General features: G+C 60.9%; 46 protein-coding genes and 3 tRNA genes. 24 read left to right on the top strand and 25 right to left on the bottom strand.

What is annotated here, in order from left to right; translation table 11 throughout:
• The first annotated feature begins 240 nt into the window (after positions 1-240).
• Positions 241-1602 (top strand): hemolysin family protein, encoded by a 1362-nt coding sequence (locus tag DP106_RS12565; protein WP_120085803.1) that lies wholly within the window; start codon positions 241-243, stop codon positions 1600-1602.
• Between the two features lie 59 nt (positions 1603-1661).
• Here DP106_RS12565 and DP106_RS12560 read toward each other — a convergent pair whose 3' ends face one another.
• The 4 genes from DP106_RS12560 to DP106_RS12550 are packed head-to-tail and all read right to left on the bottom strand — an operon-like array spanning position 1662 to position 4817.
• On the bottom strand, positions 1662-2843 hold the full coding sequence (locus DP106_RS12560) for an inorganic phosphate transporter (protein ID WP_120085808.1): 1182 nt from the start codon (positions 2841-2843) through the stop codon (positions 1662-1664).
• A 33-nt stretch (positions 2844-2876) separates the two neighbouring features.
• Entirely contained in the window at positions 2877-3023 is a 147-nt protein-coding gene (locus DP106_RS15930; protein WP_165857892.1) for a DUF7859 family protein, read from the bottom strand.
• A 45-nt stretch (positions 3024-3068) separates the two neighbouring features.
• Positions 3069-3578 (bottom strand): metallophosphoesterase, encoded by a 510-nt coding sequence (locus DP106_RS12555; RefSeq protein WP_120085801.1) that lies wholly within the window; start codon positions 3576-3578, stop codon positions 3069-3071.
• Positions 3579-3632: 54 nt separating this feature from the next.
• Positions 3633-4817, bottom strand: coding sequence for a CBS domain-containing protein (locus tag DP106_RS12550; protein ID WP_120085799.1), 1185 nt, complete (start codon positions 4815-4817; stop codon positions 3633-3635).
• A 104-nt stretch (positions 4818-4921) separates the two neighbouring features.
• Between DP106_RS12550 and DP106_RS12545 the strand changes: the two genes are divergently transcribed.
• From DP106_RS12545 to DP106_RS12540, 3 genes are all read left to right on the top strand, one after another.
• A complete protein-coding gene (locus tag DP106_RS12545) occupies positions 4922-7033 on the top strand; it encodes a DEAD/DEAH box helicase (protein ID WP_120085797.1) in 2112 nt (703 codons plus the stop codon).
• A 77-nt stretch (positions 7034-7110) separates the two neighbouring features.
• A complete protein-coding gene (locus DP106_RS15925; protein WP_165857891.1) occupies positions 7111-7281 on the top strand; it encodes a hypothetical protein in 171 nt (56 codons plus the stop codon).
• A gap of 51 nt (positions 7282-7332) precedes the next feature.
• Positions 7333-7617, top strand: a complete 285-nt coding sequence (locus DP106_RS12540) for a DUF357 domain-containing protein (protein ID WP_120085795.1) — start codon at positions 7333-7335, stop codon at positions 7615-7617.
• A gap of 24 nt (positions 7618-7641) precedes the next feature.
• Here the strand turns inward: DP106_RS12540 and DP106_RS12535 are convergent, their stop codons facing one another.
• Together DP106_RS12535 and DP106_RS12530 are read right to left on the bottom strand one after the other, a co-directional pair.
• On the bottom strand, positions 7642-8511 hold the full coding sequence (locus DP106_RS12535; protein WP_120085793.1) for a CheF family chemotaxis protein: 870 nt from the start codon (positions 8509-8511) through the stop codon (positions 7642-7644).
• Positions 8512-8623: 112 nt separating this feature from the next.
• Positions 8624-9007, bottom strand: coding sequence for a DoxX family protein (locus DP106_RS12530; protein ID WP_120085791.1), 384 nt, complete (start codon positions 9005-9007; stop codon positions 8624-8626).
• Between the two features lie 280 nt (positions 9008-9287).
• Here DP106_RS12530 and DP106_RS12525 point away from each other — a divergent pair, with 280 nt between their 5' ends.
• Complete coding sequence (locus DP106_RS12525) at positions 9288-9449, top strand: hypothetical protein (protein ID WP_165857887.1); 162 nt, start codon at positions 9288-9290, stop codon at positions 9447-9449.
• A 115-nt stretch (positions 9450-9564) separates the two neighbouring features.
• Here DP106_RS12525 and DP106_RS12520 read toward each other — a convergent pair.
• From DP106_RS12520 to DP106_RS12510, 3 genes are all read right to left on the bottom strand, one after another.
• Positions 9565-9639 (bottom strand) — tRNA-Met (locus DP106_RS12520).
• A gap of 158 nt (positions 9640-9797) precedes the next feature.
• Positions 9798-11378, bottom strand: coding sequence for a response regulator (locus DP106_RS12515; protein ID WP_165857890.1), 1581 nt, complete (start codon positions 11376-11378; stop codon positions 9798-9800).
• A gap of 242 nt (positions 11379-11620) precedes the next feature.
• Positions 11621-12850, bottom strand: coding sequence for a mandelate racemase/muconate lactonizing enzyme family protein (locus DP106_RS12510; protein WP_120085785.1), 1230 nt, complete (start codon positions 12848-12850; stop codon positions 11621-11623).
• Between the two features lie 87 nt (positions 12851-12937).
• On the opposite strand from DP106_RS12510, the gene DP106_RS12505 reads away from it, so the two are divergent.
• Together DP106_RS12505 and menC are read left to right on the top strand one after the other, a co-directional pair.
• On the top strand, positions 12938-13873 hold the full coding sequence (locus DP106_RS12505; protein ID WP_120085783.1) for a 1,4-dihydroxy-2-naphthoate polyprenyltransferase: 936 nt from the start codon (positions 12938-12940) through the stop codon (positions 13871-13873).
• A complete protein-coding gene (gene menC, locus DP106_RS12500) occupies positions 13873-14916 on the top strand; it encodes an o-succinylbenzoate synthase (protein ID WP_120085775.1) in 1044 nt (347 codons plus the stop codon). The genes DP106_RS12505 and menC overlap by 1 nt, the downstream gene beginning before the upstream one ends.
• Before the next feature lie 28 nt (positions 14917-14944).
• Here the strand turns inward: menC and DP106_RS12495 are convergent, their stop codons facing one another.
• Entirely contained in the window at positions 14945-15379 is a 435-nt protein-coding gene (locus DP106_RS12495) for a halocyanin domain-containing protein (RefSeq protein WP_120085773.1), read from the bottom strand.
• 102 nt (positions 15380-15481) lie between these two features.
• Here DP106_RS12495 and DP106_RS12490 point away from each other — a divergent pair, with 102 nt between their 5' ends.
• The 8 genes from DP106_RS12490 (at position 15482) to DP106_RS12455 (ending at position 21093) form a co-directional block, all read left to right on the top strand.
• Positions 15482-15937 (top strand): DUF5799 family protein, encoded by a 456-nt coding sequence (locus DP106_RS12490; RefSeq protein ID WP_120085807.1) that lies wholly within the window; start codon positions 15482-15484, stop codon positions 15935-15937.
• A gap of 161 nt (positions 15938-16098) precedes the next feature.
• Positions 16099-17784 carry a methyl-accepting chemotaxis protein gene (locus DP106_RS12485; RefSeq protein WP_120085772.1) on the top strand — a complete coding sequence of 562 codons (1686 nt, stop codon included), beginning with the start codon at positions 16099-16101 and terminating at the stop codon, positions 17782-17784.
• On the top strand, positions 17784-18518 hold the full coding sequence (locus DP106_RS12480) for a bacteriorhodopsin (protein WP_120085770.1): 735 nt from the start codon (positions 17784-17786) through the stop codon (positions 18516-18518). The genes DP106_RS12485 and DP106_RS12480 overlap by 1 nt, the downstream gene beginning before the upstream one ends.
• A 314-nt stretch (positions 18519-18832) precedes the next feature.
• The gene (locus DP106_RS12475; RefSeq protein WP_120085768.1) at positions 18833-19288 is read left to right on the top strand and encodes a hypothetical protein; all 456 of its coding nucleotides are present in this window, start codon (positions 18833-18835) and stop codon (positions 19286-19288) included.
• Between the two features lie 96 nt (positions 19289-19384).
• Positions 19385-19657 (top strand): ribonuclease P protein component 4, encoded by a 273-nt coding sequence (locus DP106_RS12470; RefSeq protein WP_120085766.1) that lies wholly within the window; start codon positions 19385-19387, stop codon positions 19655-19657.
• A 158-nt stretch (positions 19658-19815) separates the two neighbouring features.
• Entirely contained in the window at positions 19816-20217 is a 402-nt protein-coding gene (locus DP106_RS12465) for a response regulator (protein WP_120085764.1), read from the top strand.
• Between the two features lie 59 nt (positions 20218-20276).
• Positions 20277-20471 (top strand): methytransferase partner Trm112, encoded by a 195-nt coding sequence (locus DP106_RS12460; protein WP_120085762.1) that lies wholly within the window; start codon positions 20277-20279, stop codon positions 20469-20471.
• 46 nt (positions 20472-20517) lie between these two features.
• Positions 20518-21093: a DUF7524 family protein gene (locus tag DP106_RS12455; RefSeq protein ID WP_120085761.1), complete on the top strand. Its 576-nt coding sequence runs from the start codon at positions 20518-20520 to the stop codon at positions 21091-21093.
• 4 nt (positions 21094-21097) lie between these two features.
• Here the strand turns inward: DP106_RS12455 and DP106_RS12450 are convergent, their stop codons facing one another.
• Together DP106_RS12450 and DP106_RS12445 are read right to left on the bottom strand one after the other, a co-directional pair.
• Complete coding sequence (locus tag DP106_RS12450; protein ID WP_165857889.1) at positions 21098-22216, bottom strand: DR2241 family protein; 1119 nt, start codon at positions 22214-22216, stop codon at positions 21098-21100.
• Entirely contained in the window at positions 22217-23095 is an 879-nt protein-coding gene (locus tag DP106_RS12445) for a CbiX/SirB N-terminal domain-containing protein (protein WP_120085759.1), read from the bottom strand.
• A gap of 169 nt (positions 23096-23264) precedes the next feature.
• On the opposite strand from DP106_RS12445, the gene DP106_RS12440 reads away from it, so the two are divergent.
• Both DP106_RS12440 and cysS read left to right on the top strand, forming a co-directional pair.
• Positions 23265-23774, top strand: coding sequence for a DUF7523 family protein (locus DP106_RS12440; protein WP_120085757.1), 510 nt, complete (start codon positions 23265-23267; stop codon positions 23772-23774).
• Between the two features lie 57 nt (positions 23775-23831).
• Positions 23832-25310, top strand: coding sequence for a cysteine--tRNA ligase (gene cysS, locus DP106_RS12435; protein ID WP_120085756.1), 1479 nt, complete (start codon positions 23832-23834; stop codon positions 25308-25310).
• A gap of 34 nt (positions 25311-25344) precedes the next feature.
• Here cysS and DP106_RS12430 read toward each other — a convergent pair whose 3' ends face one another.
• Together DP106_RS12430 and DP106_RS12425 are read right to left on the bottom strand one after the other, a co-directional pair.
• Positions 25345-25851, bottom strand: a complete 507-nt coding sequence (locus DP106_RS12430) for a hypothetical protein (protein WP_120085754.1) — start codon at positions 25849-25851, stop codon at positions 25345-25347.
• 3 nt (positions 25852-25854) lie between these two features.
• Positions 25855-26421 (bottom strand): DUF7342 family protein, encoded by a 567-nt coding sequence (locus DP106_RS12425; protein ID WP_120085752.1) that lies wholly within the window; start codon positions 26419-26421, stop codon positions 25855-25857.
• Positions 26422-26555: 134 nt separating this feature from the next.
• Between DP106_RS12425 and DP106_RS12420 the strand changes: the two genes are divergently transcribed.
• Positions 26556-27386 carry a hypothetical protein gene (locus DP106_RS12420; protein WP_120085751.1) on the top strand — a complete coding sequence of 277 codons (831 nt, stop codon included), beginning with the start codon at positions 26556-26558 and terminating at the stop codon, positions 27384-27386.
• Between the two features lie 89 nt (positions 27387-27475).
• Here the strand turns inward: DP106_RS12420 and DP106_RS12415 are convergent.
• Positions 27476-27550: transfer RNA gene (locus DP106_RS12415), tRNA-Glu, on the bottom strand.
• Between the two features lie 233 nt (positions 27551-27783).
• Between DP106_RS12415 and nadA the strand changes: the two genes are divergently transcribed.
• Genes nadA through nadC form a run of 3 tightly spaced genes read left to right on the top strand, consistent with a single transcriptional unit; the run spans position 27784 to position 31278 of the window.
• Complete coding sequence (nadA, locus tag DP106_RS12410; protein WP_120085749.1) at positions 27784-28917, top strand: quinolinate synthase NadA; 1134 nt, start codon at positions 27784-27786, stop codon at positions 28915-28917.
• 1 nt (position 28918) lies between these two features.
• The gene (locus DP106_RS12405) at positions 28919-30463 is read left to right on the top strand and encodes an L-aspartate oxidase (protein ID WP_120085747.1); all 1545 of its coding nucleotides are present in this window, start codon (positions 28919-28921) and stop codon (positions 30461-30463) included.
• The gene (gene nadC / locus DP106_RS12400) at positions 30463-31278 is read left to right on the top strand and encodes a carboxylating nicotinate-nucleotide diphosphorylase (protein ID WP_120085745.1); all 816 of its coding nucleotides are present in this window, start codon (positions 30463-30465) and stop codon (positions 31276-31278) included. Before DP106_RS12405 ends, nadC begins: the two co-directional genes overlap by 1 nt.
• 12 nt (positions 31279-31290) lie before the next feature.
• Here nadC and DP106_RS12395 read toward each other — a convergent pair whose 3' ends face one another.
• From DP106_RS12395 to DP106_RS15920, 3 genes are all read right to left on the bottom strand, one after another.
• On the bottom strand, positions 31291-32142 hold the full coding sequence (locus tag DP106_RS12395; RefSeq protein WP_120085743.1) for an MOSC domain-containing protein: 852 nt from the start codon (positions 32140-32142) through the stop codon (positions 31291-31293).
• Positions 32143-32228: 86 nt separating this feature from the next.
• Positions 32229-32963: an archaeal proteasome endopeptidase complex subunit alpha gene (gene psmA / locus DP106_RS12390; protein ID WP_120085741.1), complete on the bottom strand. Its 735-nt coding sequence runs from the start codon at positions 32961-32963 to the stop codon at positions 32229-32231.
• 143 nt (positions 32964-33106) lie between these two features.
• Entirely contained in the window at positions 33107-33283 is a 177-nt protein-coding gene (locus DP106_RS15920) for a DUF7501 family protein (protein ID WP_165857888.1), read from the bottom strand.
• A gap of 184 nt (positions 33284-33467) precedes the next feature.
• On the opposite strand from DP106_RS15920, the gene DP106_RS12385 reads away from it, so the two are divergent.
• Positions 33468-33890, top strand: coding sequence for a DUF2391 family protein (locus DP106_RS12385; RefSeq protein ID WP_120085739.1), 423 nt, complete (start codon positions 33468-33470; stop codon positions 33888-33890).
• A gap of 22 nt (positions 33891-33912) precedes the next feature.
• Here the strand turns inward: DP106_RS12385 and DP106_RS12380 are convergent, their stop codons facing one another.
• From DP106_RS12380 to hpt, 3 genes are all read right to left on the bottom strand, one after another.
• Entirely contained in the window at positions 33913-35331 is a 1419-nt protein-coding gene (locus DP106_RS12380) for a sensor histidine kinase (RefSeq protein ID WP_120085737.1), read from the bottom strand.
• A gap of 108 nt (positions 35332-35439) precedes the next feature.
• Positions 35440-35513, bottom strand: a tRNA-Thr gene (locus tag DP106_RS12375).
• An 89-nt stretch (positions 35514-35602) separates the two neighbouring features.
• The gene (gene hpt, locus DP106_RS12370; RefSeq protein WP_120085735.1) at positions 35603-36169 is read right to left on the bottom strand and encodes a hypoxanthine/guanine phosphoribosyltransferase; all 567 of its coding nucleotides are present in this window, start codon (positions 36167-36169) and stop codon (positions 35603-35605) included.
• A 122-nt stretch (positions 36170-36291) separates the two neighbouring features.
• On the opposite strand from hpt, the gene DP106_RS12365 reads away from it, so the two are divergent.
• Complete coding sequence (locus tag DP106_RS12365; RefSeq protein WP_120085733.1) at positions 36292-36558, top strand: HAH_0734 family protein; 267 nt, start codon at positions 36292-36294, stop codon at positions 36556-36558.
• Between the two features lie 27 nt (positions 36559-36585).
• Here the strand turns inward: DP106_RS12365 and DP106_RS12360 are convergent, their stop codons facing one another.
• Positions 36586-37083: a hypothetical protein gene (locus DP106_RS12360; RefSeq protein WP_120085731.1), complete on the bottom strand. Its 498-nt coding sequence runs from the start codon at positions 37081-37083 to the stop codon at positions 36586-36588.
• 89 nt (positions 37084-37172) lie between these two features.
• Positions 37173-37691 (bottom strand): HNH endonuclease, encoded by a 519-nt coding sequence (locus tag DP106_RS12355; RefSeq protein ID WP_120085729.1) that lies wholly within the window; start codon positions 37689-37691, stop codon positions 37173-37175.
• 914 nt (positions 37692-38605) lie between these two features.
• Here DP106_RS12355 and DP106_RS12350 point away from each other — a divergent pair.
• Complete coding sequence (locus DP106_RS12350) at positions 38606-39499, top strand: bifunctional methylenetetrahydrofolate dehydrogenase/methenyltetrahydrofolate cyclohydrolase (RefSeq protein WP_120085727.1); 894 nt, start codon at positions 38606-38608, stop codon at positions 39497-39499.
• A 6-nt stretch (positions 39500-39505) separates the two neighbouring features.
• Here DP106_RS12350 and DP106_RS12345 read toward each other — a convergent pair whose 3' ends face one another.
• Both DP106_RS12345 and DP106_RS12340 read right to left on the bottom strand, forming a co-directional pair.
• Complete coding sequence (locus DP106_RS12345) at positions 39506-39736, bottom strand: DUF7385 family protein (RefSeq protein WP_120085725.1); 231 nt, start codon at positions 39734-39736, stop codon at positions 39506-39508.
• Between the two features lie 32 nt (positions 39737-39768).
• On the bottom strand, positions 39769-40587 hold the full coding sequence (locus DP106_RS12340) for a DUF7117 family protein (RefSeq protein ID WP_120085723.1): 819 nt from the start codon (positions 40585-40587) through the stop codon (positions 39769-39771).
• Positions 40588-40883: the final 296 nt, after the last annotated feature.

Raw genomic sequence — 40883 nt, 5'->3', positions numbered from 1 at the left:
TGGTCAGCATTGAGTGTGTCGGTTGATTAGTTCTCATGGCGCGATTCCCGCCCGGTCGCCAGACTGCGTCTGGCGGGCAACCAGAACGCAGTTCTGGTGACGGCCTGAAGGCCGGGACTCCCTCGCTGACTTAGGTGGTGTCTCGAAAATCACCGCATGCGGACAGCTGGATTAATCCTGATAAGAGAACATGTACCGAGGACAACGCTTAATTCCGGGGCGGAGGAACGGTCACTGACAATGGGCTTATCACTTGTAGGCGTGTCTCTCGCCAGCGGGCTGCTCCAGCTGCCGGCCCTCAGCAAGACGGCGATCACCGGCCTCGGGATCACCGCTATCGTCCTGCTGATCGGCCTCTCGGCGTTCTTTTCGTCCTCCGAGATCGCCTTCTTTTCGCTTCCGCAACACCGCATCGAGTCGATGGTCGAGGAGGGGATTCCCAACGCTGAGACGGTCAAGGGGCTTAAAGAAGACCCACACCGGCTGTTGGTGACGATCCTCGTCGGCAACAACATCGTCAACATTGCCATGTCCTCGATTGCGACGGCGTTGTTCGGCATCTACCTCTCGCAGGGGCAGGCTGTGGTGGCGGCGACGTTCGGGATCACTGCCGTTGTTCTGTTGTTCGGTGAGAGCGCGCCAAAGTCCTACGCGGTCGAGAACACCGAGTCGTGGGCGCTCCAGATCGCCCGCGCGCTCAAGCTCTCGGAGTATCTGCTTTTTCCGCTGATCATCGTCTTCGACAAGCTCACGCGAATCGTCAACAAGGCGATGGGCAGCTCCTCGGCGATCGAATCGCCGTACGTCACCCGCGATGAGATCAAGGACATCATCGAAACCGGTGAACGCGAGGGCGTCATCGACGAGGAAGAACGCGAGATGCTCGAACGCATCTTCACGTTCAACAACACCATCGCCAAGGAGGTGATGACGCCGCGGCTCGACGTGACCGCCGTCTCACAGGGGGCCACCATCGAGGAGGCCATCGAGGCCTGTATCGGCCACGACCACGTCCGTGTCCCCGTCTATGACGGCAACCTCGACAACATCATCGGCGTCGTCAATGTCCGCGATCTGGTGCGTGAACACCAGTACAGCGAGGGTAAAAGCGATCTCACAGATATCGTTCAGCCGACCTTACACGTTCCCGAATCGAAAAACGTCGACGACCTACTGGCTGAGATGCAGGAAAACCGCCTCCAGATGGTTGTCGTCCTTGATGAGTTCGGGACGACCGAGGGGATCATTACGCTGGAAGATATGGTTGAGGAGATCGTCGGCGACATCCTCGAAAGCGACGAAAGTGAGCCGTTTACCCGGATCGACGAGCAGACAACCGTCGTCCGCGGCGAGGTCAACATCCACGAGGTCAACGAGGTACTCGACATCGACCTTCCGGAGGGCGAGGAGTTCGAAACGCTGGCCGGCTTCGTCTTCAACCGCGCCGGCCGACTCGTCGAAGAGGGCGAGACCTTCGAGTACGACGGCGTCGTCATCGAGATCGAGGAGGTCGACAGCACGCGCATCCTGAAAGCCCAACTCACCGTCACCGAGGAGTATCCGAAAACCGAACGCGACAACGAGCCTGAGCTGACGGAGTAGCCGTCTATGTTGAGAGCCGTTTTGCGGACGACATTCGGGAGCAACAGCCAAGCGGCGGGTTAGAGGACAAGTTGGACAGCAGTGTACACGACATAGCCGATGACGAACGCCGAGACCAGCGAGCCGACCCACGCCAACACCGTATACAACATCTTATCGCGGCTCACCCCGGCGTTGCCGGCGGCCAGCCCGCTGCCGACGATCGCGGAGACGATGATCTCGTTGAACGACACCGGGATGCCAAAGTAAACCGCGGTTTGGGCGATCGCAAACGACGGGATCAACGCCGCGATCGACCGCCGCGGCCCAAGCGAGGAGTAGTCCTGTGAGATGGCTTTGATCATCCGTGGCGCGCCGGTCCAGGAGCCGAGCAAAAGGCCAAATCCCCCGCCGACAAGGACGGCCCACAGCGGAATATTGATGCCACTCCCGAGCAGTGGCACCAGCGGTCCGATCGCTAAGCCGACCTGACTCCCGCCCGCCGAGAAGGCGACCAGGCCACCCAAAAACAGGAGGAAGCGCCGCTGGCCGGCCGCCCGATCCCGGTTCAGTGCGAGCCACAGCGTTGCCATCGCGGTGAGCGCGACGCCGAGTGTGGCAACGACAACACCGGCGGTCGTCGAAAGCCCGGTCGTCGCGCCAAGGGTGCCGGCGATCGAGCCCTGTTCGCCCGCCGGCCCGAGGAACGTAAAGCCGATGTTGGCGATCAGCGCGCCGACGACGCCGGCCAGCCCAGCGATGAGGCGATCCTCGTCGAAGCGATCCCCGCGGATGAGCCGGGCGATCGCATACGCGATCCCGCCACCGACAAAGGGTGTTAGCGTCCACAGCGTGAGGATTTCGGTGTACTTCCCCCAGGCGGGTGCACCGCCCATCGCCAACCCGACACCGACGACCGCGCCGGTGACGGTGAAGGCGGTGGCGATCGGATACCCCGCGAAGACGCCGAGGGCGACGAGAACCGCCGCGGTCAGTAGGCCGACGATCGCGGCCACGGCGGTCAGTGGCTCACCGATTATGAGTTCTCCCCCGACGGCCTCGGTGACGTTGGCCCCCTGCAGTACCGCCCCAGAAAACCCAAGCACGCCGACGATCAGGCCCGCCCGGAGAACGGAGATGGCATTCGCGCCGACTGCGGGGGCAAACGGTGTCGATCCCGACGAGCCCGCCCCGATCGCCCATGCCATAAACAGACTGGCCGCCGCGGCGACCGCAAACGTTGCCAGCGTTTCAACGCCGATCATGGAATGCTCCGGTGGTGTGTCTTGGCCACATTACTCCCGTCGTTGGCCATCACGATAGCCCTCTCGGAGTCCGAGGACGGTACGCCGCATGAGAAGATAGCCGAAAAAGACGAACGCTAGCAACACCGCGAGGATCCCCAACAACACGGGATCGGTGAGAAGCTCGGCGACAGTCATGATTTTCTCACCGCCGGCATGCCGCAAAGACGTTTCGGTCGGGGGCTATTCAGATAGCGTGAACGAATCGATCACGTAGTTGTTGGGGGTGACAAGCCGCCCTGATAGGCCGTCGTCGGTCGGTTCCAGTTCCGCGTGAGCTTTTCGATAGCCGCGGGGTTGGGCGTGGCTGCCGGGGTTGATGAGGGGCACCTCGCCGCCCGTGTCGACCCCGGGGTTGTGGCTGTGGCCGTAGATCACAGCGTCGGCGTCGCGTTCGCGGCCGAACAGCGTGAGTTCCGTGGGGCCGCCGCCAACGCGATGGGTGACCGCAAACCGGAATCCCTCGTATTCGACGGTACGGGTCTCTGGGAGCCGATCGCGGATTTCGCTGTCATCGTTGTTACCGTAGACCGCACGGAGGGTTTTGGCTTCGGCCTCGAAGGCGTCGAGTACCGCCGCCCGCATGAGGTCGCCGGCGTGGACGACAAGGTCAGCCTCCCGAACAGCCTGCAGCGTCCGGCCCGTCAGTTCGTGGCCGTGGACACTGTGGGTGTCTGACACGACAGTAAGCATACGCTTCACTCAGCTATGCAGTGGGGAAAAACTACCGTTGTCGACGAGTTCCACCTACCTGAGTGAGGGGATGTCAGCACCCGACGAGCCACCGATCACCGAGGTCGCATCCTCGCGGCTCTGAATGACGTCGAAGGCGGTCATCAGATCCGTCTTTGAGACGATGCCGATGAGATTCCCCGCCTCGTCGACGACGGGCAGCCGGCCGACACCGTGTTCCTGCATCGCCTGCAGGGCGGTGAAGGCGTCGGCGGTCGGGGCGATGGCCGTGATATCGCGTTCCATCACATCGCCGACGGTGTAGGCGTCGCGTTCGACCTCCGTGATCGAGCGGGCGTGATCTAATGTGACCATACCGATCAGCTCCTCGCGGCTGTCGACGACGGGGTAGCCGGTGTGACGTTCGGTCAACATCCGCGTCAACAGATCGCTGATCGTCGTCTCCGGGTCGACAACGAGCAGTTCCTGGCGTGCTGTCATGATATCACCGACGGTGACACCCTGGAACGCCGATTTCAGCACCGACTGCTGGGCCTCGCCGGAGGCGGCCATGTAAATAAAGAAGGCCAGCAGGATCATCAGTGGGCTGAACGCAAACAGCCCAAACAGGCCGAGTACAAACGCGAAGGTCTTGCCGACCTCGGAGGCAAGCTGTGTCGCTCGGGCGTGCGGGCGATTGCGGGCCAACAGCGCGCGTAGCACTCGGCCGCCATCCATCGGGAACCCCGGCAGCATGTTGAACACCGCGAGACCGACGTTCATCAACGCGAGGTAGCCAACGACGAAGCGAACCGGATCGAGGGCCGTCGGCAGCGTCTGAAAGACGACAAAAGCGATGCCGCCGAGCAGCACGCTGACAATAGGGCCGGCGATGGCGATGGTGAACTCCTGGTGCCAGTCTTCGGGGATCGCTTTGAAGCTGGCGACGCCGCCAAGCAGCCAGAGGGTAATCGAGTCGATCTCGACATCGTACCGCATCGCCATCAGCGAGTGGCCGAACTCATGGAGTAACACGCCACCAAAGAGGCCACCGGCGGCGGCTGTGCCGAGCAGCCACGGCGTCAGCCCGACGGTGAGGGGATCGCTGGCGATCGCACTCCCAAGGAGGTCGTTGACAAGTCCAGTCAGCCGGACGATGTCGGAGCCGATAATCCACGCAAAGATCGGGAGAATCAGCAGAAACGTCCAGTTGAGTTGAACGGGGATTCCGAAGAGCCGTCCAAGGCGAAGCCCACGCATAGCTGATAGTTGTCCGCTGTGGGTATTAAGCTGGCTTTCGCCGCGACGCCGGTTTCGGATGGCAAGCGAACCGCTCAAATAGGCCGCTGTCGTACTTACTGATCGTGTCCCAGCAGGCCGCCGCCGTCGAGACGTTGTTTCTGCATGCAGACGGCGATAGCTACCGCGTTGTCGCCCTCCGTGACAACGAGCGTGTGTTTCACGGGACGCTTGAGTGTAAGGAAACGCATGCTGGCCCGCGACCAGGGAAGTTTCGCACGAAGACCGGAAGTTCCGCCGAGCCCCGCGATCCCCAGGAGTTTGTCGATATCGCGCGGGCAGCGACCCGCATCCGGATCTCTCAACAAACCTCCGCGGAGGGTCGCCAAGAGCTCCAGGAACTCCTTGATGGCTACCAGCTCTCGGCGAAGGTCGTCCGCACCTGTCGGTACTGCGCCAACGACGGCGCGTACTCCCCGATCACCGAGGAAACCGCGATCAAAACCGACCGCGAGCATATCTGTCCGGACTGTGCCCGCGAGGAGCTAGAGCGCGAACTCGCCTACAAAGGCCAGTTCACCGGCCAAGCGCAAAAACGACTGGAGGACTTACTGCTTGAGGTGCAGGATCTCGACCGGATCGTCGATCTGCTGTCGGGAGAACTCGATCCCGATCTCACGAAGTTCGACACCATCAGCGCGACCGTCGACGACGTTGATCCCGTCCAGACGGCCGACCTCGGGCTTCACCCGCAGCTACAGTCGATGATCGAATCCCGGTTTGACGAGTTGCTGCCGGTGCAAAGTCTCTCAGTGCGCAACGGGCTGTTCGATGACGCGGAACGGAGTTCCGCGAACCATGCGAGCGGGCAACGCCCGCAAGCGAATGGCGACGACCAGCTCGTCGTCAGCGCGACGGCGACAGGCAAAACGCTGATCGGCGAACTCGCCGGGATCAACCGCGCGCTGAACGGCGAGGGGACGATGCTGTTTCTCGTGCCACTTGTCGCGCTGGCCAATCAGAAACACGAGGATTTCCGTGATCGCTACGGGCAGCTCGGTCTCGATGTGACGATCCGAGTCGGCGCGAGCCGGATCAACGACGACGGCACGCGGTTTGATCCCGGCGCGGATGTGATCGTCGGCACCTACGAAGGGATCGACCACGCCCTGCGGACAGGCAAGAATCTCGGCGACATCGGCACCGTCGTCATCGACGAGGTGCACACCCTCAAAGAGCCGGAACGCGGCCACCGCCTCGATGGCCTCATCTCGCGGCTGAAATACTACTGTGCGGAACGGGCCGACACACGGGACGACTACCGCGGCGCGCAGTGGCTCTACCTCTCGGCGACCGTCGGCAACCCTGAGTGGCTGGCCAAGCGACTCGGTGCGACGCTGATCGAGTTCGAGGAACGGCCCGTCCCGATCGAACGGCACGTCACCTTTGCTGATGAGCGCGAGAAACTTCGGTTGGAGGACAAGCTCGTCAAACGCGCCTTCGATCAGAAATCCTCGAAGGGCTACCGCGGGCAGACGATCATATTCACCAACTCGCGGCGACGCTGTCATTCGATCAGCCGAAAGCTGGGGTACGATTCCGCCCCGTATCACGCCGGCCTCGACTACAAAAAGCGCAAACAGGTCGAAGGCGAGTTCCTCGATCAAGACCTGTCAGCGGTCGTTACCACCGCCGCGCTGGCTGCTGGCGTCGACTTCCCGGCCTCACAAGTGATCTTTGATTCGTTGGCGATGGGGATCGAGTGGCTCTCTGTCCAGGAGTTCAGCCAGATGCTCGGGCGGGCGGGCCGCCCCGACTACCACGACAAGGGGACGGTCTACATGCTGATCGAACCCGACTGCACCTACCACAACTCCATGGAGATGACCGAAGACGAGGTGGCGTTCAAACTCCTGAAAGGCGAGATGGAGGATGTGCGAAACGTCTACGATCAGGCCGCTGCCGTCGAGGAAACCCTGGCCAACATCACCGTCGCCGGCGAATCAGCCAAGCGACTCAACGACCGGATGCTTGGTGAGATCGACACCAAACGGGCGGTCGGAAAGCTACTTGAGTGGGCGTTCATCGACGGACTCGAACCGACCCAGATGGGTCGAGCGGTCACCCGACACTTTCTCTCGCCGGATGACGCCTTCCGGCTGTTGGATGGGATCCGAGATGGGCTGTCGCCATATGAGATCGTCGCCGAACAGGAGTTGGCCGACGAGGAGCTGTAGGTGTGTGACAAACCGTCAGTAAAACGCGCGTCGAACCGATAGCCGGACTTTTGTGTCTCACAGCCGATCAACGAGCTATGCTACATAACCCGATATTTCGATGGGGTGTCGGCCTCTCCGGTGCGGTCGTCGTCGCCGCTGTCTCGTACTTTTTTCTTACTGGAACCGTCCAGCTCGTTGCCTATGGGATCGCCGCATTCGATGGGGTTATGACGCCGCTAGTGCTGAAGCGGGCTGCCGCGGAGTGACGGCAGCCGCTCGGCCGAACGGCTTTCCGACTGGCCGGCGAGACGGCGGATATGGCTGCTGACCTTGATGAAAAAACGGATCGCTACGAGCAGATGTTGGCTGATGCGTTGGCGGCGGCGACGATACGGCCGCCGGTCGGAACGCCGTGTGGCGAGGCTGCCGCCGACTGTCAGGAGATGGCCGAATCGTATCTGCGCGATGGGCGACACTTCCGGGCGGCTGACGACCCAGTCAACGCCTTGGCTGCGTTTTCCTACGGCTACGGCTGGCTCGATTGTGGCGTTCGAATGGGGCTGTTTTCGGTGCCTGACGACACCGAACTGTTCACGATGTGAGTGTGTGACGCGGTGTGAGCCGGGTTACTCGTTGACCGATTCCAGTTGTTCGGTGACGACGATCTCACCGCGAGAGGTGAGATAGAGGACGCCCTCCTTTTTTGTGACCAACTCCTTTTCGAGCAGGTGCGTGGCGACAGTCTGTGTGTCGGTGTCGTCATCGGTGACGATCCCGTCCAGCGACGCATTGCCGCCGGCACTGTACAGTGAGATGAGGGCTTGGGTTTCGGTATCGCTGACCTCGGTCTGTCGTACGTCGTCGACCACCTTGCTGTAGTTGAGTCGGACAAACTGACTCAGAAAGGTGAGCTTCCGCTTGCTAAGGAGCGAAATATAGGTCGTCAGCGTTGTGCTGCCGGCGGCGTGATCAAGGATCAATGTCGGCCGAGCACGATCCATCAACTCCCGTTGTTCGTGTTCAAACCCAATCACAGCTTCGACGTTGATGCGGGCGGTTGTGTCGTCTGCGCTGAGTTCGATCGCTGACTCAGAAAGATCTAGAAGCATCTTTCTCGCCGGCGCGTTGGTCACCCGACCGCCGCGTTTGGCGGGATGTTTGGCGATAACGGTCTGTTTGCCAATCAGGAGCTTGAACAGCAGCGTCCGAAACTTGGCGATCGTCTCCGGGCTACCGCCGATGATCGCCTGCCGGCGATTTCCGTTTCGCTCGTAGGCGATCGCGATCGCTTCCGCAAGAAACTGTGAGACGCTGTCAGCGACCGACCCGGGGTTTGTGCTAACGATCGTCGAGAGAAAGATGGTCTCTTTGCCCTCGCCTGTTACGAGCACCAACTGTTCGCGGTTGAGAAGTACACGTCCTTTGACAGGTTTGAGCTGCTCGATATCCTCGGTGAGGAGCTTTCCGGTGAAATCCGCGACAACCTCCTCACTCATAACTTACCCATTATCGAACATGGTATTGTATATTTCGGATCAGCCGATGATGTATTTAGCTCGATGCGCCCGCTGTCAACAGCGACAGTGTTGGCACAACGGCCACACGTCGCTATCGGTTGTATGCCGCTCGAAGAAATGCCAGGGCCGCCCCGAACATAGCGAGATTCCCGAAGAAGGCCAGTCGCTCACCGCTTTTGTCGTCAGGCTCAGCGTTCCAGAAGTCGTGCATCGTCGGCGTCACCACCGCCAGAAACGTCGCCACCGCGCCGGTCGCCAGCCGCGGGAACCGCCAGAGGGCTGTCCCGAGCCCACCGACAACCATCATCCCGGAGGCAAACGGAGCCGACAGCTCCGGTAACGGCACGTCAGCGGAGTCGGCATACTCGATCGTCTCATCCATCTCGCGGAAGTCCTCGGTTGCTTGGAGGGCAACGCCAAGACCGAACAACACTCGCCCCAGCGTCGAGAGGCTGTCAGTAGTATCTGATTCCATGATAGTATCTCACAGGCGGTAGACACCACGGGGATATAAACGCCAAGGTCTCTCAGCGCACAGTGAATTCTCAATGGTTGATTACAACGGTCTTAAACGCCGAATAATACGCTATTTCTTTCGTTTAAATGCAGAGATACAGCTGATATCAATTCAAAATACACTAGACAGCCAACGAATGATCAGTACCGAAAAGGCGTATATACGTGTCGCTGTACCATACAACTGCCCATACGACGCTATGAGACACGATTACGACCTGCCGCCCGACTGGGCGGCTATGACCGACGAGGAGAAATCCCGCTGGATGACCCAAGAACGCTGCCGCCGACAGGCCCAGCGACAACAGACACCTGCCGCAGCCGCTGTGGACGCCGAATCCGAACGTGTCGAACGGAAGCTTGAGGCTCGTGGCTACGCGCCGGTGAAGCAGTTGCGGTAGTGGATCGTCGACCCACTCGGCGTTTTTGTTGGTCTAACTTGGTCTTCGAAACCCGTAGCAGCAACGCCGTGAGACAACAGACTACGATAGTCGGTTGATAACGTGTGGTGAGAAGTAGCGGGAAGTAGATTTGAACTACCGGTCTCCGGGTTATGAGCCCGGCGGAATCTCCTGGCTATCCCATCCCGCTACCAAAGATGATGCCACAGTTACGGTTAAGCGTTATGATCGACTCGCAGTATGGCAGTTTTCGACGATGTGTGGTGGTGTCATGAATCATCGATAGTCGACCAGTCGCGTCGCTCGGTTGCTGCTGACACGCTCGTTTTCGCCGGCGGTGTGCGCCGATCAGTTGCCTTCCAGATCGACGCCGGCAGAATCGACCGTTAGGATGTGATCGAACAGCGGTTTGAGCGTGTTCACATCCTGTGGGTTACTGGCTGAAGGATTGACAAAGAAGGAGCTGACCGCGCCGCCGGTACTCAGTTTGCCGAGGAAGATGTGAAGAAATCGGAAGGTGCCCTCAACAGATTTGTACCGGAACAGTACATCGAGGGGGTCGAGTGCAACGCTGATTCCACCATCGAGGGCCTGCCAGTCGTCTAGCGTTTTCGTTGAGAGGATGCCGAGCCGTGTCACGTCGTTGGGGTTGTTAATGGTAACAACCTCGACAGTGTCGCTGACGGCGTTCGGCACCGTCTGCGAACAGCCGACGGTGATGACTTTGACCCGCTGGGCGGCTTCAGCGATCGCGGCCAGCCGATCGGTGTTCATCGACCGGTACTGGATCAGGAGGATGTTGCGGTCGCTTGGTTCGGCCACGCCGAGGAGATCCTCCCGGGCGTCGTGTTTGCGGCCATCCTGTGAGCCACATTGCACGAGAACCGTCGTTCCCGGGGAGAGATCAAGTCCCGGCGGGCGGTGGTAGCCATCGGTGGCTTCCCACTCGATGTCGGTTGGGGCTGATTCAGGGGTCGCTGTAGCAGTGTCTGGCTCAGGGGTCGCCGCGGTATCCGGTTCGGGTGTCGGCTCCTCGGTTGCTGCCGCGCCGTCAGTCATCGCTGGCTCACTCGTTGTCGAGGCGGAGCCACCGGCTGTCTCGGGGGGTGCCGTCTGGGGGTTTCCGTGGGTGTCGGTACCACCCGTTGGATCGATGGTTTCGGCCATCGCCGCAGCCGATTCGGTCGCTGGCTCGTCGCTATCGCCGATGATCTCGGCGAGCAGCGTGATCAGCTCTTCTTTTGGGAGTGCTCTGAGGTGATCGATGTCCAGATCGGAGACAGCAAGATCGTCGCTTGCGCCGTTGGTGGCTGCCGTTGTTGTGTCCTCAGGGGCCATCGCACCGGCTGCTGTGTCGGCTGCATTGTCGTTAGTCGTTGTCCCACCAGCCGGTGTGTCGGTGGCCGTTGTCGTCTCGGTTGTCTCAGCACTCGCGGTCTCACCTGTGGTAGCGGCTGCGGCGGTCGGTATCGACGAGGGTGACCCGGTTGGGCCCGGGTTGGCATTACCGCCGTCCGCCCCCGACGGCATCTCCTCGGTGACCGTTGCCGGCTCGGTCGTTAGCTCGCGGATCCGATCGACCAGCGGCTCGTAGGAGAGTTCGATCATCGATCGGGGGAAGAGGTCGGTCGCACCGGAGTTGAAGGCGTCGCGGGCGATCTCCTCGGGTTCGTCGTCGATCAGGAGAATCACCGGGAGTGAGCCGTGTTCCGAGCGCACGTACGATAGCAGATCGAGGCCGTCATCGTCGCCGAGGCGAAACTCGCTGATGACACAATCGATGTCGTGGCTTTCAAGCGCTGCTTGTGCGGTAGCCACGCCACTGGCGGGATGGGCCTCAAACTCGTAGCCCGATGAAAGCGTCTCAGCCCGGGACGCTGCCGTGTCGGCAGTATCATCTACATACAGTAGTTGTGGCACCGCAGGCATGGATTGTATAGTAGACTCCCAAAGTATAAAATTCATCGATCTATCCGTCCATTTCACCAACAGGAAGGCCGAAACAGGCGATGGCAACTGTGCTAAGTGATCAATAGACATCGATCGGCGGCGTGTGAGCCTGAGTCGCGCTACTCAGTCGAACAGCACAGCTCAGAGAATCACGGACTCGACTTCGCTCCGCTCAGTCGAACGACGCAAATGTGAAGTTTGCTGGCTCGACTTCGCTCCGCTCAGTCGAACAACGTCTCGCCGTCGACCATGTGTTCCGCAACGGCGTCCATGTCGAGTGTAACACCGAGGCCCGGCTTCTCGGGGATCTCGATGTAGCCTTCCTCAATTACGTCTTCCTCGACGAGATCCGCCCACCAGCCGAGTTCGTAGCTGTGGTACTCGACGGCCAGGGAGTTCGGGATCGCCGCGCCGACATGCGCACTCGCCATCGTCGCCACCGGCGAGGAAACGTTGTGCATGGCAACCGGGATGTAGTACTGGTTGGCCACGTCGGCGATCTTTCGGGTCTCACGCATGCCACCGACTTTCGGCAGGTCGGGGGCGATGATGTCGACCGCTTGGTTCTCGATCAGGCGTCGCTCCTCGGTGACGCGGTAGCGGTTTTCGCCGACGGTGATCGGCGTGACGGTGGATTTGGTGACCTCCTCTTGAACCGCCAGATTCTCCGGCGGGACGGGGTCTTCGAGCCACCACACATCGTACTCCTCGATGGCGTCGGCGAGGCGTTTCGCGCTGCCGCCGGAAAACGTCCAGTGGCAGTCGAAGGCGACATCGGCGCGATCCTTCACGCGCTCGCTGACGGCTTCAACAATCTCAGCTTTGTGCCGAATTTCGCCGGGGCGCAGATGGCGGTTTGCGCGATCCTTTTCGAGGCCCGATGGCACGTCGAGATCGAATTTCAGTGCGTCGTAGCCGAGTTCCTCGACGACGCGTTCGGCCTCGTCAGCACAGGCCTGTGGGTCGGCCTCGTCGGCGGTGTGACAGTCACAGTACACCCGCACCTCGTCGCGGTACTTGCCGCCCAGCAGTTGGTAGGCCGGTACGTCGAGAATCTTGCCAGCCAGATCGTGCAGCGCGATCTCGATGCCCGCGATGGCGGTGACAGTGACGCCTTCGATCGTGCCCTCACCGGACATCTTCTGGATCAGATGCTCATAGAGCCGGTCGATATCAAGCGGGTTCTCGCCGATGACAAACGGTTTCATCCGCTCGATAAGCTCAGGGACACCCGCACCCCAGTAGGCCTCGCCCGTGCCAACGACGCCGCTATCGGTGTACACCCGGACGAGTGTCCACGGGAAGTTGCCGTCGATCATCGTTGTCTGCACGTCGGTGATCTCGACATCGCGGTCGCCGCCGCGGCTGGCGGTGACGCCCATCGTCTCGCCGGACAGCTCCCGCATCGTATATTCGGCGTTCGGGTCGTGTAAGGAGTCGTAATCGACCATGTGTCGGCGTTAGTGTCCACTCGTAAATAGTCTCCTCACCTGCGATCAAATAGCAACATTCAGGCACGCGCCGGCCCCAACACCGTCATGAGCGGTACGGAACTCTCACGCCGGCAGGCCTGGGTCGCCGCTGCCCGCCCACAGACACTACCAGCGGCGGCCGCCCCCGTGATCGTCGGCGTTGGCCTCGCCATCCACGACGGCGTTGCTGCCGTCGCCCCCGCAGTTGCCGCCTTCGTCGGCGCGGCACTCATCCAGATCGGCACCAACTTCGCCAACGACTACTACGACGCGATCCAGGGCGCCGACACCGACGACCGCGAGGGATTTACCCGTGTGACACAGGCCGGCCTCATCGAGCCGGGGCAGGTCAAAGCCGCGATGTATCTCACCTTCGGGGCTGCCGTCGTCGTCGGCAGCTATCTCGTCTATGTTGGTGGGGTTCCGATTCTCGTCATCGGCCTGCTGTCAGTGATCTCCGGGATCGCCTACACCGGTGGCCCCTATCCGTTGGGCTATCACGGCCTCGGCGACCTCTTCGTCTTCGTCTTTTTCGGCGTCATCGCCGTCGCCGGCACCTACTACGTCCAAGCCGCAGCCGTCCTCGCCGCGCCGCTGGCAACGACGATTCCGCCTGGGACGATCACGCTTGAAGCGGTCGTCGCCAGTCTCCCGATCGCGGCCATCTCGACGAACATCCTCGTCGTCAACAACATCCGTGATAAGGCCGAAGATGAAACGACGGGCAAGCACACGTTGGCCGTCCGGTTCGGCTACGGCTTTAGCCGCGCGGAGTACATCGGCCTGCTCGCTGTGGCGTATATCGTGCCGATCTGGTTGTGGCTGGCGGCAGATTTCTCGCTGGGTGTGTTGCTGCCGCTGGTCACGCTGCCGGTCGCCATCCGTGTCGCTGAGACGGTTCGAACTGAAACGAGTGGCGCGGTGCTGAACCCCGCACTGGAGACGACCGGGAAGCTGTTGGCTGGCTACGCACTGCTGTTCGGCGTGGGGTTGGCGATCTGATGTGGGTTGAGTCGTTCAGTCTTGATCTCGATTCGCCGCTACACACGGCTCGTGGCCGGATCACCCAGCGGCGTGGATTTCTTGTCGGTATTGACGCCGAAGGCGTCGCCGGTATCGGTGAAGCCACCCCGCTGGCTGGCTGGACCGAATCGCTCAACGACTGTCGAGACGCAGTTGAAGCGGCCGAGCCGACGCTGCCTGCGACTGCCCCCGATCCGGCGACGACACCGGCGGCCGCCCATGCTGTCGAACTCGCCCGTCTTGATAGGCGCGGTCGGGAGCAGGAAACCCCGTTGGCGACGATGCTTCGGCAGGAAGCCTTCGGCGTCGACGCTGCCCCGATTTCCCAACAGGTGCCGGTGAATGCAACCATCGGCGACGGAACGGTTGACGCAACCGTCACGGCTGCCCAAGAGGCAATCGCCGGCGGCTCAGAGTGCCTGAAGCTCAAGGTCGGTACCCGATCGCTTGATGCCGACATCGAACGCGTCCGTGCTGTCCGCGAGGCTGTCGGCGACGAGATCGCGCTCCGTGTCGACGCCAACGGCGCGTGGGCTGTTCCAACCGCCGAGCGGGCTATCGACGCGTTCGCCACGCTCGATGTTGCCTACGTCGAACAACCGTTGGCCGCGGACGACCTCGACAGTCACCGCGAACTTCGCGGCCGCGGAGTCGACATCGCGCTCGATGAATCGCTGGCGTCGGCGTCTGTTTCGGCCGTTCTCGATGCCGACGCAGCCGATGTGGTGATCCTCAAACCGATGGCTCTCGGCGGCCCGTTGCAGGCAACACAGGCCGCCGCTGCCGCCCGGGAGGCCGGTGTCGACCCGGTGGTGACGACGACGATCGACGCTGTTATCGCTCGGACGGCCGCGGTGCACGTCGCGGCGGCAATCCCCGCTGTCGGCCCCTGTGGGCTGGCGACAGCCTCGTTACTCGCCGACGATCTGGCCGCCGATCCGGTCACACTCGATTCGGGAACCGCAAGCGTCCCGATCGGCGGCGGGCTCTGTGGCGATGGGTTCAGCTCTGTGCGCCGCTGAGCAGACTCCGGTGGCTGTCGCTCGTTGATTATGACTCGACAACCTCAATGACGCCGAGCATGCCCTGGGTTTGGTGTGGGGTACAGTAGTATTTGTACACGCCCGGCTCCGTGACAGTGTACTCGAAGGTGCTGCCAGCTTCAAGATAGTAGTCGCTCTCGAAGGCCCCGTCGTTGTCGACGACGTTGTGACTGCTACCACGACCAGTCCACTCCCAGGTGACTGTTGTGTCCGGGCTAACCTGGACGGCAGCTGGATTGAACGCGTATGGGCTTGGTGCGCCCACCTCGATCGTTGTCGTCGCTGTACCGGTACGGTCGACCACTGCCTCAAAGTTGTTCGCACCGTCGAGCCACCCGTCGTAGGGGCTCGGTGTGTCGCTGCCGCCCGCACAGCCGGCGAGTCCGGCGGCAACTCCGCTGGCGGTGAGTGTAAGTACGCGTCTCCGGGTCGGTGTGTGCATGGCTAAACTGACTGCTGCGGGCGCATTAGTGATGCGTTTGTCAGCGATGCCGACCCTGCTGGCGGCGGCAGGCTAAAACCGTCGCCGATGCAACACAACAGCATGAGTGAGTGGCAAGACCTGATCGTTGGCGCTCGAATGGCGGTGGATCAGGCGTTCACTGATCGTGTGCAGGCATCCGAGTTCACAAATCAGGAATGGGGGTTGATCATGACCGCGACCGAGCTCGATATCGAGCGTGCCGACGACCCAGAGGCTGCCCGGCTTGTTGCTGACACCGAAGCCATCGAGTCGATTCTCCCCGAGTTGGAGCAGGTTCGCTCACAGCGGGGGCAGGTCGCTGGCGGGGGTGAGGCGTCAAACGATAGCAGCGGTGTCGTCGACTCGATCAAGAGCGCGCTCGGGCTTGATGATGACGACGATGCGGTTGACCAGGCAAAGGTGGCTGCCGCTGAATCCCTCGCCCAGGAGTACGCTGAAAAGCTACAACAGCATCTCGAATCGAACGATGAATTCGAGCGCGTGCGACGCGCTTACACCGACAAGACAGGGTCGTAATCGCATACCCCTGTGTGAGGCCAGTTAGGGGTAGAACCAAGCGCTCTCGGCTGTCGGTCACGGTGTCAACTTCGCAGCCTATATTAAACGGGAATCAGCCCTCGTGGTTCCCCTTTCAACAAAGTCCGTACATATAGGTGGCTACAGGACAATGTAAACACATGAGCAACACTCAGTCAACTAACCCTATTCGTGACAGTTATGCCACGAAGCTAACGCTCTCATTGGTAGGGGTTGTCGCTCTTGCAACCGGGGCTGGTGTCTTGGTTTACTTCCAAGCCCGTTCGTTGTTCGGAGCAGAGGCCGGTGTAATCGGTTCAAGTATTCTCGGATTGATCTTGCTGACCGTGATCAGCCTCGCGCTGATCGGTGTGACGATCGGTAGCAACACGATCATCGCACTGCGGCGGTTGACAGAGAAGGCCGATCAGATGGCCGACGGCGATCTTGATGTCGACCTCGAGACGACCCGCACGGATGAGATCGGACAACTACATCAGGCATTTGATTCGATGCGTGGCTCGCTACAGGAGGAGATCTCGGCGGCTGAAAAGGCTGAGGCCGATGCACAGGCGGCTCGCGAACAGATGGAACAGCGAGCCGACCGGGTTGAACAGAAAGCCACAGAGTACGAGCGGGTGATGCAGGCAGTCGCCGACGGCGATCTCACCCGGCGCGTCGATCCTGACACCGACAACGAGGCAATGCAGCAGGTTGGGATCGCGTTTAATGAAACGATCGACGAGCTTGAGCAGACACTTGGTGATGTGATGGCGTTCGCCGATGAGGTCGAGACCGCTGCCGCTGGCGTCGACACCAATGCTGAACAGCTTTACGAGGACAGCAGCGGTGTCTCAGCGGCCGTCGAGGATATCTCTAATGGGGCTCACAAGCAGACGAAGAATCTCCGGGATGTGGCCGAGGAGATGGACGGGCTTTCGTCCGGTGCCGAGGAGGTTGCAGCGACGGTTGATACCGTTGCTGAGACAACCGAGCAGGCAACCGAGGCCGGCACCGAGGGTGAGACCGCCGCTGCCGACGCCATCGAACAGATGGACGCTGTTGAGTCGACGACCAACGAGACCCTAGAGGATATCGAGATGCTTGACGAGGAGATGGCTGAGATCGGTGACATCGTCGATATGATCAGCGAGATCGCCGAACAGACGAACCTGCTGGCGCTCAACGCCTCGATCGAGGCGGCGCGGGCCGGCCAGGAGGGCTCCGGCTTTGCGGTTGTCGCCGAGGAGGTCAAGAGCCTAGCTGAGGAGACCAAGGATGCCGCCAGCGAGATCGAGGGCCGCATCCAGCGCGTCCAAGAGAAAACCGGCGAAGCCGTTGCCGGGATGGATGAAACGAGCGTCCGTATCAGTCAGGGTGTTGAGACCGTTGAGGGGGCCATCGACCAGCTCAACGATGTTATCGAGTACGTCGAGGAGATCGACGGCAGCATGACCGAGATCAATCGGACGACCGAAGAGCAGGCTCGCGCGGCAAACTCGGTTGTCGAGATGATCGATGAGGTCGCCGAGATCAGTGAGACGACGACCGAGACCGCAGACAGCGTCACCGAGACGGCCGACGCCCAACAGCAGACGCTCCAGACCGTCGAGTCTTCGGCGACGCAACTGCGCTCGCAGGCCGCAAAGCTGCGAGAGGCGCTTGACCGCTTCGAGGTTGACACCGCGTCGACTGGCGGTGGCAACCTCGACGCGTCGGCGTCGCCGACGCCGGGCCGTGATCTATCGCCGACTGCGTCGGCAACCCCCGATGCGGCAGCGACCGATGGCGGCCACGAGACGGACAGCGAGGAGACGAACAACGGTTTCAATTTCGGTGATCACTAATGTTACTCTCAGCAGCCAGTTGGGCGGCAGTCGGCGCGGTTGTACTGGGGCTTGGAACGATCCCATCAGTATACTTCGCGCTTCGTGACGAACGGAATCAAAAATACTACGCCGTGCTTGCGGCGATCACGGGGATTGCGTCGCTTGCATACGCGTTTACCTCCACCGGGATCGGAACGATATCGGTAAATGGTGCAGTGTTTTACACATCACGCTACGTCGATTGGCTGTTGACGACGCCGCTGTTAATCCTCTATCTGACAATGCTGTGTAAGCCAGGGAAACAGCTGTACGCGCTGTTACTCGGTCTTGATGTGGCACTGATCGGGTTGGGTATCGTCGCCATCTTCACCGAAGGTGTGTTGTCACTGACGCTGTTTGGCCTCGGTGCCGCGGCCTATGTGGCGTTGGCCTACCTACTGGTGAGCGAACTGCCGGATCGGGCGTCCTTCGCCAGTGAGAGAGTCGGCATCGTCTTCGCCAAACTCCGGAACGTGACGGTCGTCCTCTGGACGCTGTATCCGGTTGTTTGGCTGCTTGCACCGGTTGGGTTCGGGCTGATGACCCCGGGCACTGAGATGATGGTGATCGTCTACCTCGATGTGATCACGAAGGTTGGCTTCGCCATCCTCGCGCTGATGGGCCACGACGCCCTCGACGATATCACCGACCAGTCGCTCACCGTTAACACCGAAGAATCGGAGTCGTCGACGTCGGCCGAGCTCGTCAGCTAACAACCGTTATTTTCAGCGGTACTCAGCGACGGGTGGCTGTTGTGCCACTCAGAAACTATCGCCGACAGAGAGAGCGGACAGTCGATCACCTGCTGCTTCAGGACTCCGTTCATTGGGCTCACAACACTCCAGAGGCTCGCTGTGTGCTTTGTCGCTTACTCGGGTTATCGGGTGGTTGTGTTGGCCGAGATTATCGACTCCCCAGAGCGTGCTGAGTAACGATGTTCATCCCCCCGGTTACATCGATCATTGACAGCAAGTCTGTGTGGTCTAAACCAACAACCGTTTTCCGTGCTCCGCGCGAACGCGGAGCCATGACAGACGACGAGGAATCCACACCGGATGCCGAGGAGCCTGAGGCCCCAGACCAGCCCGACGCCGCGGACGGCGACGATGAAGAGAAATCCTTCCGTGAACGCGTCGAGGAGATCCGCGAGAAGCGGCAACAGGAACGCGAGGAGGGCGGCGAAGGCCAACCAAGTCCAGAGGAGATGATGGGCGGCGGTGGCGGCCCGGGCGGTATGGGCGGCGGTGGCATGGGTGGCGGCGGTGGCGGCGGTGGCGGCAACCCCTTTGCCCAGATGATGAGCGGGATGATGGGCGGCGGTGGCGGCCCGGGCGGCATGGGCGGCGGCCCGCCGGGGATGGATGGTGGCGAGGAGTCGTCCAACGACAACGAACAACTCGTCCGTGAAATCCGTCAGCTCCGCGATGAGGTGCGAGATGCCAACCGCGAGCTACGCCGGATCGCCGACGCCCTCGAAGACTAAGCTGTGCTCGCTGGGAGCCTCGTTTCAACAGCAAGTGGCCGCAGCTTCGCGGTGGGTCGCAACACCTAACACGTTCTCGGCTCCGAGATACCGACAGTGAGTATCGCCGCCGAACGCATCGAGCGACTGTTTGCTCTCGCCAAGCAGGCGACCGCTGACGGCGAGTTCGACCGCTCACGAGAGTACGTCCGACGAGCCCGTCGTATCGCCGAGCGAAACCGCTGTGGGCTGCCGCGGGCGTTCAAGCGGTTTACCTGTCCGCGGTGTGCGGTCGCCCTCCGACCGGGTGTCAACGCACGTGTCAGGCTGCAGGATGGCCATGTCGCCATCAGCTGTGACTGTGGCAAAATCAAGCGATACCCATACTGATCGGCGAACGCAAGGATCGCGACGCCGAGTTATGATGATAGTGTGACAAGAACGCATGCTGTGAGTCAGCGGGCCAGCGGCTGCGGTCGCTTGTGCTGTCACCAAACGGATACGATTGACATACAATTATTAATCAGTAGCAACCAGAGTCGATAGCAATGGCAGCACCGCATGTGCTCCTCGTAGAAGACAGCGATTTCATGGCGACCCGGGTCGCCGAGACGCTGGAGGAGATCCACGGCTTCTACGTGACGACCGTCAACACGGCCGATGAGGTCGACTCGGCACTCACGGAGTACGACGATATCGAATGCATCGTAACGAACTACGAACTGCCGGAGACAAATGGGGTCAAACTCGCCGCCTCGATCAACGGCCGAACCGAGGAGCCAGCGATCCCGGTCATCATTCTCACCGGCAAAGAGCTCGAACCGATCGCCAGCGACGCGATCCGGGCCGGTGTCACCGAGTTCGTCTACAAGGGCGACCACGCAACCGGCGAGATGGATGTCCTCGCCAATCGGATCAGCCTCGTTTTGAAGGCCTACAGCGACCGCTGATCACTCAAGTAGGGATGGAACCCGTAGGCTTTTGTTGATTCCGGCCCCAGCAGACGATAATGAAGAAGTCGCTCATGGACATCCTCTGTTGCCCGGTGGACAAACACGACCTCGAACTGGCCGTCGACACAAAAGACGACGAGGAGATCATTGAGGGGACACTCACCTGCACAGAGTGCGGCGAGGCCTACCCCATCGAGGACGGTATCCCGAACCTGCTGCCACCGGATATGCGGGACGAAGCCGCAGCCTAACCCGGTGTTCCTGTAGCTTTTTATTCCGTGAGGGCGATTCACAACCGTGTCGCAACTGACAGTATCGCTCAACGAGGATGGCCTCCACTCGATCACCGCACCCGACAGCTTCGAGACGAGTGAGCCCTTTGATGTACTGTTAAACAATCACAGCGAGGCCGTCTACGTTCATCTCAATCTTGATGAGACGCTGTCAGCCGTCGCCGACATCCGGGCGAACAACCATTACGTCGAACCTGAAAGCAAACGGCCGGTTTCGGTCGCCGTCGACCCACGATCGACGGCGGTCACCGGTCGGCTCAAGATCGCCACCGGATACGGCGCGGAAGTCGCCTACACGACAGTTACCGTCCAACCGCCGACAGACGATCCAAAACGCGTTACCGTCGATGAATCACTGGCAAAACCCCAGCGGGAGCCACCGACGGAGCCGACCACCGCCGAACAGCTCGCCGCCGTCGCCGGCGGGAGCGCGACCAGACTGCTGGGTGGCTTCGGGCTGCTCGCGGTGGTGCTGGCGGTCGCCATCGCCACCACACTCGAAAGCGGCGTTGTCGTCGCTGGCGCGGTCGTTGTGCTGCTTGGGGTTATCATTGCCGTCGGCCTCGCTGTACGCGCCTGATGTCTCACTCGCTATCCCCGTCGTGGTCATCGGGATATGTTGGCGTTCCCGACAGCGTAGCATCATCGTCGAACCGCTTCTCGCGCAGGTATCGCGCCCGATAGCGGTTGGCCCCCTCTGAGAGATCGGCTTCGCGAATCTCGTTGACGGTTCCGTCGGCGACCGCGTCGATAATAGCCTCAATCTGTTCTTTTTCACTTGGTGTGAGTTCGAACTCGTAGGTCTGGGTGTCTTCCCGTTCCAGTTTGGCCCACTCTCGTCCCGCAGCAACGACCGTCGAACACGGTGCCCGACAGGGGAAGACGCCATCGCCGCCCTCAGCAGCCAGCGGCTCGTCCTCTGAGAGCTGCCATTCGCGTCGTTTGAGACACTGTGAGTCGTCACAACACGCGGCGGCCGCCCAGTTGACGGCCTCGTCCGGCAACACGGTGATCAGATTGTAGATCCCGCTCTGTCGATCCTGTTCGTCCCGCCAGTGGTCGATATCAAGCTTGCCGCGCTGTTCGCGGTGCCAGTTGACGATCGTCGCCGGATAGAACGCTTCGACCGCCTCATAGACCGCATCAGCGGTGAGTTCGGGGAAGATCCAGCCGGAGTCAAGCGACGGCGCGGTGCGGAGCGGGCGGTACTGACCGTCCGCGTCGAGGGTTCCGATATCGCGGGCGTCAAACGGATCGGTGTGAGGTGTCAGCGCGCCGTCGTCGACACCGCTGTCGTCAACGTGGCGAATCTCGTAGCGACGGCCGCCGTCGGGGGCTAGTGTGGTAGTGATCATAAGTTCGCCCCACTCGCGGTCGATTCCGGCCCCGAGATCGTCGTAACGGGTCGGAACCGGGCGATCGTCGGCCAGTTCGAGCCACCGGCAGAACGCCTGCTTGCTCTCAGTGGTGACCTGTTGGGTGTGGAAATACCAGTTCGAAATGTAGGCTGCCTGCTCGTCGGCAACCGTGCCGAGTTCGTCACCACTGAGGCTGGTCTGGTGGTCAGGCGTCTCAATGTGGTAGGTGTCCTCGTCGGCGTCGTACTCGGCAGCAAGCTCGTCGTACTCGATCGGTGCTGCCGCGAGCTGCTGTTTGAACGCTGCCAGTTGCGTTGCCGAAAGCGCGGCGTCGGCAACAGACATCTATTCACCCACCGCCTGTGTCGTTGGGCTGGTCTGTTTGCGCACCCGCGCGATCGCATCGCCGATATCCGCCCCGGCATCGGCGGCGCGTTCGAGCACCACATCCGCGGTCAGTTCCTCGGTGCCGACCGCGCCGCCGTACCAGATTCGATGGCCGTCGACCTCACTCGGCACGTCGTACCCGTTTCGGTAATCGTCAGTGAGCCCCATGTCTTCAGGGATGTCCTCTTGGGTGTGAAAGCCGTCGGCGATAAACAGCGGGACGACGATGATATCCTCGCTGTCGAAGTGGTCGGCCACATCGTCGATCTCCGGCTCCTCGTCCATGAATAGGGCCTTGACCTCGTCGAACCGGCCGGTCTCCCGAAGGCGTTCGGTGTGATACTCGATCGCTTTCGCGCTGTTTTCGTTGCGCTCGGTGCCGTGACCAACAACGGCAAACCCAAATCCGTTCCCAACTTCGGGATCACCAGTAACCGATTCCGCGCGCCGAACGAGAACATCAGTCATCGCTTCATGGGTGCCAACAGGGCCGCAGTAATACACCTCGGTGTCGATGTCGCTGGCGACCAGCGTGGCGGTATCCGCCGAGATGCCATCGGAGTTCCATAGCTCCGGCTCCCAGCCCTCCAATCGGAGTTCCCGCGGGATGACCCGCTCGGTGAAATAGCCTTCACTGATGAACAGCGGGACGACGTAGATGTCGTCGCCGTGGGTTGTGCGGAGTACCTCACGAAGCGAGGGTTGCTCCTTCCAGAACCCCGTTCGCACCTCGTCGAACGCGCCGGTTGCACGAATGGTATCGGCGTGAGTGTGTGTCGGTGTCGCCGAATCGGGGTTGAGATGCGACCCGTGGGCGACGATGACCAGCGATTGCATACCCATGGCTTCGGGCGTCGATGGCTTATGGACTTCGGGCGATCACCGATCGGTTTTGCCGAGACACCGAGCAAGCGGTGGTTTTTGCGCCGATTTACAACCGGTCTCCTGTCGATGACTGTCCAACCGGCGGTGAAATCATCATTACCGTCGGCGACACGCCTCCGGTATGTCACTTGCCGCCGACACACGTGAGGCCGTCCGCCAGCGACCCACGCTCTATAACGCACTGCAGGCGGGTATCCTCAACTATACCGCCGCCGCCGACAGCCTCGATATCGACGGCGACACCGACGCGATCGCTACCGCGCTGCGTCGGTTCGGCGAGTCGTTGTCGACAGCCGATAACGAGGAGAAGCCCGATCGGTCGATGACGGTTCGCATGAAAAGCGGCATTGACCGCGTCGACACCGACGCGCAACTCGCTGTCGACGGTGTCGGCTTTGGTTCCAACGCGGACACGGAGCCAGCCGCGGATGTCGCCGCGGGGTCGCCATCGCTGACCGCGATTCAGGCGACCGGCGATGTCGACAGCGACCTGTTGGCGACGGTGCTGGATCGGCTGCGGATCGCCGACATCGAGGTTGCGGCCACTGGGGTCGCCGACGACACGCTTGTCGTGGTCGTGCCGCGGCGAGCAGGGGCAACAGCCCTCCGACTGGTTGAAACGGCAGCGTAGTCGGCAGCGCAAAAATTCGACGGCTTCAAACGCCCGCCCGTATCACCACCGACAACAATGGCGCTGTCCGTGACAAACTCCCTGACAGACGAGCGTGAGACATTCGAGCCGACCGGCGATGAAGTCTTGGTGTACGTCTGTGGGCTGACCGTCTCGGATGATCCCCACCTCGGCCACGCACGACTCTGGACGCACGCCGATGTGATCGCCCGCTGGCTCGACTACTCGGGCTACGATGTGCGCCATGTGGAGAACTTCACCGATGTCAACGAGAAGATCGCCGCCCGGGTCGGCGAGCGCCCTGAGTGGGACACCGAGGCCGATGTGGCACGACACTACATCGCTCGCGTTATCGAATACATGCGCAGGCTGAACTTCCGACGCACAGCGGTCTACCCGCGTGTCTCCGAGCATATCCCCGAGATCATCGAGTTAGTCGAAACACTGAGTGAGGCCGGCCATGCCTACGAGGCCAACGGCTCGGTGTACTTCGATGTGACCACCTTCGACGACTACGGCAAGCTCTCGAATCAACAGCTTGAGGATCTTGAAGCCCAAGGCGATCCCGATGAACGAAGCGAGAAGCGCAATCCCGCGGATTTCGCCCTCTGGAAGGCCGGCGGCGTCACCCCGGCTGCGATCGCCGAGCACGCCAAACACGACCACGGCGACGACCACCCAACCGGACAGACGTGGGAATCGCCGTGGGGTGAGGGCCGACCCGGCTGGCATATCGAGTGCTCGGCGATGTCGATGACGCATCTCGACGACACGATCGACATCCACATCGGCGGCCACGATCTGGTCTTCCCGCATCACGAAAACGAGATCGCCCAAAGCGAGGCCGCCACGGGCCAGCAATTCGCCAACTACTGGCTCCACACTGGCCTGTTGGAAACGGACGACGAGAAGATGAGTTCCAGTCTCGGGAATTTCTTCACCGTCGAGGACGCCCTCAAAGAGTACGGCCCGAACGTCATTCGCACGTTCTATCTCTCGACGGAGTATGGCTCGAAACAGACCTTCTCCGAGGACGCGATGGCCGAAGCCGAGGAGCGGTGGGATCGGCTTGAACGCACCTACCACGCCGCCATCGATGCCTGTGATTCCGTTGATGCGACCGCAAAGACCGAGGACGGCGATCTGCGGGCGGCGATCGACGACACCCACGAGGAATTCACGGCGGCGATGAACGACGATTTCAACGTTCGGGAGGCGATGGCCGCCCTTCGCTCGCTGACGAACGCGGTCAATCGGCACGTCGAAGAAGCGGAGCCCTACGATTATCAGGGGCTCAAGGCCGCCATCGAAGCCTTCGAATCGCTTGGTGGTGAGGTCTTTGGCCTTCAATTCGACACGAAGACTGACGGCGATATTGCACTCGCAGGTGAGGTTGTCGACCTCGTCTTAGACATACGTGAGGCCGACCGCGAGGCCGGCAACTACGAGCGCGCAGACGAGCTCCGGGATTCGTTGGCCAACCTCGGGGTTGAGGTACAGGACAGCGACGACGGGCCGACGTTCCGCTTCGAGTAGGCCCGTCGCTGCGGGCTCGGTTTCTCCGATCTGTTCACTCCAGCGCGTCGTCGTCAACGGTCGGTGTTCCCTCGATCCATTCGAGCGCGTCGAGCACTGCGATGAGGTCATCGATCCGGGTATCGAACACGTTCAGCGGGTGGGAATCGAGATACGTCGCCGTGACGCGCTGGGCAGTCGCGTCGTCATGATCGAGTTGAAAATGACACAGGCCGAGATCCATGTGGGTCTCATCTTGATGCCAGCCAACCATGAGGTCTCGCTCGCGTTCGACCCACTGAATCCGGTAGCAGTCGTAGTCGAGATCGCGGGGGAAGTCAAATGAAACCTGTAGTTCGGCCTCGCTGCAGGGATACTCCCGATCCAGAAACCGTGCCGGATCGACCGTCGCCCGGACGCCGATTTTGTTGCCGGCGGCGGTGTGATACCACACCTGCTTGATGGGGGTCGTTTCGCTGTCGACCTGTGTCTGTAGGCGGTTATGAATCCGCGTCAACAGCCGTCGGCTGTCGAGATTTGCGCGGTTGGCGAGAAACAGCATCGGCTACTCCGAGACCGACACCGACCCGTCGCCGGGGTGAGTGGTGTCGCCAAGTTGGGTAGGATGTACCGACCGCGCGTCGTCGTACAGCTGGAGGGCCTGCCGGAGCAGCCGTTGGTTGTCGGCCGCCCGCTCCCAGCGGCGGAGCACGCGGTTTCGCTCGCGGATCGCTTCGGCACTCTGATCGGCTGCCAGCGACGCTTCGAGTTCGTGTTGATCGTTGACGCCGAACGTTGTTTTCCAGTCGTCGATCCGGTCTTGGATCGTGGCGATCTCCTCGCGGAGCTCCGACCGCGTGTGGTCGTTGATCAGCGCGGCAAGCTCCTCGAAATACCGTTGTTGATAGTTCGGCGCATACTTCGTGTGGCCGTCGTCGCCCTCGATAGCCTGCAGTTGCCCGAACTCGGTCAGCATCTCCAACTCGTCTTTGGCCGTCTGCCACGCAGACACACCGGCCTGCTCCCGAACCCGCTCGACCGACCGGGGTTCGGTGAGCGTGGTAGCGATCTCCCGCACCCGCTCTCTCGCGGTCAGATCCTCGTCCCACGCGGGAAGGCCAGTCTCGCTCATACGTCAAATACGCTGCTTGCTCTCTTATATTTTAGGATTGCTCTCAGATATACGAGAAAACCGCTGGTCGACTGCGGCTCACAGCGACAGGGTGATCATACAGTATATGCGTCTCGATACTGTCACTTGCGGATATGGACGGTCGCCGCCTCATCGAAGCCCTCCTCGGCGTCTACGTCGCAACGCTGCTGCTGCCAACACTCGCGGTTACCGGCTGGGTCGCTGTCACGTCGGCCTCGTTCGGCACGATTCTCGCCGCCGGCCTCGCTATCGCGGGGGCGACCGCGCTTGCGGCCACCACCGTCGGCGACCTCCTGGATCGGGTGGCGTCGCTGCCGGCGGCCGCCGCGCTGACCCTCCCGCCGCTGGCGTACATCCCCTACATGATCATTGCCGACATCGAGGCGGAAGCCGTGGTGACGATCGCCGGGCTGTTCGCTCTCGTTCCCGGGATCGCTGTCCTGCTCGCGGCGGCCGGGATTCGGAACCGTCGACTCCGGGCGCGAGCCACCGAACACGCGGTCGTTACGATCGGTGATGGCGACGATGACGGAATCAGCCAACCGGTTGTTCTTGCTGCTGTCGGCGGAATCGGCCTCATCGTCGTCGCCGCTGTTGCGGTACCGATTCTGACGTTCGATGGTTTCGACGGGAGCTCAACCCTGTTCACCTCGCTGACCGGACTCTCCTCGCTGTTCTTTCTGTTCGACAACGACGGCCACGAACTCGCTGTCACCGACGAGGGGTTGCGTGTCGACAGCTCAATTATACCGTGGGACGATCTCGGGAGCTACCGTCTCACCGACGAGGAAATCAAGATCGAACGCGCCTGTCGGTGGCTCCCAAGCCGCGATTTCGACCGGGAAGAAATCGGCGACGATGCGGCGTTTATCGACGCTCTGGGGGAGTATCTGCCGCGAACAGATGAGAAAACAGAGCCAGCGGCGGCGACGGCCGATCGATAACCCCCGTGCCGGCTCCCCGGTTGCGACTACGTAATCCGTTAGACAGCCATAGCAACGCCTGTTTGTTCTGTCAACGCTCGTTGAAAAAGTGCTCCGGCAGGGATTTGAACCCTGGTCATCACCGTGAGAGGGTGATATGATTGGCCGGACTACACCACCAGAGCAGGTTGCATTCGCCTGAATGCATCCGATTGTAGCCGGGTTGGTATCAAAACAGTTGCGCTTCGGCCGCCCCATGTGACAGCGTGCCGAATGACAATAAAACGATCACCGCCTTCGTGGACGTGAGATCGTCGTCAACGGTGTCGTACGAACATCTATACCCGGAGATGCGTATTGAACAGAAAACTTCTTCAATACGGGTACCATTGTAGAGATACCCAACGGATCCGACCTTATGGCCAACATGGAAACAGCGACGTTCGACACCGAGCTGAGCCTTTTTAAGTACGATAATCTCGAACAGCTACCGGCGAGTCACCGCGATCTGACCGAGGCCGAGCGCGAACCACGGATCGAGGCCGCACTCGATGCGCTGGGCGACGACGTGGTCATTCTCGGCCACAACTATCAGCGACGCGAGATTGTCGAACACGCCGACTTCATCGGCGACTCCTATGCGCTGAGCAAACATGCCGCCGAGGCCGACGCCGAGTACGTGATCTTCGGCGGCGTGACGTTCATGGCCGAATCCGCCGACATCATCACCGACGACGAGCAAAGCGTCATCCTCCCCTGTATGGAGGCCTCCTGTCCGATGGCCGGCATGGCCGAAGCTCTCCAGGTCGATGCCGCCTGGGAGCAGATCACCAACGCCGACCCCGACAGCGAGATCATCCCGATCACGTACATGAACTCCTATGCTGATCTGAAGGCGTTTTGCGCCGAACAGGGCGGCCTCGTCTGTACCTCATCGAACGCCCACAAGGCCTTCGAGTGGGCCTTCGAACGCGGCGACAAGGTACTCTTCCTGCCGGACAAACACCTTGGCGAGAACACCGCCCACCGCCTCGGGATGGAGGATTCGATCGCCGAGTGGAACCCATGGGATCCAGAATCGAAGGATGCCGACGAGCTCGAAGACGCCGAGATCGTCCTCTGGGACGGCTACTGCCAGGTTCACGAGCGGTTCACCGCCGACCACATCGCCGACGTGCGCGAGCGACATCCTGAGGCCAACGTCGTCGTCCACCCCGAATGTCGCCGCGAGGTCGTTGAAGCCGCCGACGTGGTCGGCTCTACGGCGACAATCACCGAGGTCGTCGAAGAGGCCAACGCCGGTGAGACATGGGCGATCGGCACGGAGATCCACCTCGCCAAACATCTCGACCGCTGGCACGACGATGTGAACGTGGTGCCGCTCTGCGGCGACGCCTGTATGGACTGCGACGCGATGCGCCAGATCGACCCCAACTACCTGACGTGGGTGCTCGAGGAGTTAGCGGCGGGTCGCGAACACAACGTTGTTGAGGTCGCTCCCGAGGAGAAGGAACTCGCTGGCGTCGCCCTCGACCGCATGTTGGAGCTCTAAGATGACACCGAACACACACCCAACAGACACCCCACGCACCGCTGATGTGCTCGTTGTTGGCTCCGGGATCGCCGGCTGTGCGGCCGCCCTCGCCGCAGCGCGTAACGACGAGGATGTGTTGCTCGTCACAAAGGCCAGCGAGCCCGAAGACGCCTCCTCCGACTGGGCACAGGGCGGGATCGCCACCACCCGCGGCGATCCCAAATCGCTCAAAGCCGACATTATCGAGGCCAGTGCGGATGTGGCCGACCCCGATGCCGTCGATGTGTTGGTCGAAAATGCCGCCGCCGCCGTCAACGATGTCCTCATCGAGACGCTGGGCGTCGAGTTCGACACACGTGATGGCGAATACGACTTTGCCCAGGAGGCCGCCCACTCCGAAGACCGCATTCTCCACGTTGATGCCGCGACCGGCCAACACGTCCTCAGGCCGTTTCTCTCGCATCTCGATGCGGTCGACAACGTCGAGATCGTTGAGTCGACAACCGCCCTCGAACTCCTCCGGCATGAGGGCCGTGTCCATGGCGCGCTGCTCGATACCGAACCCGACGGCGAACCGGTCTTCGCCGGCGCGACGATTCTTGCCACCGGCGGCATCGGCGACTGCTTCGAGCAGTCGACCAACCCGACAGGTTCGACGGGTGACGGGATCGCGATGGCGTTTCTCGCCGGCGCGGCCGTCGACGACATGGAGTACGTCCAGTTCCACCCGACCGCGGCTGACATCGAGGAGCCGTTCCTCCTTAGCGAAGCGGTTCGCGGCGAGGGCGGCATCCTGCGTAACGCCGCCGGCGAGCGATTCATGCCGGAGTATCACCCGGATGCCGAACTCGCGCCACGGGATGTCGTCGCCCGTGCGGTGCAGGATGAGATCGACGCAACCGGTGGCGTGACCCTCGATATTGCTCCGCTGGGCGACCCGTTCGACGAGGCGTTTCCGAATCTGGCCGAGAAATGCGTCGATCACGGGATCGATCCAGGCGATGGGATTCCAGTTGCACCCTGCGAGCACTTTCTCTGTGGCGGCGTCGATGTTGACGACCACGGCCGAACAAGCCTCGACCGACTCTATGCCGTCGGCGAATGCGCTCACACCGGCGTCCACGGCGCGAATCGATTGGCGTCGACGAGCCTACTGGAGGGCCTCGTGTGGGGGCTCCGCGCCGGCCAGGATGCTGCGGGGTTCACCCCCGAGGAGATCGAGTACCAGCGGCTCCAAAACAGCGATCCCGCGCTGCCTGACCGCTTTGCCGGCGAGAAGTTCCACCGGCTGACCCGTGTCGTCAGCGAGGAACTCGGGCTTCGGCGGACGAGCGGCGGCATCGACAGCGCGCGCGGCATCTTGCGCCGGCTCAAAGGCGAGGTCGACGCCTACACGCGAACCCGCACCTCCCGGGGGCTCTACGAGCTCCGGAATGCGACGGTCGTCGCAATTCTGATCGCTAACGCCGCCGCCGACAACAACGAGAGCATCGGCTGTCACTATCTTGTTGACGGCGCGACAGCCGAAAACGGATCGACAGCCGCAGCGACAAACGGGGACTGATGCTCACGGCCAGTCAGATCGACCGGTGGCTCCAAGAAGATATCGGCCACCACGACGTGACCAATGACGTGGGTGGCGACACGCGTGGGCGACTCGTTGCCAAAGAATCGGGCGTCGCGGCCGGGATCGACGCGGCTGCAGCCGTGTTCGACCATCTTGGCGTCGATGCCGACCGCGAGGTCGCCGACGGCGACGCTATCGACACTGGCGATATCGTGCTTCAGACAAATGGGTTGGCCCAAGCGACGCTCCGGGCCGAACGCGTCGCGGTCAACCTCGCAGGCCACGCCTCCGGCGTCGCTACGAAAACACGCGAGGCTGTCGACCGTGCGAGCGGAGTCGCCAACGAGGTTCGGATCGCCGGCACGCGAAAAACGACGCCCGGCCTACGCGGGATCGAGAAACGCGCGGTCGTCGCCGGCGGCGGCGACAGCCACCGACTCGACCTCTCGCATATGGTGATGATCAAGGAGAACCATATCGCCGAACTGGGACTCGAAACCGCCGTCGAGCGGTTCCGCGAGCGCGTCTCGTTTGCGACGAAGATCGAAGTCGAAGCCGAGTCAGCTGAGCAGGCCCACCGAGCGGCCGTGGTGGGTGCCGATATCGTCTTGTTGGATAACATGACGCCAGCCGAGACGGAAGCCGTAGTTGCTGCCCTCGCTGACGACGCGCCCGACGTGCTGACCGAAGCCAGCGGCGGCATCGCCCTCGGCGACGTTGCCGACTACGCCGCTACCGGTGTCGATATCATCTCAATGGGGTCGCTGACCCACTCGGCTCCGAGCCTCGATTTCTCGTTCCGAACCGGCTGAGCGAAGGTTATCTTATTCGGCCGGCACGGGTGTGTCGTCAGTCGGCACCGTCTCACCGAGTTTCAGTTCGTCGCCGACAGCGATTGTCTCACCCCAACTCGCCTCGGGAACCGCCGTATTGACCATCAGCCGGAACTCGTGATCGAACCAGTCGCCGCCGCTCCAGTCGGGCATCGTCGCTCGCCGCTGTTCAATGAACCGCTCGTTGAATCCCTCGATTTCCTCACCGGTATCCGGATCGCGGCTCGGAACGACACACCGTTGACACGGGTTGACACCGAGAAATTCGGCGTCGCCGATCGTGAATCGAACGCGGCTTTCGCGGTCGGCGAAGAGTCGATCCTCCCAAAATGCTGGGACGCCGCCGAGCACAATGTTCGGGCGAAGGCGACGACGCATGCCTTCGGGATCGACACCATCGAACCAGCCGGCGACAGTTTCGACCGTGGCTTTGCTGATGATCGTCGGCCCCGAAGCGGTCGTGTCGTCGGGGAAGCCGCCCTCGCGGTTGCGGTCAAGCGTGACAGGGTAGCCGAACCACTCACGCAGCCAGTCGGTGAGCGCAGTCGGGTTGTCGCTGTCGATGGCACCGAGTTCGAACCGGCGTTGGGCCTGCGTCGGCGTCGACAACGTCACCACCGCTGGGCGGGCGGTCTCGCCGTCGTAGGTCGCACGGATCGGATGCACCTGCCGATCGTGTTTGCCGTTGACGTACTCGCCGTCGCTGTCGAACAGTGCGTACTCGCGGTCACCAGCGAGGCCACCGTTGGTGACAATCTCGACACGGTCGATTGACCGGTGGTCAAGCGATTTGATCGGATATATCGATATCTGTTCGACCGTTGCCGACTCCGGAGGTTGCATGTCGGCGACACGGCACGCCGAATAGAAAATCCGTCGGTTTCACAGACTATTCGCCGGCAGTCGCGTCGACCGTACGGTCAGCCGGCTTACTCGTCGGCGTCGAGATCGATGTCAGCGTCGTCGAAGATGTCTTCGATCTCCTCGACAGTTAGTGCGCGGTACCCCTCCTCCGCGGAGAGGGTCGAGATGCTGACCTCATTCGGGCCGAGTTCATCGGTTGCGACACGAAGCGCGCGCACCGCAAGCGCGAGACCGTCGTCGTGGCTGATCTCTTCATCCCATTCGTCCTCGAGGAACTCCTGGATGTCCGCACCGGAGCCGCCGATGACCGTCGCCTTCCACTCGTTGGGTGTTCCGGAGGGATCAGCCGCGAACAGTCGCGGCTCGCCGTTGTCGATCCCGCCGATAAGCAGGGCTGCCCCATACGGACGGGTGCCGCCGCGCTGGGTGTTCTCCTGGATGTGGTCGGTGAGCTCCTTTGTCAGGGCTTCGATATCGATCGGCTCGCCGTACCGAAGCTGACTGACCTGCCCCTGCTGGCGGGCAAAGTCGATCAGCTGGCGGGCGTCGGCAACGTGGCCCGCGGAGGCCGCACCAACGTGGCCGTCGATCTTATGCAGCTTTTCGATGCTCTCTGATTCCATCAGCGACGAGCCCGCGCGGCTCTGGGCAGCCAACACGACACCGTCGGCTGTCCGGATACCGACACTCGGTGCGCCGCGAGAGACGGCTTCGCGGGCGTACTCGACCTGATAGATGCGACCGTCAGGCGAAAACAGTGACGTGCCGCGGTCGTAGGCCTGCTGGTCGTTACCCCTCATCGCTGTCCTCCAAACCGCCGACCGACTGCGTGCTGATTCATCTGCTTTTCTGTAAGAGACCGATAGGAAAAACCCTTGCTACCCGTTCCGGAGCACTACCCGCTGGTCGCCGTCGCGCGTACGGTCGTCCGGGACACCGTCGATTAGCCGGCCCAGCCACCCGGCATATCGCCGTCAACACGCTCACGCCACAGCTCAAATGCCTTGCTGCACTCGGGGTGTGACTCAATGTGTTCCATGAAGCCTGCCCCAGCGGAGCCGATCGGTCGTTCACAGAACGGACAGCGGTTGGGTTCAACCGAACTGGTAGCTGTTGCCATATACCATGATTTGTCGGCAACTACATAATGATTGTGCATGTTCAATCGAATTTTTTGTCGAGATAGTTCAATGAAATCGGCTCGTAAGTGAGAAAAAGAGTCCTATCGGGCAAGTGACGACTGTGAGTGGTGTCATTGAGCTGCCGGCCGATAGCTCTTCCATCCAGCATGTTAAACGGCGGATATGAACAACCGACGAAAACACAAACTCGCCGACACCGCCCAACAGATCGTCGGCGGGTTTCTGCTGGCCGGGCCGTTCGTCGTCACCGAGGAAGTGTGGTCGCTCGCTCGCAATATGACGCCGCTGCACAGCGTCGTCCTCATCGGTGCGGTGATGGCGATCGGCTACGGTGGCCTCTACGGCGCGGACAACGACCGTGATCCACGACGCGAAGCGGCGATCGGCGGCATCCCGATCCGCTTTATTTCGGTGTTACTCGTCGCCTTCGGCTCTGTCGGCGCGCTCGCGGTTGCGATTACCGCGCCGGCGGTGTTCCTAAGCGACCTTGCGCCGGCGGCCCGCGCAGGCGTCACTGTCCGGGCGATCAGCATCGCGGCTGTCTTTAGCGTTGTCGGGGCTGTAACAACCGATAGCCTCTTTTGAGTCGTGCGGCGGTCGTCAGGGGTTAGTCGATATCCGGGTCGTAACGCTGGAGTTCGACAGCAAACACCGCCCCGATTGGCTCGGTATCCTCGACCCAGATCCTGCCGTTGTACTGGTCGACCAGCTTCGAGACAAGGTAGAGACCGATCCCCGAACCTGGGCTGTCGGCTCCCTTGCGGCCCTTCTCGAAAACAGCCTCCTTCTCGCTGTCAGGAACGCCAGGCCCGTTGTCGGCGATCCGGACGACGATCGCCGTGGCCGTCCGGTCGGCGGTGATCTCGATCTCCGTGTTCCCGGTGTCGTTGTGGCGGATAGCGTTTGTCAGAACATTGGCGATCACAGACGACAACAGTTCGTTTGCCCGGACAACAGCGTCGATATCATCGACGGTGATCGACACGGTGTCATGTTTCGAGCGAAGCTTGCTCACCTCGGTGTCGACAGTGTCGCCAAGGTCGATCGCTTCGAGGTCGACATCGGTTGTCCCCTCGATTGAATCAACGAAGTCCTTGGCGATCTGTGCGAGTTCAGCGATATGATCGCTTGTGTTTTTGATCCGCTCGACCATCTCGATGGCTGTCGGATCGGTGTGATCGGTGAGGACGCCCGCCCACCCGGAGATGACGTTGACATCGTTTTTGATGTCGTGGCTGACGATCCGATTGATGAAGGTGAGCTCCTCTTTTTTCCGGCGGAGCTCCTCCTCGTTGTGTTTCTGGAGAGTTATCTCTCGGGTGACGATCTGCACCGAATTCTCCTCGCTGCCGGTCTCCAGTGGAACCACGATGTTGTGGAAATGTCGAAGCCCGATGCTGTCCTGAAACGTGACAACGCTGCCGGCGGTAATCGCTCGTTGCCCCTGTGTGCGGCGGTTTTCCGCAACATCCTCGGGAAGTATTGACGACAGTTCTTGGCCAACAAGCTCATCGGTGGTTGTGTTGAACGCCCGCGCCATTGTCTCATTTGCGGCCAAGATCGTCCCATCGAGTCGTACCTGGCTGATCTCGTCGGGGGCGTTGGCGACAAGACACTCGTATTTCTGTTGGGTACGGTGGCGGTCAACGACGTTGTCAATGCGGTTGGCCAGTAGTTTGAGCGCGTCGGCCTCGTTGATATCCTGTTTGAGGATGTACTCGTCGACACCCTTTCGGATCGCGCGGCTGGCAACCGTTTCATCGCCCTCGCTGGTAATCAGAATAAACGGGATGTCAGTTGTGTCAACGATGGAGTCATACAGCTCCAACCCGGTGAGCTTCGGCATCTGGTAGTCGCTCACGATACAGTCGACCGTGCCCTCGGCGGCGATCGACACCGCCTCTCGAGGGTCGGTGACAGCGGTTGTCGCCATCCCGTGTTCCTCGCTGAGCGTCTCGGCGACTAGGGTGGCAAAGAACTCACTGTCATCGACAACGAGTATCGAGAGCGATTCGTGTCTCACCATGTGAGTGGTTTGTCGTCGTAGCCTGTCAGCGGAAGTGAAACTGCGGGCACTGGGGTCGGTGATATTGATAAGACATACTGAGACAGTTAGCTGACATACTACCTCTAAAGCCGGAGGAGGGAATTGAACCCTCGGCCTAATCCTTACGAAGGATTCGCTCTGCCAGGCTGAGCTACTCCGGCAGGCCGTCCGTGGCTACTTTGTGGTTGCGTGATTGCGGAAATAAGGGTTGCGAAACAGCCGCCGTGCTGTCGGTGGTATCGACGCCGGCTCAGTCGTCACCCATCGCGTCGGTGATCTCAACTTCGCTGTCCTCAACGGTCACGTTAATTAGCGTCTTGACGTGGTACTCCGTCTCATCAAGCTCGTTCGGGCCGGCCTTTTTAATCACCGCGACCACGTCGGCGATCTCCGTCCCGATCTCGGTCAACGCATCAAGGATGGCCGCCATCGTCCCGCCCGTCGAGAGCACGTCGTCGAGCACAAGCACGCGGTCGCCGGGCTCGACATCGTTGATATACATCTCCGATTCGGAGTAGCCGGTCTGTTTCGACAACGATACCTCGCCGTCAAGCCCGTAGGAGCGTTTCCGGATGACGACAAGCGGGATGTCGGTCATCAGCGAGACGGCCGTCGAGATATGAATCCCCATCGCCGCCGGCGTGACGATCTTGTCGACGTTTTCGATCTCGGCCTTCCGAATGATCCGAATGACAATCTCCCGCAGCAGCTCAGGGCGCAGCATCGGAACACCGTCGCTGATCGGATGAACGAAATACTCGTAGTCGCCCTTTTCGATGATCGGTGCGTCGAGAAGCGACTGCTGCAAGCGATCCATATCCTCTCTTCGCTAGACGAGACCTAAAGATGACGATCCTCCTATCAAGCCGAGTGCAACGGTGGTTGTGGCCGAATCACCCGCATCGAAGCCATTAACAGCCAGCCAGTCGAAGCCCGAGTATGCAACATCTCATCGTTACCGGCGATCCCGGCATTCGCAAGGGCGCGATCATCAACTACGATGGGCGTGAGCAGATCTGTTTTGCGATCCAGCGACAGGGCGACTGGCACGGCCCCGATGCGGTACAGCTGTGGTGTACGATCGGCACCGAGGATGAACGCGAAACCTTCGAGAAACGTGAGTACGTCCCCAACTGGCTCGACGTCGACACCATCGACGCCGAGTCACTTGATGTCATTCAGGCGAACAACGAACTATCCGTCTAACGGCGAGACGGTTCGACCACGTACCGATCAGGCAGCCGTACCGAACATACCAGCAAGATCTATCGCACGCTCGACGATGAACATCTTTGCCTTGTCGATCGTCCCCGCGCCTTCGATCGTGATCTCGCCGCTGTCGTAGGCCTGGTTGAACGCCGCGACCGGATCCGTAGCCGTGTACAGCGAACACGCCGTCTGGCGGTCTGTTTTGACGATCACGTTCGGATCCTCAGCCGCACCGAGTTCGACTGAGGTGATCTCCAAGGAGCCGTCAGCCTGCAGGGTGTAGTTCTGTTGGGCAGCGTTTTTGACCTGTAGTTCAGTGGTGTTAGATGCCGCAACCGAGCCCACCATTGAGGGGACGGCGTCGGTGTTATTATTGTACACAGCAACGACCTGATCGATCTGGATTTCGCCCGTCTCACCACCACAGGTGATCGGTGGGTTCGACTGAGCACTGACCGGGCCGGTGACGCCAGCAACGAGCGCAACGGCGAGTATCAGCGTCACAAGGAGTGTTCGATACATACCGTATCATTTGGCTGCAGTCATAATTAGATTTTGTCAAAGTATCGTTGCGTCCAGCCGTCTGAGACATCGATGTGGAGCCACGCCAGTCAGTCCGTCAGGTCACCGTCGATGTACTTCTCGGTGAGGGGCTCAGCCTCGGTGACTCGGCCGTACTCCGCAAACCGGGCATACAGAATCCAGTAGTACGCCGGGCTGTGTTCGTCCTCAGTCGCCGGGAGACTCTGGACGGTGTTAACGATCGGATCGATGCTTTCGACCAGTTCGTCGGGGTCTAACTCGCCGCTGATCCCCCCTGCTGCATCGCGGTAGGCGGTCGCCAGTTTTTCGGTAGCAATCACCCCAAAGTACGCGAAATCGACCTCTGGGCGTGTGTCGGTAGCGACATACTCCGCAAAGACTGGTTCGTACTCCTCGGGGTCAAGAAAGTCATCGGGCGCATACCGCGCGCAATGAGCACAAAGTGTCGCGATGTTGTCGGGATCGTCCCGGCCGTCGAACGCCAGTGGAACGATGTGGTGGTCAACCATCTTCTCGGGGGGCCCCTGCTGGCCGCACTTCTCGCAGGTAACCAGATCATGAGCAGTGGTATCAGTCCCCGCAAGCATATTCAAAGGTACGAACCCCCCGATATTTAATTATACTCCGAGACGCCCTCACACACAGCGGGAGGAGGCAGGCTCACAGCCAGAAATAAGTTACCAGTGGTCGCTGGAGCAATCGATCGCATCTTATCGGGAGAGCATCCAGAGAAATCCGATGACAGCAACGATAACAACGACACCCACAATCCCCGCGAGAACGACAACCTCCTGTGTCGCCGCCGGATTCGCTGACTCACCGATCATACGACACCCAACAGTCGGAGGTGATAAAACTGTACGCCCTGCGAGTGTTCGCAGGTCAGCAGTGTTACCGGATCAGCGGAACATCGACTTATGATAACTGATGTGCGAACGGCGGAAGGATCGTCGGTAGCATTGTCGCAGTAGGTTTGACAGGGATATCACTAATAAAACAAGAGCCATAGGCGCACAATCACAGCAGCAGTGTTCTCAGAACGGCGTCAGTTGAATCACCCATCTGGTGTCTGAGAGAAGGTTCACCATGTTCAGCACTGAGAACCGAGACACCAGATGGACATATAGTGGTACGACAGACAGGCTCTTAAACATAACGCGTAGGGCATTGGACTGCCGTCACGCCGACCGACCACCAGCGACAACAACGAACATCCCAAAACCGGACACGCTTTACTGAATACATAGTGACATAATACACTAGTATCGTATTTTTACAAACACTCTGTGTAAATCGTCTGAGATTTTGGTTTAGCTAGTTTTGATCCTGTCAACTGGCAAAAACAGTAGTAACCCACAGCGACAAACCGTCGGTCTGAGGCGGCCCACACGATCAACACCAGCAGCGACAACACAAGCTCCGACACACAGAGCCAACGCGGCAGCGAAGCTGGCTGCCCGGTTCCGAATCCTTTTGCCGATCCCCACCCCTCATCCGCGTAATGACCGAGATCATCGACGGCAACGCCGTCGCCGGCGACATCCGCGCCGAACTCACCGACTGTGTTGAGACACTGCAGGACAGCGGCGTCACCCCCGGCTTGGCGACTGTCCTCATGAGCGACGATCCTGCCAGCGAGACCTATGTCTCGATGAAACAACAAGACTGCGAGGAGGTCGGGATCAACGGCATCCACGTTGAGATCGATCCCGACGCACCAGCCGAGGAGCTGTTCGAAACGATCGACCGCCTCAACGATGACCCTGAGGTTCACGGGATCTTGGTACAGTTGCCGGTTCCCGACCACGTCGACAAGCGCGCGGTCATCCGGGCGATCGACCCCGCGAAGGATGTTGACGGTTTCCACCCCGAAAACGTCGGTCGGCTTGTCGCCGGCGACGCGCGATTCAAGCCCTGTACCCCACACGGCGTCCAGAAATTGTTAGCGGCCTACGAGATCGAGACTGCGGGCGCGGACGTGGTCGTCGTCGGCCGTTCGGATATCGTCGGCAAACCCCTCGCTAATCTGTTTATCCAGAAAGCCCCACAGGGCAACGCAACGACGACGATCTGTCACTCCCGCACTGACGATCTCGAAGCCAAAACGAAGACAGCCGATATCGTCATCGCCGCCGCCGGCGTCCCGGAGTTCATCGATGGCGCAATGCTCAACGAAGGGGCGACCGTCATTGACGTGGGTATCAACCGTGTCGATGCGGATACCGAGAAGGGGTATGAGCTCGTCGGCGATGTTGACTACGAGAGCGCGGAATCAGTCGCCGGCGCGATCACCCCTGTCCCCGGTGGCGTTGGCCCGATGACGCGGGCGATGTTGCTGTACAATGCCGTGAACGCTGCGAGCGAGCAACACGACATCGACATCGAATTACCGTAAGCGCCGTCAATGCCGGAAGAGATAGACGGCGTCATCCTGATTCAGCAGACAGAACCGTACACCGTCGTTTTCCGGAAACTGTTGGGTTCGACCACGCAGGATGAATAAGCGATCGAAGACTGCCGCACACACTGGGCAGGAGACACCATCGCGGTTATCGTACAGGCCGGTGTCGCTGCTCTCTCTGAGCTGTTTCATCTGGTGGCGGTGATCGTGGATATCAAACGGTTCCGACATAGATAGCGCAAGGAGCGAGGGGGGCTTTTGTATTATGCCTGCGAGAGCCGCGTCAACCGATCGCGAGCGGCCGTGAGTGCTGCCTCGTCGTCCGTCCGAAGATACCGACCGACAGCACGAGTGCTTACGACGAGATCGGCTGCGACGGCCGGCTCAACATCGCCGTGGAGGGCATTGAGGCGGTTGACGTGATCCCGGAGTTGACTGAGCGTCGTCGCTGCCGACTCGTCGGGCGTCGCGTCCAACCACGTTCGGAGGTCGCTACAGTAGGCAGCCACAGCGTCGGCGACAGCCAACCCCCACGCAGCCCGAAGGTCGCTTGGCACCTGTGCGGCAGCCAGTTCAACGTCGTCGATATCGGGTTCCGTCGTGTCGGCCTTGCTGTCGCTGACGGTTGTCTCGTCAGCACTGTCATCGATTGTGGTATCGACAGCCGTATCAGCAGCGTCGTCAGCCAGTGTTTCGTATAGCGATACAAGATATAGTTCGGCGTCGGCGGTCGGTGTTTGACCCCGAGCGAGGATATCGACAGTATGCAGCAGTGTCCGAGCTGTAAGATAGCGATCGTCGAGCGGTCGAAGCTCACCGCCGCTGATGAAGCCACGCTTCCGAGTGTACTCCCGGAGCACCGATTTGAGCTCGTCAGCATAGGCCGCCACCGACTCCTCGGCGATCCGACCGCGGAACGTTGCCAGCGGTAGCGCGGCCGGTGTGTCGGTGTGGAGCTGGCGTTCCGCATCGCGGCCGACACTGCGGAGTGAGCCGCAGTGTGGACAGGCGACGCTGCCGGTCTCGTAGTACGACCACTCAGTGTTACAGGCTTGACAGAGGCGCTGTCCGCGGATCTCCATATCGATCGTTGCCGATGCAGCTAAAAAGGGGTTGTGAGCCGGCAGGGGTGGCAACTCACGCGGCCGAGGGGTCGTGCGACAGGAGCCCGCTTTTCCGTAGAGTGGCCGCCAGATGCGACGACGCAAAAGCAAAAGGACAGATAAGTCACGTAACACACAACGAATGATACGGCGTGAGGAGCCGTAATAGACCGCTCTATCGGCTCGCACGATAGTGAGCCGACATATTTATTTAAACAAACGCTCTTGTGGCGTAGATTGTTGGTGAGTTAGAGCACAGTTTCAAGAATTGTCTC

Origin of the sequence: Halonotius pteroides, assembly GCF_003605635.1 — an archaeon.
GTDB classification, from domain to species: domain Archaea; phylum Halobacteriota; class Halobacteria; order Halobacteriales; family Haloferacaceae; genus Halonotius; species Halonotius pteroides.
The sequence above is the reverse complement of the archived record's forward strand: the minus strand, read 5'-3'. Positions and strand labels throughout refer to the sequence as shown.

Bases quoted from the DNA above. Each gene is read 5' to 3' on its own strand.
- DP106_RS12565 (WP_120085803.1), top strand. From the start codon at position 241: ATGGGCTTATCACTTGTAGGCGTGTCTCTCGCCAGCGGGCTGCTCCAG.
- DP106_RS15930 (WP_165857892.1), bottom strand. From the start codon at position 3,023: ATGACTGTCGCCGAGCTTCTCACCGATCCCGTGTTGTTGGGGATCCTC.
- DP106_RS12555 (WP_120085801.1), bottom strand. From the start codon at position 3,578: ATGCTTACTGTCGTGTCAGACACCCACAGTGTCCACGGCCACGAACTG.
- DP106_RS12550 (WP_120085799.1), bottom strand. From the start codon at position 4,817: ATGCGTGGGCTTCGCCTTGGACGGCTCTTCGGAATCCCCGTTCAACTC.
- DP106_RS15925 (WP_165857891.1), top strand. From the start codon at position 7,111: ATGCTACATAACCCGATATTTCGATGGGGTGTCGGCCTCTCCGGTGCG.
- DP106_RS12540 (WP_120085795.1), top strand. From the start codon at position 7,333: ATGGCTGCTGACCTTGATGAAAAAACGGATCGCTACGAGCAGATGTTG.
- DP106_RS12535 (WP_120085793.1), bottom strand. From the start codon at position 8,511: ATGAGTGAGGAGGTTGTCGCGGATTTCACCGGAAAGCTCCTCACCGAG.
- DP106_RS12530 (WP_120085791.1), bottom strand. From the start codon at position 9,007: ATGGAATCAGATACTACTGACAGCCTCTCGACGCTGGGGCGAGTGTTG.
- DP106_RS12525 (WP_165857887.1), top strand. From the start codon at position 9,288: ATGACCGACGAGGAGAAATCCCGCTGGATGACCCAAGAACGCTGCCGC.
- DP106_RS12515 (WP_165857890.1), bottom strand. From the start codon at position 11,378: ATGCCTGCGGTGCCACAACTACTGTATGTAGATGATACTGCCGACACG.
- DP106_RS12510 (WP_120085785.1), bottom strand. From the start codon at position 12,850: ATGGTCGATTACGACTCCTTACACGACCCGAACGCCGAATATACGATG.
- DP106_RS12505 (WP_120085783.1), top strand. From the start codon at position 12,938: ATGAGCGGTACGGAACTCTCACGCCGGCAGGCCTGGGTCGCCGCTGCC.
- menC (WP_120085775.1), top strand. From the start codon at position 13,873: ATGTGGGTTGAGTCGTTCAGTCTTGATCTCGATTCGCCGCTACACACG.
- DP106_RS12495 (WP_120085773.1), bottom strand. From the start codon at position 15,379: ATGCACACACCGACCCGGAGACGCGTACTTACACTCACCGCCAGCGGA.
- DP106_RS12490 (WP_120085807.1), top strand. From the start codon at position 15,482: ATGAGTGAGTGGCAAGACCTGATCGTTGGCGCTCGAATGGCGGTGGAT.
- DP106_RS12485 (WP_120085772.1), top strand. From the start codon at position 16,099: ATGAGCAACACTCAGTCAACTAACCCTATTCGTGACAGTTATGCCACG.
- DP106_RS12480 (WP_120085770.1), top strand. From the start codon at position 17,784: ATGTTACTCTCAGCAGCCAGTTGGGCGGCAGTCGGCGCGGTTGTACTG.
- DP106_RS12475 (WP_120085768.1), top strand. From the start codon at position 18,833: ATGACAGACGACGAGGAATCCACACCGGATGCCGAGGAGCCTGAGGCC.
- DP106_RS12465 (WP_120085764.1), top strand. From the start codon at position 19,816: ATGGCAGCACCGCATGTGCTCCTCGTAGAAGACAGCGATTTCATGGCG.
- DP106_RS12460 (WP_120085762.1), top strand. From the start codon at position 20,277: ATGAAGAAGTCGCTCATGGACATCCTCTGTTGCCCGGTGGACAAACAC.
- DP106_RS12450 (WP_165857889.1), bottom strand. From the start codon at position 22,216: ATGTCTGTTGCCGACGCCGCGCTTTCGGCAACGCAACTGGCAGCGTTC.
- DP106_RS12445 (WP_120085759.1), bottom strand. From the start codon at position 23,095: ATGCAATCGCTGGTCATCGTCGCCCACGGGTCGCATCTCAACCCCGAT.
- DP106_RS12440 (WP_120085757.1), top strand. From the start codon at position 23,265: ATGTCACTTGCCGCCGACACACGTGAGGCCGTCCGCCAGCGACCCACG.
- cysS (WP_120085756.1), top strand. From the start codon at position 23,832: ATGGCGCTGTCCGTGACAAACTCCCTGACAGACGAGCGTGAGACATTC.
- DP106_RS12430 (WP_120085754.1), bottom strand. From the start codon at position 25,851: ATGCTGTTTCTCGCCAACCGCGCAAATCTCGACAGCCGACGGCTGTTG.
- DP106_RS12425 (WP_120085752.1), bottom strand. From the start codon at position 26,421: ATGAGCGAGACTGGCCTTCCCGCGTGGGACGAGGATCTGACCGCGAGA.
- DP106_RS12420 (WP_120085751.1), top strand. From the start codon at position 26,556: ATGGACGGTCGCCGCCTCATCGAAGCCCTCCTCGGCGTCTACGTCGCA.
- nadA (WP_120085749.1), top strand. From the start codon at position 27,784: ATGGCCAACATGGAAACAGCGACGTTCGACACCGAGCTGAGCCTTTTT.
- DP106_RS12405 (WP_120085747.1), top strand. From the start codon at position 28,919: ATGACACCGAACACACACCCAACAGACACCCCACGCACCGCTGATGTG.
- nadC (WP_120085745.1), top strand. From the start codon at position 30,463: ATGCTCACGGCCAGTCAGATCGACCGGTGGCTCCAAGAAGATATCGGC.
- DP106_RS12395 (WP_120085743.1), bottom strand. From the start codon at position 32,142: ATGCAACCTCCGGAGTCGGCAACGGTCGAACAGATATCGATATATCCG.
- psmA (WP_120085741.1), bottom strand. From the start codon at position 32,963: ATGAGGGGTAACGACCAGCAGGCCTACGACCGCGGCACGTCACTGTTT.
- DP106_RS15920 (WP_165857888.1), bottom strand. From the start codon at position 33,283: ATGGCAACAGCTACCAGTTCGGTTGAACCCAACCGCTGTCCGTTCTGT.
- DP106_RS12385 (WP_120085739.1), top strand. From the start codon at position 33,468: ATGAACAACCGACGAAAACACAAACTCGCCGACACCGCCCAACAGATC.
- DP106_RS12380 (WP_120085737.1), bottom strand. From the start codon at position 35,331: ATGGTGAGACACGAATCGCTCTCGATACTCGTTGTCGATGACAGTGAG.
- hpt (WP_120085735.1), bottom strand. From the start codon at position 36,169: ATGGATCGCTTGCAGCAGTCGCTTCTCGACGCACCGATCATCGAAAAG.
- DP106_RS12365 (WP_120085733.1), top strand. From the start codon at position 36,292: ATGCAACATCTCATCGTTACCGGCGATCCCGGCATTCGCAAGGGCGCG.
- DP106_RS12360 (WP_120085731.1), bottom strand. From the start codon at position 37,083: ATGTATCGAACACTCCTTGTGACGCTGATACTCGCCGTTGCGCTCGTT.
- DP106_RS12355 (WP_120085729.1), bottom strand. From the start codon at position 37,691: ATGCTTGCGGGGACTGATACCACTGCTCATGATCTGGTTACCTGCGAG.
- DP106_RS12350 (WP_120085727.1), top strand. From the start codon at position 38,606: ATGACCGAGATCATCGACGGCAACGCCGTCGCCGGCGACATCCGCGCC.
- DP106_RS12345 (WP_120085725.1), bottom strand. From the start codon at position 39,736: ATGTCGGAACCGTTTGATATCCACGATCACCGCCACCAGATGAAACAG.
- DP106_RS12340 (WP_120085723.1), bottom strand. From the start codon at position 40,587: ATGGAGATCCGCGGACAGCGCCTCTGTCAAGCCTGTAACACTGAGTGG.